Genomic DNA, 57,671 nt, shown 5'->3' on the forward strand with positions numbered 1-57,671 from the left:
AGATGATGCAGCGGCTCAGGCAGCAGCAGAAGCGGCGGCTCAGGCAGCAGCAGAAGCGGCGGCTCAGGCAGCAGCGGAAGCGGCGGCTCAGGCAGCAGCAGAAGCGGCGGCTCAGGCAGAAGAAGAAGCGGCGGCTCAGGCAGAAGCGGAAGCGGCGGCTCAGGCAGAAGCGGAAGCGGCGGCTCAGGCAGAAGCAGAAGCGGCGGCTCAGGCAGAAGCAGAAGCGGCGGCTCAGGCAGAAGAAGAAGCCGAAGAAGATACCGGAGTCAACGAGGAAACCACCACTGAAGAAGAAGCCGAGCCGCAACCCGGATCGGATTCGGGGTCGTCAGTTGATAGCTACACACTTGATTTTGCCGAGATCGCCGGGTCAGATGCCCTGCGCGACGACAGCTATATCTCTGAATCCGGCGGTGAAAGCGCACTTCGCTTGGACGGCGATGGTGACTATGTCGACCTTGGTCGCCTGACCGAGTTCGAAGAATCCAACACGATCGCGTTCTCGATCGACTACAGCCGGGATGAAGCTGACGGCAGCACGTCTCGCCTTGTTTGGAACCACATGAAGACCGGCCTGACGTTGAAAGACGATGGATTGGCCGTTCACGTTGCGACCGCTGATGGTTCGTTCAAGGGGTTCAAGGTCAAAGATCTTGGTCTGAATGATACTGATGAACACAATATCGTCGTCATGTTGGATGCCGACGAAGATCGTCTTCAGATCATCGTGGACGACACCGTCGTATTGGACGAAACCGACACCGATTTCGACATTGTCGGTGCTGGCGGAAACGAATGGGGCTGGAGCATCGGCAGTTCGACAAAACGCTGGTTTGACGGAGAGGTCACGGCATTCAGCGTCGATGACGATTTCACGTTTGTCGATGACGGTAGCCAGTATGTGGATGACGCCCCGCTTCTGGGATGATCCATCCAACACATGAACAGATTAAAACCGGCGACAGTCTAGTCGCCGGTTTTTTCGTGCGTGGTCGGCACTGTTCACCCCGGCGCTTATTAGTTTGTGATAGACCAACGCAGCACGCGGGCCTCGCGCAGGAGGTCTGAAAATGGGTTCGGTTTGTCGGAAAGGCCCTATATTCGACCGCCCAGACTTCTGCGTAACATTCCCAGGAAGTTTCGTAGGTTCCTGGTGACAGTATTTTGGCGACTCATCGCCATTAGATGCAGTCCCCGATAGCGTGGAATGGGCTTGCCCAATATCCAAAGGGCCGCCAACCGCGCAAGAAGGGCGCGGCGTCGGTTGGTCTGGCCGGGCTGCATATTCTCTAACTGGTTGCGGTCGAATGAACTGACTGCCAGCGCATCGTCGGATACGGCGTCTTGCAGCAGGTTTTCGCCCCTCTCGGTGCGGGTGACAATCAGGCTGATACCGTCTTGTTCCTCGAAAAGCGGATAGCCTTGCGCGTCACAACTCCAAGCATCCGCGCAAACCAAATCGGCTGCCACTCCCGTGCCATCTGCACAAATCTTGCACCGATGCTGCACATGAGAAGACAGGACCCCGCCCCAGGAGTCGTGGTAGCTCATCGACCGCGTGTTGCCGTCACGCAGCGTGGCCGTCGCGCGGCCCGGCCATCCGTTTCCGCGATATCGGAATGCGCGGACGTTATCGGGGTTTGTGCCAAGCGCTTCCAACACCTTTTCGCTTCCCAAGAGGGAGGGCACACCCGCACAGAAGAACGAGACCATGAAGGGGATCTGCGCATCTATGCGTGGATCGACCCTGGCCAATGCGCGCAATGCCACGATATCACATGGTTTCCCGACAAAGGCGAAGGTCTTTCCCGTCGCCAAGTGACGATCCAGTTCCGCCAGCGGCGTCGACGGCGCATAGCGAGAGCCCGCTGCCGCCAGCACGTCGCTGCCCGTATCGCTGAGAATCGTGACGTTTGCCGTCGGAAGTTCGTTGCTGGGACCGATCTGGATGACATGATCAACCTGCCCGCTGTCCAGAAGATGGACCAGAACGGCGGACAAGGCACCGCCCGAAGACGCAGCAAACCGCAGGTCTTGATCGACCGCATGGCCGGTGCGCATCTTCAGGTAGGGGCCCCAGATCACATCGTCCACCCGGTTTTCTGCATCGACGGTTTGACCTATACCGGGGCAAATCAACGCAACGGTTTCTTCCTCGCGGGCAGACAGGGGTTCGCTGATCTGCGGTCGCAAAAAACCCGGGTCTTGCACTGCCATGGTGATTTTGGATGGCGCTACCGCGGCGCATCCGCCACAGCCTGAACAAAGATTTCCCCGCGCAACACGCGCCAAGGTTCCTGATCGTTTCACGAGCTCATCGCGCGCTTGCCGCTTCATTATTGGTTCTCTCAATGATCTTTGCGTGTTAACGACGGCCCCAGTTAAATGAAGTATTCGCCCGAAAAAGGGTATGTTTGAAGTAAGACGTCAAATCAGCGGTTCCATACATTGCTAATTTATCACAAAATGCAGCGAATTCAGCGTTTGATGTGATTGGGATGAGCGACCTGTAATCCCTTGATTGTTTGAGATCAAACAAACTCAGTCAATGGTCAACCACCAAAGCATCCGGATGCCGCTTTGGAAACTGACATCAAAAAGGCCCAGAGCTTGAAATATCGCCGTGATCAGAAGCTACTATATCGACGCGAGTCTCCGGACAACCCTGATCGATCCGTTCCAGAAACACTTCTGCATGAGCCACCCAAGGGAAGTTCCAAATGGAATTCTCAAAGAGTCCTGGCAGAGGCGAAGCACGGGCTTCCGGTCATTCTTGCGTTGCTGTTTCTTGTCACCTTGCTGATCCCAGTACGGGTCCGGCTGGGACCCTTGCTCTTGTTCCCTTATCGGATGTGGCTGCTGTTGTTGTTCATTCCCCTTTTGATAGCGCTGCTCCGCGGAAGGGCGGGGCCGATCTTGATTGTGGACTGGTGCATGGTCGGGGCGGCGATCTGGGCGGTCATATCCTTGCTGGCCAACCATCCGGTTGGGCTGATCATCGAACCCGCTGGCGCACATACAATTGAGTTTCTGGGTGCATATCTGCTTGGACGCATCACGATTAGATCTGCGGATGATTTTCATCGTATTGTCAAAGTGTTCTTTATGATCGTGCTGATCATGTTGCCGTTCGCTCTGATGGAAAGCATCCTGCATCGCCCGATTCTTCTTCAGTTGATCGGGCAAAACAGCGTGGCGGTGGATATCGGCACGCGTATGGGCTTGCGGCGGGCGCAGACCGCTTTTGAACATCCGATCCTTTTTGGCGCGTTCGTCTCGGCTGGTCTGGGGCTGGTCTGGTATTCCTATGCTTTTGGCGGGTCTGCCCTGAAGCGCATATTCGGAACCTGCGTGATCGGCGTTTCGACCATGCTGTCGTTGTCTTCGGGTGCCTTGATGGCATTTGCGGTGCAGACCGTATTCATTGCGTGGGAATGGGCGCTGAAATCCTACAAGAGGCGGTGGGCTGTGTTCGGTTGGGGGGCGGCAGCGGCATATGTGCTGATCGACCTGTTTACGACGGCGTCACCGTTTCACGTCTTGGTCCGGTATGCGACCTTCAGTATGCAAAGCTCTTACAACCGCATTCTGATCTGGCAATATGGTATGCAGAATATCTGGGATAATCCGCTGTTCGGGTTGGGCTTGAACGACTGGGTTCGCCCCAGATGGATGAGCGCGAGCATCGACAATTTCTGGCTTTTGATTGCGATGCGCTACGGCTTGCCGTTCTTCATTCTTGTGGTATTTGCGCTGATTCTGCTAATCTGGCGCATCAGCAGGATGCCCATGCCCAATCCGTCGGACCGGGCGGCGCGGGCTGCATTTTTGACAACCTTTGGCGGCATTGCCCTTGCCGCCGGCACTGTGCATTATTGGAACGGAGTATTTTCTTTCATAATGTTTTTGATCGGATCGAGTGTCTGGATGATCAGCGGCGGCGTCTCGCACTCCAGCCAGTCAGATCAATTTACAAAGAACGACCAAGGGCCAGCGCGTCGCGCGCCAGGTTTGAAATCCGGAGATATTACGAATGCACGTTCTTATAACCGCCCCAAGACTTAATGGTGAGGGGCTGGGCGAGGTTCGCAAGTCATTCCAACTGGTTGAGGCATTGGCACGGAAAATTCCGCTGACCGTATTGGCGTTTGAAAACGGCAGCGGAACGCCATTGGCGCAACAGCTACCCGATTGCGAGGTCATCACCTTCGACCCCCCCGCCTGGGTCAAGCGGCGCAACCGGTTGGCGGCGATGCTGAAGCCCGAGGTTTTCGTGTTCAATCACATGGTTCTGAATTGGCTTCGCAGCACGGGCCGGACGTTCGATCTGGCCCATCAGATGCTGCCCGCCGGTGCCCGATATCCGACCGTTCTGCGCAAGACGGGTATGCCATATATCATCGGGTCTGTCGGCGGAAGTCTCAGCACACCCGAGGCGTTTCGCGACGAAGTCAATTCCGAAAGCTGGTTCGCGCGGCTTCGCTTCTTGGACCAGTTTCGGTTCCGCCATGATCCGTGGTTGCGTGCCAGCTATGCCCAGGCCGAAATCGTTCTGGGCGTCGCACCTTACATGAAAGACATTCTGGCCGATCTCGAGATCGCGCGGTTTGAACCTTTCATGCGACAAGGCATCAGAAAGCTGGCCCCGGAAACGAAAAGGGACAGTGTCGAAGGTCAATTGAAGCTTCTTCACGTCGGGCGGGTGGTGCGAACCAAGGGCTTACGTGACTGCATCCGCGCCATGGCCCATTTGTCCGACCACCAAGGCATCACGTTGACCAGTGTCGGCGATGGCGAGGACTTGGAGGCTTGCAAGGCCGAAGCGAAAGAACTGGGTGTCGCCGATCGTGTCCGGTTCGAAGGCTTCCAGCCGCGCGAGCGTGTCGAGGAATATTATCGCAACAGCGACGCTTTGCTGTTTCCCAGTTTCCGGGAATCGATGGGCGGTGTGATCTTCGAGGCGATGAATTGGGGGCTTCCTGTGATTACGGTCGCACGGGGAGGGCCAGATTGGATTGTGAGCGAGGAATTCGGTCTGAAGGTCCCCGTCGAAACGCCCGAGCAAATGGCCAAGGACCTTGCCGCGGCCGTCCTGACCCTGGCCAAAGACCCCGAACTCAGAACGCGCATGGGCCACGAAGCGCGAGAATATCTGAAGCGAGAGGCCACCTGGCCCGCAAAGGCGGATATCCTGATAAACCTGTATTCAGAAGTCCTTGCGGCCAGAAGTTGAAACTACACAGCGCCCGGTAACAGAAATCATCGCGAGGCACCCCATGAGCGCCACCCAATACAACGACCTTCTTCTGCATGTCGGGTATCCGAAAGCCGGGTCAACGTCGTTGCAAAGAAGGCTGTTCACCAACCCCTCATCCGGCTTTTGCAGCCCGTGGGGGCAACAGGCCCCGATCCTGATCGAGCATGTCCGTGTGACGGATACGTTTGTATTTGATGAAGCCGTGGATGAGCTGCGCGCCACCTATGACGAGGAAATCAAAGAGGCGCGGAGCAAGAACCTTACCCCGGTTCTGTCTTTCGAACACCTTTTGGTTGACCCGATGGGGGGGCAGGTTGACCGACGCGAGGGCATCCGGCGGATGTCCACACTGTTTCCCGGTGCCAAGGTTCTGCTGATCATCCGAGAGCAAAAATCCATCATCCTGTCCGCATACCTGGAACATCTGCGGCGCGGGTTTGCGACCAAGCTCGACCGGTTTCTGGGGATCGACAAACGCCGAGAGCCGGGCTTTGGCTGCACATGCCCATTGGATCTGTTCCTGTATGATAGGTTGATTTCCCATATGTTCGAGCATTTCGGGAAGGAAAACGTGCTGGTCCTACCGTTGGAGCAGCTTGGCAGCAGTGCTTTCCTCGAACAGATCTATAGTTTTGTCGGGCAGCCATTCCACGAAGACGCCGTGAAAAGGATGCAAAGCAAGCAGCGGCAGGCGCGCAAAAGCGATTTCGTCTTCCTCAGACCGCTTAACCGCATCGGGATGAGCAGATATATGACCCGCGACCGGGACAGTCTTTTGCGCAAGGCCGCTTATGGGTTGAATCTTGCGCTCAATCCATTGACGCCTGCAACCTTGTATAACCGCAACCGGCGCCTGATGAAGCAAAGGATCGCGGGGCATGTTGGTGACTATTTCGAGGATAGCAATCGTCGGACGTCTGAATTGACCGGGATTGATCTTGCATCGCTCGGATATCCAGTTGGCAAACTACCAACCTCCAAAACCCGCAGTAAGAACAATGATCCGAAGACCTGAATTGATGCTCAGACAAGCCCTCCTGATTTTGGGTAGCAATATCTTCGGTGAACTCAAGCTGGAATGATATTAAACGGCAAGTGGTCAGGAGAGTTTACAACGCCTGTCAGATCATTCTGAGGTGTTGTCTGAGGTCAGCGCTGGATGGACAGATTTGAGATTTGAAAAACGGCGTGTTTCCGGTTCGTCTTATCACTTGTCAGATCGAGATGACGAAGAAGCCTCAGAGGTCGAAAGACGCCGCCGATAGGGTGGTCAGAATGTCGCTTCGGCAATCACGACCTTCCGGGAAACAGCATTTATTCTGCAAATCCATTGACCCATTCTTGACGACGTTGCCAGACCTCATGCCAAATCCTGTGTGTTTCGCCTCGGCCGCGTCGGACCCAAACTCGGCCGAAAAGATATCGGGACAAAGGGTATGCGGCGAATAACAATCTGGCAACCGGCTGTTGCCAAACCGGAAAGTAGCGGTTCATCAACTCGCCCTTGGCTCTTAAGACCTTTACCTGACGGTCTGCACGAACCGTTTCAGATATGCCACCGTAATGAATGATTGTCGCATCTGGTGTCACCATAGGTGCCGCACCCAGGCTGCGCCGCGCTCGCAGACATAGGTCGGCTTCTTCCCCGTACATGAAGAATGTCAGATCAAACCCGTTAAGGGTTTGCCAATCATCCGCTCTTATCAGAAAAAAACATCCACTCACGATGTCCACCTGCCGCTGGGTGCTGCGATCCCAACCACCATAAGCTTCGGCGTTAAATATAGGGCTGCGTGGGAATATCCCGGTTAAGCCGGTGGTTCGGCAAAACACACTCCAGAACGTGAACTGCCGCCAACAAGAGGACGGATTCAAAGACATGTCGTCGTAAAGAGTGCGTCCCCCCCAGATTCTTGCGCCCGGCTGTTGTTCTGCGAAGTTAAGCAACTTGTCGATTGCATGGTCCAAAACCACGGTATCTGGGTTGAGCAACAACAGATAATCACCCTTGGCGTGCTCGGCTGCCAAATTATTGGCCTTTGCGAATCCGTGATTTTCCGTTTCCGCCATTAACACACAATCGGAAAACTCTGCTGCAATTGCATCTGCTGACCCGTCGGTCGAAGCGTTGTCAACGACAATGAGCTCATAAGAAACGTTTGTTTCTTTTTTTATTGAACGCAGACATGCCAGAGTTTCGGCGCGCGTGTTGTAGCTGACGACAATAATTGACAGTTTCGGCATACGGTGGTTGTTCCTGCTCTCGGGCGGATAACCTCATTCGCTTGTTGGCGCGACAATGATAGCTGTTTGCAGAGGGTGTATACAGAGCCCTAGAGCGGCACAAATCTTGGCATACGCGGCAGCGATGTGTTCATGAAGTCGATCAGGCGTGCATCTGCGTCCGCTTCGGTTTCATCTGCACGGATGGGGGTGACATAACGCACCAATGCACCGTCTGTCCGGCCCATGGTGATGCTGTCGATGACGACGCCGATCTTCGCGGTGAAATCGTTGGTTTGGCGCTTACCGCGCTGTTCAAACCAGTAATAGACCAGTTGCTTGTTCATTTCTTTCTGAATGACCGCACGGTTGACGTTGAAGCTGCCATAGGCCGGAACGTTCGTGGTAACTTTGGTCGGTTCAAGGCTGAACACCTCCCACCCGCCGACGGGCAGGCAAACTTCGGGCGAATGGATCCCGCTGCCTTCGGTCTGTTTGTCATAGAAGGCCACGAACATGTTGACGAAATCGGGCGATCTCGGTGCGACATAGGTAATGTTCAGGTAATCACTTGCACCCAGCACCTGTTCAACCTCTGGCTCCAGCCGCTCTGACGTGCCTGACCAGTCGTCAAATTGGCGTGGGAACAGCGTGAAGGGTTCACGGTCCATTTTGATGGTTTCGCTTCCTTGCAGGGTCATCCAACCAACGGACACCGCCATCGTCAAAGCCGTGGCCGTGGCCATTGCCATGGATGGCTGGATGCCAAAAAAGCGTCCGGCCACACTCCCAAAACCCTGCGTGTCCAGGTCGATCGCTTCGCTGAGCGGTTTCGGGTCACGGGTCATGCGTTGCAAAACGATGGCCATAAGAAACAGGATCAGGATGCAGATGACGAAAATGACCCAACCCTGGAAGAAATGCAGAAACCCTTCAGCTTGTTCAATGCCGTAACGGTCCACAACCACCCCGATGATCCCAATCCGCACCGAGTTCATGACCACGGTCAACGGGGCGGCCGACAGCAACAACACCGCCTTGTGCCAGATCGGACCGCGATAGAGGATCGCGAAAAGATACGAAAAGCTGAGGATGGGGAAAAGATAGCGCAGACCGGAACAGGCCTCGGCGACCTGCAATTTATAGACACCAAGGTCGATAATATTGCCTTCCAGAAAGACGGATACGCCGGCAAGGCTGACGAACCAGACGCCCAGTTCCGAGGAGATATACTGCAACAGGATGGTCATCTTCCAGTACAGAAACTGTGGCAGCGGAAGCATGAACACCAGGTGCACAACCGGCAACTGATGGGTTCGACCGCGTTTCCAGCCAAACACCACCAACACCACGCCGCCTGCCCATATGATCATGGCATAGGTGACGATGTCAGGAATGCGGGTCAGGTTGCCCAGAGTGGCAATCGCCAATGCCACCAGAATGACGGCAATTCCGGGCCAGCGGTCCCGCACAGTCAGATCGGGCAGGGGGGCTTTGCGCAATTCCCGTAAGAACAGGTAAAGCGAGATGATCGGGATCAGGGGGCCATGGCTGTATTCAGGTGTCGACCAGGCTTTCAACAGCGACAGAATACCGATCCAGAACACCGGAATCGAGCTGAGGATGAGGACGACAAACCAAAAGACCCCGGCAATGTTCAGGTTTGGAAATATTTGGGTGGGTTGATGTAGTTTGTCACTTGTAACGGACATGGATCCCGTTCCTCAATATCTTGGTCAGCAATTGGTCAAACAGAGTCTGTATAATATGGTAACGTTTTTAGCAGACTTTCCTGGGCCAAGCCTACTGAAAATCCATTTCTTCTTACAAAAAAGGGCATCCTTCACTGGAAAGTGAAAGAAGTGTTCGCAAACCGGAAACGATCGGGCAACCAGAACACGATTAATACGCCTGCCGGATCATTGCCGCCGGTCGGGGACGGTCTTGATCAATTTGCGGCCTCTGTTCTGGCTTCGTTCAACCGCGCCACCTCTGCGTCGATGGTGGCCGCGAACTCGGGCAGGTTCTCGGGGTTCAGCATGGCTTTGACTTTGTCGAACTGGGCCAGCGCCTCTTCCGTCCGGTTTACAGCGGCATACGCCATCGCCAGATGATATTGCACCGTCGTATTGGTTTCCAGCTTCTGAGCGGCGGGTTCCAGATATTCGATTGCCTCGTTGAAGTTTTGCAGGCGATAGGCAATCCAGCCGTAAGTATCCTGGAACGGGGCGACATCCGACCCGCGCAATCGGCGTGCGACAACATAGGCACGTTCAAGGCTATCCGTATCTTCGCGATGATCTGCCAAAAGGCTGGCAAGGTTGTTGGCAACGATCTGGTTGTTGCTGTCGGCAGCATAGAGTTGTTCATAGATCGCTATTGCACCATCAATGTCACCGGCCGTTTCAAGCTCTCCGGCCTCGATCCACATAAGCTCTGCGTTGTCGGGAAGTTTTGCGCGAGCGGCCTTCAAGGTCGCCATTGCCGCGTCCTGATCGCCATTGCCGCGATGCAGACGATACAAGGCGACCCAGACTTCTGGTCGTTGATCGTTTTCGTCCAGCAATCCGTCAAAGATGGACTGTGCCTCGGCCATGCGATTGCTTTGCACAAGAATGGACGCCCGCACAAACCGCAGAACCGGCGCGTCGGGAGTCACCCCAAGCAACCCATCGACGTGAGCCAGGGCTTGATCGGTGTCACCCTGTTCCAAAAGGCGACGAATGATCGCGATATCGGCGGAATCAACGCCCTCGGTGTCAGCCGAGACGGCTTCCAGAAACGCGTCAAGCTCGTCCTCGCGGTTCTGTGCAGACAGCATCTGGGCGGTCAGATTGTTGGCAATTTCCGTCGTCTGTTCGGTGTCCAGTCCCCGCAAGGTCCGTGCAACATGGTCGCTGCGCCCCCAATCCTGCATCTCGATATAAAGGCTGCCCAACGCTGCCAGAAGTCTGACGTTGTTTGGTTGCACGCGCAACGCACCTAACAGGGCATCCTCGGCGGGACGAAGCTTGCCCTGATTGACCAGATGCCGGGCATAGCGCAGACTTTCTTCGGAACCATTTCCGGAATTCTCGACGGCAAGTGCCAGCATTTCCGACATCAGTTCCTTGTTGCCGTCGCGTTCATGGGCACGTGCCATCAGGGTCATGATTTCGGGGTCGTTGGGGGTGTCGGCCAGCGCCGCGCGCAGCGACACAATGGCGTCGCCTGTCTGGTCGTCTTCGATCAACCATTCAGCCCGCCGCTTCAATGCTTCGGAATGTGTGGCGTCTCGTTCCAGCACCTCCTCGATCAACGCGCGCGCACCGACCGGGTTGCCTGTGATATCAAGCATGCGCGCCAAGCCAACCTTGACATTGTCCGTCGCGTCCGATGGTTCTTCGGTCTCAAGGATATTCTGCATCTCGGCGATCGCCTCATCCCGTGCGCCGATATCGAAATTGATCGAGGCGCGCAACGACCGATAGACGGGCTGAAGCCCTCCATCTTCAGCAATCAGCTTATCAAGTTCTGCCTTGGCGGCGTCGTTGCCGCGAAACTCGACCATAAAGCGGATCAGCGTCGCTCCGTCCTCGGGATTTTCATCTTGGGGGTCAACACGATCGCGGAGCAGAGCTTCAGCCTCATCCACGTTGCCGTGCGTAATGTGCCATTGCACCAGCGCCGCCAGGATCTGCCTGTCTTCCGGGAAAGTTTCAACCATTTGTGTCAGCTGATCTTTCACGGCAGTGGATGCGTTGGTTGTATACAGAATGCGAAGCCGTTTTTGCAGAAGTTCAAGGTTTTTGGGGTCTATTTCCAGCGCGTCGTCCACGGACGCCAAGGCGTTGTTCCAGTCCTTCATCCGGATATAATCGTCGATCAGCAATCGGCGCAGACCCAGATGTGTGGGATCTTGCTCCAGCAGGTCAGTGGCGGCGGATTTTGCTTCGATGCGGGCGGTTTCGTTTCCGGCGATCACCGCATCACGATAAGCAAGCGCCGCGACAGCAATTCGAACTTTCAGATCGTCGGGCGCAAGCGTGGCTGCATATTCTCCGTGGCGGCGCAACTCGTCCCAGTTTCCATTTTCCAAAGCCATTTCCGCCAGAGATATCCGGCCTTCCAGGTCATCAGGATATTGCTCGACGAGCCGAAGATACTGGCTATACGCCTCGGCGATTTCACCGGCGTCCCACTGCATCTTGGCATAGGTCAAACGTGCTTCGCGGTGTTTGCCGTTCAGGCTGAAAACGTTCTGGAACTCGACGCCCGCACGTGCAGTATCGCCGTTTTCAAGATGCTCAAGCGCGGCCTTGAAATGTTCTTCGGCGCGTTCTTCGGATGTTTGACAGCCTGCAAGAACGGTCAGGGTGAAAGCGAGGAAAATACCGGGAAGGAAACGAAGGGTCATGGATGTCACAAAGCTCTGATAATTAGGGCGCGCGCGCGGCGTGCAATGCGTCAAATGTGTTTATAACACATCTCTATACAATGTCTTTTCACGAAAACAGGCAAGATCGGTGCAGACAATCGCTGTTCTGTCCGGCGTCATATTACTGTCAAAAGTGTTACAGAAATAAAAAAGGGCCGAGAAATCGGCCCTTTTTTCTGACGCATGATCGTGCTGATCAGGCGGCTTTTTTACGCTTGCGCGACAGTGCGCCAAGACCGGCCAGACCGCCAAGCAGCAGGAAGCCAGCAGCCGGCAGCGGAACTGGTGCGACCTTGAAGCTCTTGATGCGGAAGTTGTCGAAGATTCCGTCAGCAGCGACCGTAAACGACGTCGCAACCGGCTTCCCGAAGTAATAGGGGTTGCTGTTGGATTCATCGGCGACTTTAACGCCATTGACATAAATGTCAGCGTCATCGCTTCCGCTGAAATACGAGAATGTCACCGACACCAGGCGCACCGCACGGTCGAAGGTGAATGTAATGGCTTCATCAACAAGCCCATCCAATTGCGAATTGGAGTCGAGAAACCCGGTAACACCAAGACCCGCAGAAGTCTGAGTCAGATAGTCATTGGTTGGACCCCAACGCCACGGGTCGATATTGCCCGAAACCGTTCCCGACGAGAATGAGCCATACTGGCCCAGCGAAGTCACGTCGCCCCCGGTTCTTAGATCAACAACCGTTGCAGCACTGGCGGCGGTCGCCATCATGCCCACAACAGCTGTAGTTGCTAGAAGTTTTTTCATACTCTTACCCTTCTTATGAATTGCTCAAATAAACCCAAGCTCACTCGTTCAAAAAATACACCACCAAGGAAAAGCTATCATGTGATAAAGCCGGTGTCACTCAGAATTTAGGCAATTTTGTGCCGAATAAGGCAAGAATGAGACTTTTCAATTGTATAGTCGTGGCTTGTTCGGGCGGTAGGTTCAAACTGTATACGAAAACGAAACAATGAGTGCGTGATTACTGGGTTTGCTGGACAACCGCAGGCAGGCCATCGACGCCCTCGACAATTGGGTAACGAGGCTGTTTTCCACCGGTTTTTCCTTCTGCATCAAAGCTCTGCTCTCCAAACTCGGACCGCCGCACCCAGCCCGTCAGTGATGTCCCATCATAAGTGAAATCATCAGCCCAGTCTGTTCTGGGAAACACAACAGGGTCAAAGATTTGACCGTCCCGAGCTGTGCGCACCAGCCGGGTGATTCGCATATCTGCCTCTGGCCCCGGTGAGTAGTAGCGCGTTTCATGATCGGGAAGCAGAACCGACAGGAATGCCGGTGCGCTGTCATAGACCCCGTTGTAAGCGATCACTGCAATATCGACACGACTGGATGACACATCATCCGATCCGGCGACAATACTGGGCCCCTGCCAGCCAATCGTGATCCGCGCCGAGGTTCCGGTGTCGTCCAGTGGTGCGATAGTGACCTGCCTGCGGTCGCCGCGCAAAAGCACCCAATTGAAGGTCAGGGGGCGGCCATTGGGGTCGACGGTGTCTTTGGCGGACAAAACCATTTCGCGTTTGTAGCGATGACTGCGCCAAACACGCGCGATCGCTGAAGGCGTATCAAACAACCGTTCGGACAGACCATCGCCAAACACGTCGACCCCCGGTTGGTTCTCGGGTTCCTCCAGAACCGACAGTTGGACCATCGGCGGGATATTGTCAGGCTGTATGGCGTTGGCGAGGGCAACCAATCGTTCAAGGTTGATCCCCTCAGCCGGGAACGCCGTGGGGTGGGCGACAGCGGCCAGATAGGCCCCACGTTCGCGCACCTGATTGCGACTTCGACGAAACACCATCTGAACCGTCGATGCCAACAATCCCGTTTCCATCAATCGCGCCTTTGTATCGGGGCGAAATGCGGCAAGGATCATCGCCAAGGCTTCCAAATGCGGTTGATCCGAGCCGGACGACCCCTGAGAAATGATGTAATAGGGTGTATTGGCCGGAAGCATGTCCTTTCCGCCGGGTTCATGATCTCGATAGGACGGATAGACGTGGATCTGCCCGTTCACGTAATTCTGATATAGGGCCTCGGCCCCAACGGGCTGCATCCCTGTCAGAACCATTCGCGGCACGGAGCGCGCAAACGGGCCAGCCGTCAAAGCGGTCGAGGAATTGCCGATCACCGGGACATCGAACAACAGTCCGACGGCGGCGCCATAATCTATATTCTGATCCCGCAACACCGGGTGATACAGCAACTCGGTCAGCTGTGGGTGAGCCTTCACATTCAATCGGGAATGGCCCCGATCGCGATTGTCGTACAGGTCGCCGCGATTGCCTGCCGCCTTGCCCTGCGCGACCAGTTGCGCAAGCAACTGATGGCCGCGTTTTTTCTTTTTGGGCCCAAGGACTGGGGCGTTGGTCAGGGTGGGAAATGTGACCCGGACGGTCGGGCGGTCGGTCAGCGGCGGTGGGGGCAGATGCACCGGCGCAAGATAGGCGACGCCGCCATTGACCACCACAGGGGCGGGATCGGTTTCGCCCAGGCTCCACGCCTCGTTCTGCGCCCAGGCTGGCGAAGCGACGGACAGAAACAGCCCTGCGACAAGGACCGGAACGGGGGATATTCCGCCAGCCGCCCACATGACATCACCGATCCAGCAGAGGGCGGTGGCCGCGCAATCGCCAGCCTTGCCCCACAGCCGCAGTCATCAGGAATGGCCCCGTGATTTCATACACCCGCGAACGCGCATCCAACGCGCCGCTATCGGCGACGTGAAACAGCTCGAACAACCCCAGCGCGGCAAGTCCCGACAGGGCCAACCAGATATCCGATAGCGATCCGCGCTGGCCGTTGATGATCCAGATCACCCAGCCGGGGGCGGTCGGGTCTCCGACCCGGGGGTGCCCGGACGATGTTGCACAGGTCAGATCGGTCGTCGGCGTGGCTGGCATAAGATGCGGCTTCTCAAATAAAATAGAACAGAATCACAAGGTAATGTGGTCATAATACTATAAACGCGGGCTTTTGCCTTGTGCCGACATGGCATCCGCCCGCCATCGACCACCACGGGGATAAGCCACGACCATGAACGCCTTGGATACTTATGACGTTGACACGGTGGTTGCGGGGGGTGGCGTGATCGGCATCGCGATTGCCCGCGCGCTGTCTCTGGCCGGGCGCGAGGTCTGGCTGCTTGAGAAGAACGCCCAGATCGGCGAAGAGACCAGCGCCCGCAATTCCGAAGTCATCCACGCAGGCATCTATTACGACCAAGGCTCGTTGAAAGCGCACCATTGCGTGCGTGGCAAGGCGCTTTTGTATAGGTATTGTGCCGACAGAGGTGTGCCCCATCGACGTTGTGGCAAGCTGATTGTTGCAGCTTTGCAAGACGAGGTGCCGCGCCTTGCGGGCATCGCCGAGCGCGCGGCGATGAACGGCGTCAGCGACCTGCGACCCCTGAGTGCCGCCGAGGCGTTGGAGATGGAGCCAGAGCTGAACGTGAAGGCGGCGCTGTGGTCGCCGTCGACCGGGATCGTGGACAGTCACGCCCTGATGCTGGCCCTGCTGGGCGAGGCCGAGGCACACGGCACCACGACCGCCCTGCGCGCACCCATCACCGGTGGGGCGTTGGGGTCGGATGGTCGGATCACCCTTGAAATCAATGGCGATGAACCTCTGCGGTTGCGTGCGCGGTCTTTCGTGAATGCCGCCGGGCTGTGGTCTTCGGAACTGATGCGCGCCATCGACGGCCTGCCGCCGCCGCCCGAACTGTCCCTTGTGAAAGGCAACTATTTTCGGCTGGGGCGCAAGGCACCGTTTTCGACCCTTATCTATCCGGTGCCACGTGATGGCGGGCTGGGCGTTCACCTGACGCTGGACATGGGGGGGCAGGCGAAATTCGGGCCGGACACAGAGTGGTTGGGGTCAAACGATCCCGCGCAGATCGACTATGCCGTCAGCACCGACCGGCGTGGTGCGTTTGCGGACGCGATCCGGCAATACTGGCCCGCGATCACCGATGCCGACCTTGTTCCCGGCTATTCCGGGGTTCGCCCCAAGTTGGCGGGTGCTGCGTATCCAGATTTCTGTATCAAGGGGCCAAACGATCACGGCCTTGGGCAGCATGTGTTTCTTTATGGGATTGAATCACCCGGCTTAACCTCTTGTCTTTCGATCGCGCAACATGTCGCTGATCTGCTGACCGACGAGGGTTGACCGGGGCAGGTCGTTTGCATCCATCGACCACACATAATCAAGTTATACACGGGCAGCATTCAGAGGACATCGGTGACAAGATACTTGCCGAAAAGCTGTGAGGCGCTTATTAAAAAGAGATGCTCGGCGAAAAATTATTGTTGCCAGAGCACTGTTTAACAGCGCGAAATAGATTTTAGAACACTTTGTTGTCAACCCGAGGTCTTACCATGCATACATCCGGTGCCGTCAATCCGTCGAGAATTCAGCGAGCAATTGCGACCCGTGTAGCCTCGGTGATCAGGGGTGGTGCTCTCTAGCATGGGACAAGAGTCACATTCAGCGCGTATCGCATTGTTTTCACTAAGAAATAATGAGAACCACGTTTCCCGTTCACACGGCTATGAATTTGAAGATGCTATTGCTCGGGGCTTGGATGATGCGACGCTTTTCACTCCCGATCCCCTGCAAATGTCGTGGCCGCTTATCAAAGCCAAGCGATATCTGTCAGCACGCGTCGGGAAGGCGCTGCAATTGCCATCAGGGCTGAAGTCGGTCGAATTCTCGCAGGACTATGACCTTTTCTTTTACAGCATCGCACATCTGGAAGACCTTCATTTCCTGTCTTCCCTGAAAGGTTGGAGAACCCGGTCTTCCAAGGCGATTTGTTGGATACAAGAGCTTTGGCTACAGCGGCTGGACCAAATCCCCGCCCTTGTGGATCAACTGAATACGTTTGACCATGTGATCTGCTCGTTTGTCGAAACAGCACAGGTCTTGCGCGAGCGGTTGAACGTTCCGGTTCTGTATCTGCCGTGGGGCGTGGACATGATGCGCTTTTGCCCCTATCCCAATCCGCCGCACCGCGCAATTGACATGCTGAGCATCGGCGTGGGCCATGCGAACACTCATAAAGCCCTAATTGATTTTGCGGACAAAACCGGGACGTTCTATTCGTATGAAACAATCTCTGGCCGTGCGATCATGCAGGACTATCGCGCGCACAGAGATAACTACATCGGACAGCTCAAAAGGGCGAAATACTTTTTCTCATACATCGCGAAAGTGGAACGGACCGAAGAGCGTGGCCGGCAGGTCGAGTTCGGACTGCGGTATCTGGAAGGCTTGGCGGCAGGTGCCGTTGTGTTGGGAAACCACATCGACAGCGATGCGTTCCGAAAGCATCTGGGTTGGGAAGACGCCGTGATCGAGACACCGTATGATTGCCCGAATATCGGCGACATCATCGCCGCGCTTGAGAAAGACCCAAAGCGGCTTGCCAAGATCCGACAGCGCAATATCACCCAATGCTTGAAGCACCACGATCATCTTAACCGATGGGAAAAGGTGTTGGAGCTTGCCGGGTTGCCCACGCACCCCAAATTGGAGGCTCGTCGTGCCGCGTTGGCAGAACGCGTCAAGATGGCAGAACAGACAAAAGAGAAGGCGACCACCTAAGTGATCGCCTGACCTGTCGGTCCTGTTTGACGGGTTGCTAACCGACGACGCGGAATTCTTCGTCCAGCCGTCCTTCGGCAACCAGCGCTTCCAATTGAGCCAATCGCTTGTATTTGCGGCCCTCGAAATCGTCGGTCACAAGACCATAGGACTTGACGGCGTCATACAACTGTTGTGCCCCGCGCTTGGCGTCCCAGATCGGTTCAAACCCCGGGATCAACCGTTCGATCTTCGCTGAACTGACGCGATATGATCGGTTGTCCGGTCCCGCATCAGACGCATAGTCGATCTCGGACCCATCGACGGTGTCGGCCACAATCTCGGCCAGTTCCTTGATCTGATAGTTGTTTTCCGTGCGGCAGACATTGAAGGCCTCGCCCCGGATCGCGTCGGCATCGGCATCAAGAGCAGCCAGGAAGGCGCGGGCCATATCCTCGACATGGATGATGGGCCGCCACGGCGTGCCATCCGACATCATCATGATCTTGCCGGTGGTGAACGCGTGCGCAATCAGGTTGTTCAATACAATATCGAACCGCATTCGCGGACTGACCCCATAGGCGGTGGCGAACCGCAGGAAGACCGGGCAGAAATCGTCATCTGCCAACGGTTTCAGATCGCGTTCTGCCAGCACCTTGGACACGCCGTAATCGGTCTGCGGGTTCAGCTTGCCGCCTTCGTCCACCAGGCCTTCGCCCGCCTTGCCATAGTTCGAACAGGACGAGGCAAAGACGAAGCGGGACACGCCTGCCTCTTTCGCGCAGCGTGCGACATGCACGGTGCCTTCGTGGTTGATCGCCTGGGTCAGACCGGGCCGCAACTGTCCCAACGGATCGTTGGACAGCGCGGCCAGATGCACGACTGCATCAAAACCCCGCAGATCATCGACCGTCAGGTCGCGAATGTCCTTGCCCAGATTGGGGATGTCGGGCAGATCGCCGCCCGGCGGAAAATCAGCCTGATCAAAGAGATTTATATCGCACCCAGTCACCTGGATTCCCGCCGCGGCCAATACCGGGGCGGTGACCGTCCCCACGTAGCCGAGATGCCCCGTTAGAAGAACCTTCCGTGTTTTCCCATGTTGCCCAGGGTCTGTTACCATTTTTCCACATCTCCTCAAGCCGGCGTTTGTCCGCCAGGTGATCCATACAATACCAGAAACCCGGATGGCGGTATGCCATCAATTCACCCATTTCCATGAGCTTGGGCAGCGGGCCTTCTTCCCACATGATTTCGTCGCCATTCACATCTGCGACGGCCTGAAACACTTCTGGTTCCAGAACAAAGAAACCGCCATTGATCCAATCCACGGCAGTTTCCGGTTTTTCTTCGAACCCGTTGACCTGCCCGTCCTCTTCAACCGACAAATGTCCGAAAGTTGTCAGGGGACGCACCATGGTCATGGTGGCGAGTTTACCATGTGATTTGTGATACGCGACCAATGCGTCGATATCGACATTCGAGACGCCATCACCATAGGTCAGCATGAATGTCTCGCCGCCCAGATAAGGCTCAAGCCGCGCAAGACGGCCGCCGGTCATGGTATCAATACCGGTATCAATCAGGTCGATGGTCCAGGGCGGAATGGGGGCTTGATCATGTCCGTTCCCCTCGGGTTCGCCAAACAGTTCGCGATTGGCAAAATCCACCCGCAGATTGCCGCTATACTGGCACAGATCAGACACGTATTTCTTGATCTGGTCGCCCATATAGCCAAGCGCCAGCACAAAATCATGATGCCCATAGGTCGAATAATGCTGCATGATGTGCCACAGGATCGGTCGGTTCGCGACCTCGACCAGCGGTTTTGGTCGGACGCGGGTTTCTTCGATCAATCTCGACCCTTTACCACCCGCAAAAATTACCGTTTTCAAAATTACCTCCTCAAGAAATCTTAACCAAATGAAACCTGACCGCCGCCGACAATTTGCTTAAGTCGCTTGACTGTATCGACGTTCCAAACCGACAGCACAACTATTGGAGCGATAACCGTCTCTGGCAACGTTTTTTTGCCGTGAATGCTGTGCGTGTGACGCTTAAGCGTAAAATTCGTTGGGGGGGCGCGAAGGTCGGTTTTGTGCATGACTAAACGCTCAATTGTTTTTTCAGGTGATCGGCCAACCGGAGTGACAACTGAACGATTGTCAATGTTGGATTGGCAAAGCCGCCCGAGGCAAACACCGATGATCCGCCGATATAGAGGTTGTCCTGATCGTGAACCCTCAGGTTTGCGTCAACAACTCCGGTGGCAGGGTCGGCGCTCATCCGTGTGCCGCCCATGTGATGCCAACTCGCGATGACCCCGTCGGCGGGCAGCGGCAGGTTGTCGTCCAACACCCAGTCGAACAGGCGCACACGCCCGATATCCAGATCCGCAAACGCCTGCGCCAATGCCTGAACCGAGCGTGCGATGGTCTTTCGGTCGATCCCAGACCTTTGCCAATGAAGCACCACTTTTGGGATGCCAAGCGCGTCCTTTTCGTCGCCAAGCGCCACGCGATTGTCGGCGGTCGGTGCCTGTTCCCAATAACCCATGATGCGCGCACCGCAGACCAACTTCTTGTCGCCCATCAGCCGTTGGCCCAGCTTTGGCGCGATGCACAGAAGGTCTGCGATCAGGGCACGCGTGCCGGTATAGGCATTTGGGTTCACCTCGAACGAGGCATTGAGCACGCCGTTTTCCCGTTGCGCCGCGGGGCTGAGTGCGAAACGTGCCTGCCCCTCCTCGTCCGGTCCAAGGGCGTCTGCGTCGGCGATGACTTCGGCGACGCTCATGGTAAAATGCTCCATCCAATAGCGGCCTATCCCATCGTGGTTCCTGATGATCTTTCTGTCGTTCTGTTCGTTTATCCACAGAAGCAAGCGCGAGTTTTCGATGCCCCCGGCGCAGAGCACGAAGTAGTCGGCTTCGATGGTCCAGCGTGTGCCTTGCATGGTCTGAACGGTTGCGCTTTGAATGCGGCCCGCATCCGATGTCAGGTTGGTCAGCGCCGTGTTCAGGACAACCCGCAGGTTTTCGCTGGAATCGGCATAGGGGCGGTATTTCTCGCCAAACCTGACGGGCGGGCTGTATTCGAACTTGGTGCGACGTAGAGTATCACCAAGAGACTGATCGTTAAAAATTCCGGGAATTTCCAGAACCTCGGCGGCGGGTTTCAGGTAAGGTAGCAGAGCGTCCGACGCGATCGGCCAGCCGGTCCCGGGGGCCACGAGGTTTTCCTGAAAATCCGATGGATCAAGCGGACGGCAGATGCCACCCCAATGCCCCGACGTGCCGCCAAAATAGCGCAGCCGGGCATATTCAAGGTCGAAATACTCGTCCCCTAGAACGGCGCCCTGATAAAGCGCCTGCGAGGCATCCTCGACCTCTTCCCCGCCTGCTTCGACCAGCAGGACATCAATGCCGGCCTCGGCCAGTTCATGTGCCAGTGTCATACCAGCAGGGCCAGATCCGAAAATGCAGACCCGCGCTGTTTCGATGTGGGTTCGGGGGAAATCTTTGGCATTGATAAACATCTGAAAACCCTCCCTCGGACTAAAATGGACGCCACGTTCGCTGTTCAGGCGTGCTTTGCTAAAATAATATTGTTATAAAACGACAAGTTGTGCTTTGTTTCCCTGGCGCCATCAAAATATCGGGCGTCCGGCTCTTCAATTAAAATTACCCTCGCCCACCAGCGTCCACTGTTGAAGGTGGCATTCTTTGGACCATGCGACCTTTAACGTAGCATACTCTTGCGGAAACAGGAAATTGCCAACATCCGCAATAGTATAGCGGTTGAACGAACACGCCAAACTGGTCCGAAACGCGCATCTACATCTTTTCAATCACCTGACGGGCACCGCGTTCGCCGGATTTGAACGCCTCGTCCGTCCACTGATAGCCCCATTCACCGAACCGACCGACATAGTTGATATCGACGCTGTTCAGCCAATCATGCACGATCGGCAGCGCGGTTTCGCGATCGAGGTCGAAGATGATGTTGGCGTGCGGAATCAGGCGGGCGTCGGTGTGCAGGATTTCTTCGTCCTCGCGGATCAGGCCGATCTTCACCAAATCGTCGATCACCGGCTGGATCAACTCGTCCGGGGTGACATCGACGGGGCGGTATTTGTGCGAATAATAGCACTCGGCCTGGATCGACCCGCAGCCCGGCGGGCACGTCTTGTGTGACATCTTGTGCGGGAAACTGAGGCGGGTGAAGCAGATATCTTCGTCATAGATATAGGTCCAGGTGGCCGGGGTGAAATCGTCGCGCGCCAGCCCGATATTGACGGTGATACAGGTGGTGCAGGCCAGTTTGGCCGCCGCCTCGCGCACGTGATCGGGTGCGCCTTTGACCATCGGGATCAGGTCGGGCAGGGGGATCGACGACACCAGGTGGTCGTAGCTTTCAACCACGCCATTGGCAAATTCGACGGTCCGCGCCTTGGGGTCGATCGCGATGACCTTATGTTCCAGCCGCATGTCGGTCTTTTCCATGAACGGCTTGAGGTATGAGATGAACCCGCCCTCGGTCGGATAGCGGAAGTCCGAGATATAATGCACATCCGGCGTTTCAGCGAAGACGGCGCCGCGGATGACCTCTTCCATCGAGGGGCGATACAGGCGCGGACCCATCCAGACGGTGCTCATCTGGTCGGCATCGACGGTGTGGTATTTCTTGCCGTAGACGGCGGGGAAATGGGTGGCGAAGGTCTCGCCAAACACTGAAATCAGCCATTCGAGGTAATTGGCAGGCTTTTCGACGACATCTTTTTTCGATGCTTCGATAAAGTCCAGGATGCACTGGGTCTTCAACTCGTCTGGCAGGTTGTGCAGGTTGGCCTGCGCAGGGTGCTTGACCCATGCGCCGTGATAATAATTGTTCACATAGGCGTTCAGCTTCTCGAACTTGCCGTCCACGTTGTCGGAAAACAGTTCTTGAAACCGTCCGTCCTTGGAAAACGAGATATGCGGGCCGTCATCGAAGATGAACCCGGTGTCATGCACGAAGGTCGCGGTGTGTCCGCCGGGATAGTCGTTCTTGTCATACATACGCGTTGAAATACCCGCGCCATGGAAATGATGGGCCGCGCCAAGACCGGCCATGCCCGACCCAAGAATGACAATGTTCTGATCGCTCATATCGCTTGTTCTTTCTTCAATTCGTGACGCCACCAGTCGATGGTATCGGCCACTCCTGTTTCCAAATCGAATGTCGGGGTCCAGCCCAGTTCGTCGTGCAGACGGGTGATGTCGGCTTCGACCAGAGGCGGGTCGCCAGGGCGGGCCTCGCGCGCGCCAAGACGGATCAGGTCGGCGGCGCCGGTTTGGCGGCCAATCTCGTTGATCAATGTCGCCAGGGGGATCGCCGCGCCGCTGCCGATATTCACCGGTCCGGTCAGATCGCTTTGCAGAAGGCGCACCATCGCGTCGGCCACGTCGTCCACATGCAGAAAATCGCGGGCCTGCTGGCCATGGGTGCACAGCGCCTCGCGCCCTTCAAGCAGGGAGACGACCACATCGGCCGCCAATCGTCGTGGGTTTTCGCCCGGCCCATACAAAAAGAACGGTCTGGCCCATGACCCGGACAAGTCAAGCGTGTCGCACATAGAGCCGAACGCCGAGAACAGTGCCGCCTTCGCCGCGCCATAGGGCGTGTCGGGGCGCAGGGGGGTGGTGCGCTCGTTCAGTGTGACGGGCTGGCTCCAGTCATATTCCATGCACGAACCGCAGAAGGTGACGCGCGTGCCGCCGGCGTCCGCAAAGGCCGCCAGCAGGTCGATTGAACGGCTGAGCCAGCGGAAGTTCTCGCGCGATTGCTGGTTGCCCGGCCCCATATACCACGCCAGCGCCAACAGATGGCTGGGTCGGTGTTGCGTCATCACCGCGTCAATATCGGCGGCGTCCGACAGATCGGCCCGGATCCAAGTGACGCCATCGCGCGGGGCAGGGGGTGTGTCGCCGCGATAAGTGCCGATGACCGCAAACCCGGCATCGGTCAGTTTTGGCAGACACGCAGCCCCGATAAACCCGGTCGCCCCGGTCACGAGGACTGTCTGAGCATTGTTCAACTTCGAATCCATGAAAACCTAATTTGCTGCAAAATGGGGTTATTTAAGGGCTATTCAGCGATAAGCGGCCATTGCGCGTCTTTTTCGCTGACAACCTCGACGGGGATGGGCCAGTTGATCCCAAGGGCCGGGTCGTCATACCGCAACCCGCCCTCAACCCCCGGTGTATAGAACTCGCTTGCCGAATAATAGGCTTGCGCGCCATCTGTCAGGGCAAGATAGCCATGGGCGAACATCTCGGGCACATAGATCGCTGTGCGGTTTATGGCCGACAGTTCGATCCCGAAATGCTGGCGAAAAGTGGGGCTGTCGGGGCGCAAGTCAACGATCACGTCATAAAGAGCGCCCGAAATGCAGCGCAGGAACTTGGCCTCGGCCGCTGGCGGGGTCTGGTAATGCAGCCCGCGAATTGTGCCCTTCTTTTCGTTGAAGGACAGATTGATCTGGGCAATGTCGGGCTTCAGCCCGTGCGCCTTGAACTCGTCCGCGCAGAAAGCACGGGCGAAATGGCCGCGATCATCGGATATTTCTTCCAGATCGACGACAAACGCGCCTTTAAGGGGGGTTTCGTGAAATTTCATGCACCTGTCCTGTGTTCAATAACTTTTCCCGCCAGTGCTAGGCTGGCACTTTTCCAAATTGCTTTTTCATCACCCGGCGACGAAACGCTTCGCTGGGACGATCAACGATACTGTAGAAGAAAACAGAAACGACCGCGACGGCCAATGGTAAAATCAATTTTTCGGTCGGTGTCAGCCCGCCTCCCATCAGCTTTGTGACCAATGCGATCACCGGGAAGTGCAACAGATAGACAGTGTAGGACAGGTTGCCGAAATGCGCGTCCAGCCATCCCGATTTCTGCCGCACGTTCCAAGCAACGAAGGGCAGCAGCAACAGCATCAAAGCCATTGTCATCCATTCTTCGTTGAACGGGCTGGGTCGGGTTTTGATGAAGAATGCGCGAAGCGTGTCATTGGCAAAAAACACCGCGATGACGATGATAAACACCAGCGTTGACAGGGTGACGAACCGTTTGCTGAAGGTGGTATCGCGGATTGCGAGCAGCATTCCAGCCGCAAACATCGGCAGGTAACACAGCACGGTTTTCAGGCCGATGGTCAGATACAGCCACCACCCAACAACCGCACCCAGCATTGACAAAGTGATCACCACCCAGGGCGACCAAACCCTGACCGCGACCAACGTGAACGGCAAAAACAGATAGAACTGAAGCTCGATATCCAGCGCCCACGATACGTTCAGCGCATCCAACCCGTGCGAGGCGACGCCAAACAGCGGAAGGCCCGCAAGGAGTTGATATGGCGTGTTGCCCGTCACCAGACCGGTGGCAAGAATGCTCAACACCACAGCCGCCGCGTAAGAGGGCCAGACGCGCAGAAAGCGTGACAGGTAAAAGACGCGTAATGGCTGCGGGTGATGGGCATATTTGTTCAGATACATCAACGACACCCAATAACCGCTGAGCATGAAAAAGACGAAGACCGCAGGTTCGCCGACATTCAGGGCCGAGATGTGACTGAGCATCACGAACCCTGCCAACACGAGGCGAAAGAATCCGGGGCCGAAAGCGTTTGCCAAGGTCATCACTTGGGTCCTATCTGATAATCTTGTTCAGACCCTTCAGGCGCGGGTCAGATGTGCCGCCAACCGAAGCGACAACTGCACAATCGTCAGGGTCGGATTGGCGTAACCCCCCCCGGTCGGATACACTGATGATCCGCCAATATAGAGGTTCTCTAACCCGTGCACTTTCAGGTCTTTGTCCGTGATGCCGCGCGCGGGATTGCGGCTCATCCGAGTGCCCCCCATATGATGCCAGATCGCCATCATACCGTCATCCGGAATCGGGCCATCATCGACAATCCAATCGGCCAGACGCACACGGCCTTTGCCGGTTTGGGCCAGTTCATTGGCAAATATTCGTACTGTCTCTACGATTGTGGTCCGATCCGTTTCACTGCGGCGCCAATGAAGCTCCGGTCGTGGGATGCCGAACGCATCGCGGGCCGAGGACGCCAGCACCACGCGGTTTTCCGCAACCGGCGCCTGTTCCCACTGCCCCTGCAAACGCGCGCCGCAGACAAGCTTTTTCCCCAACGCTTCGAATAGGCGCGATCCAAGGGCCGGGGCGATGCAGGCGACATCTGCCACCAACTTTTTTGTGCGGCTGTAAGAATATCGCTCGACCTGAAGCGCAGCGTTGAAGACGCCGCTTTGATCCTGCCGGGCGCGGGTCAGCGAAAAGGTTGCCTCGTCATTATAGAAGAAATCCGGGGGCAGGTCTTCAAACAGCACTTCGCCCAGCTGTGCGTGGGGATGTTCGGTCCAGTAGCGCCCGATCAGATCGTGGTTGGGCACAAGGGCGTTGTTGTTCTGGGCGTTAAGCCAGAGCAGAAGACGTGAATTTTCGATCCCACCAGTGCAGAGCGCGAAGGTGCGGGCAGGCAGGCGAAACTCCTCGCCGCCGCGCCGCTGAAGCCGGGCTGCGGTCAATCGCTGCCCGTCGTGGTCAACCCCGACCAGCGTGCTGCCCAAATAAGTCGTCAAATTGGCGGATTGCGCGATATCGGCGTAATATTTCTCGTTGAACACGACTGGCGGGCTCCACTGAAACCGGGTCTTGCGGATCGTGTCGGTATAGGCCGCGTCTTGGAAATCATTGGGGATTTCAAGAATTTCACAGGCCTCGTCCAAAAAAGGAGAGATATCGCCGATGTCGATTGGCCAGCCTGTGTTGTCGTCAGCGCCCCGCGACAGGAAATCCTCGGGCTCCAACGGAATGCAATGGCCCGCCCAATGGTTCGATGACCCGCCAAGCATCCGCAATCGCGCGTTATCAAGATCGTGGTAAGGATCCCCGACCACAGTGCCTTCGTACTGTTCCTGTGACCAGTCGTCATATTCCAGGCTGCCAGCCTCGACCAATGCGACGCGCTGGCCAGAGTCAGCCAACTTGATCGCCAGGGTCATTCCCGCCGGTCCAGACCCGATCACGCAAACGTCGACCGGATCAACCGAAGTCGATACTGGCGACGTTTCGGGAACAAACACTAGATGTCGTCCTTTCTGAGAACCCAACCATTTCGGGTGTTCAGCACAGCCCCACCCACCATCAGGCAGAGCGGCAAATGGATAGCGAGCCGAAGGAACGACCGGCGTTTGATGCTGGAAGCCAAGTTCTTTTTCTTCATGTCAAATAAATGTTTCAAGTTAATAACTGTATGAAGTCTATCCACCAATCCATTAGAAATCAAGATATTAGCGCGCGCAAGCCTGTTACAAATATAACATAATCATCCTTATCAGCCATACATGATGTGGCAAATCCGATGAACAGCGGGTTCGGCTCTATGTATTTTCAACCAACCGCCGCACAAATTTCTGGCCGGTATGTGCATTGAGATAGCGGCGCGCGGTTTTCAAATATCCACTGTCTTTCAGGTTACGGGCATTGCGGTAATGGATCGTATAGATCTCTAGATCTGTGGGCAAGGAACGCCCGCGCAGTTTGCCGCCCAAAATAAAATGCTGTTCCTCTGGCAGGATGTTCCAGTCAAGCCCCGCCCTGCGAATAGCGGCAGGCAGGGTCATCTGGTCAAGATACGGTCGGCGTTTTTCCAATGTCTCGACGCTGTCGACTATCTGCGCGGTGTCATACCACACATCCGGGAAACGTCCCTGGCCCGTGTCGTGTTCGGGAAAGGCCACAAGACCTGCACTGAAATAAGGAATGACAGCCCCCTTGCTGCGGCGCATCAGCGGGTAACGCTCAGACGGGATCGGCATGTCAAGCGCGCCATAGATGACATCCCAGACCGACTGTTCTGCCCACAGCATCGAGGCGGCCATGGAACAGGACACGTGCCCCTGCTTGACGATATTCTCGGGCGTGTTGTCGCGGATAAACAACACATCCGAATCCACGAACATCGAGAAGGCGCTGTCGCGTTTTTCCAACGCGGCCAACATTTTGTTGCCATGCGGATAAGCAGGGTCAAAGCGATCTTTGGTTGAAAAGGTCCGCAGTTCTGCCCCCATCATTTCGTGGGCTCGATGCACTGCCGGGTGCAGGTCGTCATAACGGTGTTCAGGGCAGTAGCCCACGGCCGTCACCGAGGCCGGGAAATGAGTTCGGATCGAAGCCAGAAGGTTGCACGCCATGATCTCGTAATCCGGCGGTTCGACGATGTAGAAAATCGTCAGATCGTTGGTGTCCGGCACAGCCCCCACTCGTGAGATCCTATTTCAATGCCTGATTGGGGTCGATGCCGACCTGTTTGCACATCCGGTCCGCATAAGACCCTTCAAGCGGTGCATTCTTGCGCCACCACGGCTTTGTGCCGTTGGTATACAGGTGGACCGACAGGGTGTTGTCGGTGAAATGTCCCTCGACCCGGCCATAGGGGTCATAGAAGATGTCATTCAGCTGGAACGGCACCGGATACAGGTAATCCGGGCTGAGCGCCCGTTTATAATCGCCGGTCTGCTGGGCAAAGTAGGTGAAGGCCTGCGGACCAAAGGCCGTGCGTTCGGCCTTGTAAATCCGCACGGCAAGCGGGTCGGACGCAAACCGTTCCAGCTTGCGCTTCTGGTTCTTGTTGAACCAAGGCGGAGCCTCGGGCAGGTTCTCATAGTAATCCAGCAGCATGTCGATCAAATCGCCCTGCGCCGGGATAGAGACCACGCCGCAATTCAGCGCGCCGCGAAAGCCGTGACCGGCATAGATATGCTTCATGTCGTCAGGAAACGGTTTGTGGCAGAAAGCGTCGCAGTCAATCCAGATCGCGTCGGTCTTCTTGATCATCTTATAGCGAAAGACGTTGGACAGGAATGACGCGCTTGTCTGGTCGACGATGGACATATCAATATCCATAATCTCGGACGCGGGGCGAATTTCGACCCCTTCGGGCGCGTTTTGCACATCATCCGTGCAATAAAGCGTGGTTGGGTGCCCGGCCAGAATATGCGATTTCAGGCAAAGCTGATTCAGGTAATGCAGCTTGTCCCCGATCCAAAGCGATGCGACGGGGCGCCGGTTCAGTTCTGCCATGAAAAACTCCGCTTTGATTGGCCGCACCCATGCGCAGGCCCAGTCTCGTTCGGGTTTAGGAATGGCCATTTTCCCCTGAACTGTCCAGTGCCTTCGTGCCAAACTGAAGCCCGGATTGCAGGCGACGGCCTTGATTTCCCTACCATCCGTGATCTGTCCGTGGCAGGTTTGGCAGGTAAAACCCACCGGCTTGGCCCCAATCAAGCCAAAGCAACGAGCAAAAACAAACCGACATGACCAAGCCAGAAAGCGGCATATCAAAATTGAAGTCACAGGCAGTTGTTTCGGACATATTCGGGACGGTCGATTTTCCGCTGAAACCGAACAGAAGTCCGCATGGACGTGTGACCGCCGTGTCGATGATGAAGGACGAAGGGCCGTTCGTGCTGGAATGGATCGCCCATCATCTTGCGATCGGCTTTACCGATCTGGTGGTTTTTACCAACGACTGTTCAGACGGAACCGATGATATGCTGATCCGGCTTGAAGAGCTGGGTCTGGCCCATCACCGACGCAACGTGATCCCGGACGGCATCCGGCCTCAGCCCTCGGCGTTGAAACATGCTCAGTTGGATCCATTGGTGGGGGCCAGCGATTGGGTGCTGGTATTTGATGCCGATGAGTTCCTGTGTATCCGCCACGGCGATGGGTCGCTGGACGGGATGATTTCTGCCGCACAGGACGCGGGTGCGAACGGCATCGTCATCACCTGGCGCATCTATGGGTCCGGCGGCGTTCACGACTGGTCGCGCGCGCCTGTCACCGAACAATATGTGCACGCCGCCCCGCCGATGTGGAACAAGGGCTGGGGCGTCAAGACGCTGTTCAAATTCGATCCAGACTACTGGAAACTTGGCATCCACCGCCCGAAGATCAAGAACAAGCATCTCAAGACCGATTTTCCGGACAGCGTCGTCTGGCTGAATGGCTCTGGCTTGCCGATGGAGGATTATTTCAAATTTCGTGGCTGGCGGTCGATCGTGCGCACAGTTGGCTATGACTGGGCACAGATGAACCACTATGCGGTCAAATCCATCGACAGCTACGCGATCCGCAAGTTTCGCGGCAACGTGAACCTGAAAAAGGACAAGTATAACGCGGACTACTGGGCGCTTCAGGATCGCAACGAAGTCGTGGACGAAAGCGCCCTGCGCCACGCCGGTCGCCGCCGCGACATCTTTGACACGCTGCTGACGGACCCGGTGCTTCACAAGTTGCATTTCGCCGCCCTGGAGCGGGCCGAAGCACGCCTGGCAGAGTTCAAGGGCACGGAGGCCTATGCTGATCTGGTCGCCGGGTTGAAAGAGGCGTCAAAAGTCCCGATCACCAAGATCGACGCCAAACCCCCCAAACCGCGCGACCCTGCCCGCATCGCCGCCCTGATGTCCGAGGTCGAAAAGAAGCGCAACACCAAGCCCAAATCCGAACGCCGTCACAGCGCGCACCCGGATTGGGGCAAAGCCAGCGATCTTTATGTGCGCGGGCCGATTGATCTGGACACCGACACACCGGTCGAGGTCTTCGAGAACCGCAAGCTGAAGATCCCCGCCGACCCGCGAGTGTTCACGCCCGCCACGATTCAGTTGATCATGGAGGGCAAGTTTGAACGCAACGCTGCGCGGCGCATCCCGAAATTGCTGAACCCCGGTGCCACCTATCTTGAAGTCGGCGCCGGTATCGGTTTTCTGCCCGCCGTGATCGCCCGTGAACAACCCGGCGTCACGGTGATCGCTCAGGAAGAGGTCCCTGCCCTTGCCCAAACCGCCGCGCGCATCTGGGACGTGAACGGGCTTTCGCAGGGGCCGGCGCTAACGCTGACCACCACACCGCTGATCCAGCCCGATGATGCCCCGGACGCGGCGTCCGGGCTCAAGGCGCTGCTTGAGGATCACAAATGCAGCGTTCTTGTCGTGAATGACCCGCGCATGACCCCTGCGATGTTGGAAGCTTCCTTGAAGGCGGTGCCTGACACGCCACCCAAAGCCATAATCCTTGGCGCGCGCGCATTGGGCGACCAGTTGAATGCAGATGACGCGACCTTGGTGCTGACCACGCAGGGCTATGGCGTTTTGAAAGAAAACCCTCTTGCCGCTGCGTTGTTGTTCTTGCACCGCTCGGCGGTGCCGGAACAAGACAGGACACGGTGATGCAAGATACAGACGGCCCGCAGGCGTTGGAGATCGCAAAGCTGACACAACAGCTTGAAAAGCTCATGCGGCGCCAAGCCAGAAACCAACGCGCCGCCCATGCCAAGGGGCTTTTGCAAGGCATCTGTTCGATGCTGAAACCCGGTGATGTCGTTCTGGACTGCGGCGCAAATATCGGCGAAGTCACCGTCCCGCTGGCAAAGACAGGCGCCCATATCCACGCGTTCGAACCTGACCCCTATGCGTTTGGCAAGCTGTCGGATGCGACCCGCGATTTGGACAACGTCACCCTTCATAACGCGGCTGTTGGAACGAAAACCGGCACGATCAACCTGATGCGGGCCGAGAATTTTGGTGACAACCCGCGCGGTGCGTCGGTCAAAAGCACAGTGATCAGTGGTGGGCGCAAGATTGACGAAACGACCGAAAACACTCTTGAAGTGCCGCTGATTTCACTTCCCGATTTCCTGGCCGATCTGACCGCAAAACATGGCCAGATCGCGTTTCTGAAAATGGATATCGAAGGGGCCGAGCTTGAAATTCTGGAAGCGATGCTGGCTGACGGGTTGTTTGACAAGATCACTCTGACCGTCGCTGAAACCCATGAAAACAAGTTCAAGGCGCTGCGCGACCGCTTCAGGGCGTTGCGCGCTGCCGTCGCGAAGGCACACCCACCGACGCGGGTCAATCTTGACTGGATCTAGTCGTTCAGAGGAACGCGGCGCATATCGCCGCGGTCCATCCCGGTCAGAATCGCGTCAATCTCGGACGGGTCCAGATTGCCGATCGGCGCGCTGTCGTCGATGAAGCCTGCGGCGGTCAGTTGGCGTTGCAACAGGTTGAAATCCAGCTCTCCGATCGACCGGAAATCGACCCGTTTTGCATCATGTGCCACCCAGCTTGCGCGCAGTGCGTCCAGACTGTGCACCTTTGCGTTTGCGAACAGTTCGATCTGGTTGGCCAAATCCGCCAACAAGCCCGCCCGCCGACGCAAGATCATTGCCACGCGCGCGCCCGGTTGCAACGCATAGGCCGCCATATGAAGCGCCGAGCCGTCCAAGCCGACCACGTAACGCGCGGCTCTGTAACGGGCCAATTGTTCCGCCATACTGTGCTGCTGGGGGTGAAACACGGTATAGCCATTGGCCCTTAGCAATGTCTCAATCCGGGTTTCAGCCAACACGCCGCCACGTTTGTCCATCAAGGCACTGCGAGAGATGTAAAGACGCTCTGGTCCTTCCGGTGAAATCGCGGCCACCTGGGCGCGGGTGTGCACGCGGTAGCGCGGTGAGCCACTCATCCGGCCGTGATGTCCAAAGCCCGGATCGGGAACGAACAGCGTATCCACGCGCGTCGGCTCGCGCAGGATGCGGATGGGTTTCCCGCCGCTCAGAATATCCAGAAACGGCCCGTATTCCTTTCTGGCCCGCCCGACGCCGCCGCGCCTGAATGGCGTGAATACGATTCCGTCGATCTTGTCGGCCAGTTCATCCAGCGCCCAAAGCCGGGACGTGGATTCCAGCAGGAAATGCCCGAAATGGGCGCGCAGCCACCCACCGTAAAGAAAACAACCTTCAAGCCGGGGTAAATTATCCGAGCGTGGCATTTGTGGTTCTGTCGTCGCCCGGCGCGGTCCCATGACCCCACGCGAAAATTCGCAGAACGTGCCATCTGCATCCAGAACGCCACAGGAATTATCCGCAATATGGGGGAACACAACCGCATCCTTTAGCGTTGCGTATTGATCCGAAAGACCACCATAGCGATTATGTTTCATGGTGTGTTTCCTTCAGCGACCAGTATGGGGGCGATTGCCGACGCCCCCGCCTGCGCAAGTTCCGTGCGCAGTTCCGTCGTCATGGTATCAGGGTGCAGGCCCAACAAATCGTCGCCAACCCGATAGACCGATAGCCCTCCGCGTGCCAAATGACGGGCAATGCCCTGTTCTTCATGGGCATTCTGACCATTGCACTCAACAATCGCCATTTTCAGATCCAACCTGGCAAGATCAACGCTGCTCAGCACCGATAATTCGTGGCCTTCCACATCAATCACCAGCAAATCGGCCTGATCCAGCCCAGCCTGCAACAACAACGCGTCAAGGCGCTGTGTCTGCACAACGGTCGAGGCGATGTCATCCTTGCGCATCTGGATCCCTTTGCGACGACTTCCGCGGGCCAGCGCATCCAACATCCGCCCCCGATCCAGCGATGCGCAGCCCCGAATACCACGCGGATAGCGATCACGCGCCGCTTCGTTCAGGTGAAACAGTTCGAATGACCCGACGTCTGACGACACGGCAGTGTTGAACAGCTTCAGTTCCGGTCGGTCCTTATGGCGGTCCTGCAAATCCGAAAAATAGGTGGGGTGAGGTTCGACCATCAAACCGCGCCAGTGTCCACGCGCAATGAACGGAAACACCGGATCGGCCATCTTGCCGTCATTGGCTCCAATCTGGATCAAGGTCACATTCTGGTTCAGGCTGTCGGCAAGAGTTTGAATGGCGGTCTGAAGCAACGCGCGATCGACCTTCCATTGCGGGATTTCTGCCTGCCGCCGCGCCGCGTCTTTCTTCTGTGCGACCACATAGGTTGAATGGCGGCTGACGCTCTTGAAATAATACGCCATTTCTGCCGGGTCGACGGTATCGTTGCGCATCCATGGCCGGTGAATGGCCACAAAATCCGGGCGTCCGACGCGCAATGCGGGGATTCTGGGCTGTTTGTCCCCAAGGTCCACGAACCGCGCCGCCCCACCCTCTTGCGGGACATACAGGAAAAACGTCGTGTCGGTGGTGGCTCGATAGACCTGATCTTCGACTGAATCGCGCCAGTATTTCAGTTCGACCTGCCCGACGGTGCGGGTGTTGTAAGTCACCAGATCCAAATCGACGATGTCTGGATCCACCGACAACGCAAGACCAACCTTGGCGAACCCGTGTTGCGTGCCGATCCGGTGCATCGCCTTCAACATGTCCGGCGCAGGTGCATCGGGCAGAAGCAAATCGGGATCGGTAAATATGAACCCTTGATCAGTGACAGGATCTTGCGCGGCCAAGGTCAGCGCCTTGCGCGGGCCAAGATTGTCACCAAGCGCGTGCAGGCGAGCCTTTTCGCGAAAGGCATCGCTTTTAAGATAGTCCAACAGCGGCGGATAATCGGATTGATTGTCCAGCACGGTTACATTGCCGAACCCGTGCTTGGCAAACCAATTCACAGTATCGCGGAGGTATGTCAATTGGTTGAAAGAATTTATGAAAACCGGAATATGCCGGCGAATTTCCGCCTCGGGCGCGGCCCAGTCGACGGGACGCGGCGCGTCGATTCCGACCGCCTGGCCCTGCCGCAATAATCTGCGGGCGTATTGCAGGCCATACTTTTTTGCAAACACCTCGCAGGTATGGCGAACGCAACGGGTGCTGCGTCGCTTGCGCAGGTCGTTCAGAAACGGCTTGGCCCATTTGGGATTTGCCCGCTTGTTTTTCAGCAGTTCGAAAAACCGGGCGTCAAGCTTTCCGGTCGCCGGATAAGTTGCCAGCAGATGATCGAACGCACCGGATTTTACCAGCACCCGTATCAAGGTATGTCCGGCATATGGTATCGCAAAATCTTTCAGGTTGGGCGTTCCCAACCGCTGCGCATGTTGTTTGTCTTCCGAAACTTTGGGATCATAAAAAATGTGCCCCGAAGCAATTTGGCCAACATGGTTTGCGGCATCCAGATAAGCAGGGCTTTCCCAATCAAACTTGCGGTAAGGATAGGGGTATCGGCGCTCGAAAGGAGCGATCTGGCGGTTCAGGGTCGATTGCGGGCTGAACGCAAGCACCCTCGCACCCGGAACCAACCCGGCATAACACAGGGCGGCAAACCCACCCATCGAAGTCCCGACAAAAAGGATGTGTTTGAAAGGTTTGAAAAAGCCGGAGTTTTGTAAATCTGACAACCGCTTTTCGGTATCTGGCTGGCGATACCAGTCTTTCTCGTGGGTCTGTATTCCAAGAATCGAGTAGTTCAATGCCTTGGCTCGTGATGCCAACCACGCAGGCCAGGGACGCTGTTCGGGTCGCTCGTCAATCGAGGCAAGATTGTCAAATGTCACCAGCAGGATGTCGGATCGCCGCACAAAGACCGCGTCGCAATGTTCACCATCCAACCAGAAATCGTCAGCCTTGCAAACTTGTTCAGTGCTGTCGGTTTCGCTCCAACTATTCATGGATAACCCTTGCTGTATTCGATAAGAAGCGGTTCGGATCAAAGTCTCTGCTTGCCGGGCGAGTGTCAATGATCGTCGGAGCGAGATTCCCTCGACGCGACCGGATTCAACCCAGGAATGGACACAGCAATTTCCCGCCGATGCCGCAAAACCGGTGGAGGCTTCCAACGGTTCACGATAGGCTGGAACAGAACGACAACGCAATTTGGACAGGATGGGAGTTGGGGGTTGCGGTTCACCTCTGTTAAGGCACTGTTATTCCTGATTTTCACGTTTTGCGGGCTGTTGCAGCCCGCACTGGCGCAGGACGATGTAAATTTCACCGTGGCCGGTTCAGACAGCACGCTTGAAGATGAGCTGAAAAGTGCCTCGCTCGTGTTGGCCGCCAAAGGTGACACCGAAAAGGATACCCGTGATATATTCGCCGCCGCACTGGCCGAATACGGGCAGCTGGTGCAGACACTTTACGCAAATGGGTATTATGCCGGTGTGGTGCGGGTGCGCGTGGATGGACGCGAGGCCGCGCAAATTCCACCCTTCGATGTCCCCCAATCCATCCGCCGGATAGAGGTTTCGGTCGAACCGGGCAAGCAGTTCCGGTTTGGCACCGCCAGGGCTGCCCCACTGGCACCCAATACTGACATGCCGACCGAATTTCGCACGGGTGAAGTGGCGAAGAGTGTCACCGTTCAGCAGGCAGTGGACGCCGCTGTTCTGGGTTGGCGCGATGCTGGTCATGCCAAGGTTGCATTGGCCGGTCAGACGATCACCGCCAACCATGCCAGCGCGCAACTGTCCGCGTCTCTGGCGTTTGAGCCGGGACCGAAGGTGCGGTTTGGTAATCTGCGCCAAACCACCGAAAGTGCCGTGCGCGCCGACCGTATCGCGCGCATTGCGGGCTTTCCGGCGGGCCAGGTCTTCTCGCCTGACGATCTTGAAACCGTTGCCAAACGCCTGCGGCGCACCGGCGCGTTTTCTTCCGTTACGTTGACCGAAGCCGAAACGCTTGGGCCGGACAACACGCTGGATATCGGGTTGGCGCTGGTTGATGAGGAGCCCCGCCGCTTTGGCTTCGGGGCCGAACTCGCATCGCTTGAGGGGCTTCAACTGACCGCATTCTGGATGCACCGAAACATGTTCGGCGGGGCCGAGCGGCTTCGCGTGGACGGCGAAGTTTCGGGGATTGGCGGCCAGCATGGGGGCATTGACTATTATCTTGACGTGCGGCTGGACCAGCCCGCCACATTCGGACCGGACACGAACGCCTTTGTGTTCGGCAGCCTCGCCTATGAAGACGAGCCGGGCTATGTCTCGCGCAGTGCCAGTTTGGGCGGTGGGGTCAAACGCATCTTTTCGGACACGCTGGAAGGCGAACTGGGCGCGGCTCTGATGTATTCGGAAACAACCGATGTGCTTGGCGACCGCCGGTTCTTCCTGTTCGCGCTGCCGTCGTCGCTGACATGGGATCGACGCAACAATCAGCTTGACGCAACGCGCGGCACCTATCTGAAGGCCGAGGCGATCCCGTTCATCTCGGTCGATACGGGTGGCACGGGCGCGTGGCTTTACGGCGATGGGCGCGCCTATCGCGGGTTCGGGGCCGAGGATCGGTTTGTGCTGGCCGGACGGGTGCAGGTCGGATCGGTCCTGGCCGGGGACAGCGGCGATATTCCCCCCGACTATCTTTTCTATTCCGGCGGTGGTGGCACCGTGCGGGGCCAGCCCTATCAGTCATTGGGACTTGATGCGGGTGCGGGCGAGATCACAGGCGGGCAGTCCTTTGCCGTTCTGTCAGCCGAATTGCGCGCCCAGATCACCGACAAGATCGGCGTTGTCGGTTTTGTCGATGCGGGTCACGTGGCTGGAGGCAGTCTGTTCGAAGGTCAGGGCAATTGGCACACGGGCGGCGGCATTGGCGTCCGTTACAAAACGCCGATCGGCCCGTTGCGGCTGGACGTGGCTGGCCCGATATCCGGCGATACCGGCGACGGTGTGCAGATTTACATTGGGATCGGGCAAGCGTTTTGAGCCTTCTTTTCCGAACACTCTTTGCCTTGGCGGCGTTGTGCTGGGCTGGCCTTGCGGTGGCTCAGACCGAACAGGCCGAACAGGATGATCGCGGCTATCTTCAGGCCCTTTTGGAAGACAACCTGTCGGATGTGGGTCGCGATATCCGCATAATCGGGTTTCAGGGCGCATTCAGTTCGGAAGCCACGGTGGACCAGATCACAATCGCCGATGACGAAGGCATCTGGCTGACGCTGAATGACCTTGTCCTGTCCTGGACCCGGTCAAGCCTGTTGCGGGGCGCGATCAATATCGACCGGATTTCGGCGAAGGAAATCATCGTCGCGCGCAGACCCTTACCGGTGGGTGGTGCCGCCACGCCCGAGGCGTCGGGATTTTCGCTGCCTGAATTGCCGGTATCGGTCGAAATTGGCCTGATCAAGGCGGACCGTGTCGAGATTGCAGAACCGGTCATCGGTGAAGCTGCTGTGGTCCGTTTGGAAGGCGCGGCCAGCTTGTCGGGTGGCGAGGGCACAGCCAAGCTGAACATCATCCGCATCGACGGACCAAGCGGCGCGTTGCAGTTCGATGGCAGCTACAGCAATACCTCCGAAGTGCTGGATCTGGCCCTTGCGGTCGAAGAAGGGGCAGACGGCATCGCGGCCAACATGCTTGATCTGCCGGGTCGTCCATCCATCGGTTTGACCGTCGCGGGCACCGGACCGCTGTCCGATTTCATTGCCGAGATTGATCTGTCCACCGACGGCGCGCCGCGCCTGACCGGCCAAGTCACCTTGCAGGATGAGGCCGACGCTGCCGCTTCGTCCCCGGGCAATCCGGTGACGCTGAAACGGTTCGCCGCGCAGCTGTCTGGCGACATCGCGCCGGTATTCCTGCCCGATTATCGCGACTTTTTCGGTGATAATATTTCGCTGACGGCGACGGGACGGCGATTTGCCGACGGTGCGCTGGACCTTGAAACGCTTGAATTGACGACCAAAGCCCTGACGCTTCAGGGTGATCTGGCCCTGTCTGCAGGCGGCTGGCCCGAACGGTTCAAGCTGCAAGGCAGGCTGGCCCACGAGGATGGCGCATCGGTCGTGTTGCCGGTCGGGGGCACCAAAACGCAGGTGCAAACGGCAGACATTGCCATTGGCTATGACGCAGAGAATGGCGAGGCTTGGCAGGCCGTTTTCGCACTGAACAACATGATCCGCGATGATCTGGCGCTTGATACCGCAAAAATTACCGCCACTGGGGCGCTGGTGCGCGGGGAAGGCACGGCGGTGGGGCGCATGGATGGTGACGTTGTGCTTGATGTGCTGGGAATCACGCCCGCATCCGAAGACCTTGCCCGTGCGATCGGTCCCGCGCTGGCGGGCAAACTGTCGTTTGACTGGCGCGAAGATGCGCCTTTGCAAATCTCGAACATTGATCTGGCTGGAACCGACTATCAACTGACCGGCAGCCTGTCCGCCGATGATCTGGAAAACGGCATTACGGTCACAACCAACAAGGATTTTGTCCTGACGGCCCGCGATCTGTCGCAATTTGCCGGGATGGCGGGCACACCGTTGACCGGGGCGGCCACCGTGGCGGTAAAGGGGAATGTGAATTTGCTGGGCGGTGCCTTTGATCTGACGATCACCGGCGACGGCACCGATCTTGGCATCGGCCAGCCTCGCTTTGATCCCCTGATCGCCGGGGCAAGCAGGCTGGACGTGAAAGCCGTGCGCGATGAAACCGGCACGCGGCTTGAGCGGTTGACTATCACCACCGATCAAACCATCGCCGCGGTGACGGCTGATCTGAAAACCGATGCCTCAACTGTTCAGTTCGACCTGAGGATCGAAGACGTGGCCGTTATCGACTCCGGCCTTTCCGGTCCTGCGACCGCAAATGGGTCCGCCACCCAATCCAGGGACAGTTGGACCGTGCGGGCCGATCTGACGGCGCCGGGTGGCGTGGCTGCATCGGTTGACGGAACCGTGCAAGTTACCAAGGACGGGCCGGGTCTGGTCAACGGCGACCTGACGGTCAAGGCGGCCTCGCTTGCGCCCTATGCGCAACTGGCGGGCCGCCCCATCTCGGGGGCGATCTTGGCATCGGCCACTGGCAGCTATGACCTTGCCACGGGCAATTTCGATGGCGAAGTTGACGGGTCGGCCACCGATCTTGGGCTGGGCGTTGAGGTGCTGGATGGCCTGACCCGCGGGGCCAGCACCTTCAGTGCCCGTGCCAACGGCAACATCGACAAGGTGGTGTTCGTGGAGGCGTTGTCGATCAAAACGCCCCAAGTGACCGCACAGGCGACGGGGCAGGACATTGACGGGCGCAACACGCTGACATTTCAGGTCAACCTGCGCGATGTCGGTGTTGTGGCGGTTGGGATCAACGGACCCGGTTCGGCCAGCGGCACCGCAACGCTGGTGGATGACAGCTGGCAGCTATCTGCCTCGGCCACTGGTCCGGGCGGCGCAACCGGCACTGTGAATGGCAGCGTGCGATCGGACGCCAGCAGCGCCGACCTGGCCATCAACGGCAACGCGCCGCTGGAACTGGCCAACCGATTTATCCAGCCCCGCCTGCTGACCGGTCAGGCCGCATATGACCTGACGCTGAGCGGTCCACTGAAACTGTCATCCTTGTCGGGCCAGGTGCAGACCAGTGGCGCGCGGCTGACCCTGCCCACGTTCCGGCAGGCGCTGGATATCACCAGCGCAACGGCTGTGTTGTCAAACGGGCGGGCCGATCTGAACATCACGACGTCCGTCGTCAATGGCGGGCAGGTCACGGCCCGTGGCAATGTCGGGTTGGAGCGACCCTATCAGGCCGATCTGGAGGTCGACGTCAATCAGGTGACGCTGACCGATGGAAACCTGTTCGACACCAATGTGAACGGCGCGGCCACCCTGCGCGGGCCGTTGATCGGCGGGGCGACATTGCGTGCCGATATGACGCTTGGGCGAACCGAAATCCGTATCTCGGACGTATCGGCCAGCACCGTGCCGATCATCGCCGAACTGGACCATATCAACGAGACCGCAGCCGCACGCCAAACCCGCGCTTTTGCCGGTCTGATCGTCGAAGCGGACCCTGCCTCGGCCGGCACCGCCCGCCCCTATCCCATCGACATCACCTTGCGCGCGCCCAGCCAGATTTTCGTGCGGGGCCGCGGGTTGGATGCCGAGCTGGGCGGCGAGTTGCGCCTGACCGGGACCAGCGCCGATGTGCAGCCTGTCGGCGAGTTCGATCTGATCCGGGGCCGGCTGGATATTCTTGGTAAACGCCTGACCCTGACCGAAGGTCGCGTCAGCCTGCGCGGTGCGTTCGATCCGTATCTGCGCTTTGCCGCCGTTTCCCAATCCGACGACATTACAGTGACCATCAACGTGATCGGCCCCGCCTCGGCACCCGAAGTCACCTTCACCTCAAGCCCGGCATTGCCCGAGGACGAGGTGCTGGCGCGGCTGCTGTTCGGGCGCAGCATTTCGGACATTTCCGCCTTGCAAGCCTTGCGCTTGGCGGCGGCGGTCAGAACACTGGCAGGTAAGGGCGGAGACGGGATCGTCGGCAATCTGCGCAAGAACTTCGGACTTGATGATCTGGATCTGACCACCAATGAAGATGGCGAAGCCTCGTTGAGTGTCGGAAAATATATCTCGGAAAATATCTATACCGATGTGAATGTCGGTGCCGATGGCGACACCGAGATCAACCTGAACCTGACCATCAGCCCTTCGGTAACGGCGCGTGGCACGGTCGGGTCGGACGGTGAAAGCACCATCGGGATCTATTTCGAACGGGATTATTGACCGGCGTCAGACGCTGGTCATGACCTCGATTTTTGCGTCGGGGAAGGCGGCGACGATCTTTTTGCCCGTCGCATCATCGACCAGACACAGGGCGGTCGACAAACCGTCGGCAATCATCGCCGTTGGGGCGGACACCGACACAAGGGCTTGCACCGGCGCACCGCCGGTCGGGGACAGGATATGGCCCTCGGTGTCGCCAATTTCCATGGCTGTCGGAACCGAAGTGGCAATCGCGCGGTCCGTGGCCGTCAGTCGATGCACCAGTGTCCCATCCGTCTTCGCAACACCGATGGACCACGGTCCGTTCGGCCCCTGCCCCAGTGCCGCGATTTCGCCCATGTCCACCAGCACATCCTGTAGGCCCTGGCCACGCAGAAGGGCGGCGATACGGTCGGTCACGGCCCCTTGGGCGATCCCGTTCAAGGTCAGCGCACCGCCTGTCGGCAAGCGGATCTGATTGGCGTCAAAGGTCACGTTGGACCAGCCCACAAGAGCTTTTGCCGCCGCGATAGTATCGTCATCCGCGTCGTTTGCGATGGCCAGCCATAGTGGCTGGACGGTCGGATCAAACTGCCCTTTGCTTGCCGCGTGCAGGCTGGCACAGGCGCTGAGCACATGCAGAAACTCGGCTGACGGATCGACAAGCGCGCCGAAACGGTTCAGGCGTGACAGCTCGGAATTGTCGCGATACAGGCTGAATATATCCTCAAGCCGGTCCAGTTCGGCTTCGACCCTGGTGAAAATCAGGTCGGCATCTGGCTGGGCCACGCCGACAAGCTGCATCGACACCGGCCCACCCAGGGCATAGCCGGTCCAGCGGGCGACGTGCGCAGAGGCAGCCACACCGGTTGGAACTGCCAATGCTGTGGCCGAAATGGCCAGAAAACGCCGACGGTTCAGGATACTCATGAAGGTGTCTCCAACGTCTTGTTCAGATCGACGGCGCCAAGGGCTGCGTCGTCGGGAATGGTGTCCAGCCTGTGTGTTTCACCACCATATTGCGCAATGAACACAGCTGCGCTGTCGTCGTCTGCAAACGGCACGATCTCGGGGGCGCCCATGCCACCGGCCACGTTTGCGCCCACCACGTATATCGCATCTTCGGCGGCAATCCAGTTGCCTGTGCCGGGATCGGCCCAACTTTGCGCAACGCTCATGTTGCTGACATAGATCGCGGTGATCTCGGCCTCGCGTTCGGGGCTTTTCAGATAGGCCACCATGTCACGCACCTGCGCAAAGAAAAGCGGGGCGGGGAAGCCCTCCAGATGGATTTGCCCTTTCGGACCGTCATGTTCGGCAACGTTCATCTGGCAGAAATAGCTTAACGCCTGCTCGGTCAATTCCGCGGGCGGCGGTGGGGCTTTCGCTTCTTCTTCATTGCAGGCAACCAGCGCCAGCAGGCTGAGCGCGATCAAGCGTTTCACGGCTCGACCCTCCGAAATGCAGCACGGGCCAATGCGAAAGCCAGAACCGGCCACAAGGCCAGCGACAGGGGTGCGGCCCAAGCGGGCAAAGCCTGCGCCGCACCAACCATACCGGAGGCCATTGCCACCCCGTCCGAGGCCGAGATGTTCCACACCCGGAACGCATCCGCCGGGTTGGCAACCATCAGCCATGGAAATATTGTTCGTGTGAAATCGCCGCTGCCATCCATCACAACCGCGCCCAACAGCCCCAGATCGTAAAGGACGACGAAGACCAGCCACAGGCCCGCCGACAGGCCCGCCGCAGCAGTCGCGCTGCGTGATACGGCCGAAACCAGATAGCCAAGCGCCAGAAACACCGCGCCCAGCAGGATCGAGGTGCCGATCAGACGCGCCAGCGCCGTCAGGCTGTCCGCCCCTGCCCCGCCAAACCAGGCGGCAATCGCGCCTGCTGAGCCGAACCCGATCGTCATCGCAAAAGTCAGCGCGGCAAGATGTGCGACAAACTTGCCCAGAAGGATTTCACCGCGCCCTGCCGGATAGGATAACAGCAAGGACAGGCTGCCGCGCTCGGCCTCGCCCGCGATGGCGTCAAAGCTGATCATCAGCGCCAGAAGCGGGGCCAGATAGACCGACAGGGTGGTCATCGAGGTGACTGATACGGTCAACATATCAACGCCCACCGATCCGGTCGGCGCACTGCCCGCGAAGGTCAGCGCCAGCGCGAACAGCAGCATGATAACGGTCGCCGTTAACAGCCAGCGGTTGCGGCGCAGGATCAGCATTTCAGTCGATGCGATGGCAAGGAAACGGGTCATTGCGCGCCCTCTCTGGCGTAATGGCGATACAGGTCTTCAAGACGCGGCGGTGTCATTTCGATATCGGTGATCACCTCGCCCATAGCGGCGACACGGCGCAGCGCGTCCATCTTGCGGTCAGGCGTGCAGAGGATTTCGACCGCCACACCGTTGATGCGGGTGCCGCCGGTTGCCTCGGCCACCTGATCGGCGTTGTCACCACTGGCGCGAATACGCAGACGCGTCGGCAACCCGGCTTGTGCGGACAGGTTTTGCAGCGTGTCGTCGGCCACCTTTACGCCCTTGCGCAAAATGGCGATGCGGTCGGTCTGGGCTTCAACCTCGGTCAGGGCGTGGCTGGCGATCAACACGGCGGTGCCATTGGCGGCCAGTTCGTCGATAATCGCATAAAGGTCCTGGCGCGAAATCGGATCAAGCCCGCTGGTGGGTTCGTCCAAAAGCGCCACTTTGGGGTTGCCCAGAAGCACCTGCGCCAGCCCCAGCCGCTGTCGCATCCCTTTGGAATAGGCACCGATCCGGCGGTCCATCGCGTCGCGCAGACCAACACGGTCCAGCAATCCGGGCACGTCGGCCTTCTGCCCATCGAGGCGGGCAAACAGCTGCAACTGTTCGCGCCCTGTCAGCGCCGGATGAAAGCTGACCGCTTCCGGCAAATACGCGGTCGTGCGGCGGGCGACCGCACTTCCGGGCTTCGCATCACCGATGCGAATTTGGCCATCCGTGAGTGGGGTAAGGCCAAGAATTGTTTTGATCAGGGTCGATTTGCCTGCCCCGTTGTGACCCAGCAGCGCGACCCGTTCGCCGGATGCCACACGCAGTGACACATCGTCCAGAACCGTGGTCTTGCCCCGGTCCTTGCGCACATGTTCGATGGTCAAAGCACTATCCGTCATGGGGCACCTTTTGACTGGCCGCCGGTTTCACGGGGCGCATTAGTGGGTTGGAATCTATCACGCCACCGGGCAGAAGCGCCGGGAAGGCGGATTGCGACCAGCGCACCAGTTGCACCGCCGGCGATCCGAGAAGAAGTTTTGCAGCAGGTTGTGTCCACAGCACTTGGTCCATGCTGTCATTGGGGCGATAGGGGCTGTCGGCGATCCCGTCGCCATCGACGTCGAAGGCGGCAAAATCGCTCCAGTAGTTGCCGCGCCCGTCCTCGGACCATTCGACCCATTTGGTCGAGACATATTTCACCTGCGTGCGGTTGCCGACAAAACTGTTGCCGACGATGCGGTTGCGTTCCGAGCCCGCGGTGAAGTGGATTCCGATATCGCAGCCTTCAAACCAGTTATCGGTGAACACGTTCTTGTTGGCATTATAGAGGAATGTGCAGCGGTCAGAGGCATTCTTGACATAATTGCCAATAAATTCGCTGTCATTGGCATAGTTCAGCATGACACCGTGATCGCGATCGTTCAGCGACACGTTGTTCAGAACCTTTACCTGGCTTGTGAACATGATCGCATAGCCAAGGTGGTTGCCGATCGAAACATTGTCGGACACTTCGCTGCGGTCTGCATACATGTAATGCACCGCGAAACGCAGGTCGCGCAACAGGTTGCCCTTGAACAGGTTGCGCTTGGATGTGTTGACGAAAATGCCGTCGCGCCCAAAGCGGATATCGTTGTCCAGCACCTGTGCGCCGGGGGCATTCCATACGTAAACGCCGTTACCGCGCGAGTTCATGTTGCGGTCCTGGCGACCTTCGATGGTGTTGCCCCGCACGATGCTGTCATTCGCACCATGAATGTCCACACCGTAAAGATTGCCCAGAATTCTGTTGTTCTCGACAATAGCCCTGCGTGCGGTTTTGGTCAGTAGCACACCGCTGTCGATGGTTTCGTGGTTGCTGCCGGAACCGACAAGTTCCAACCCGCGCACCACTATATCTTCACCCGTTACGGTGATGACCGAACCCATGCCACCCGCGTCGATCACGGCTTTGCCACGCCCGTCCAGAGTGATGGGTTGATCCAGCGTCACGGGGCCGGCATGGCGACCCGGAGACAGGATCAGCACATCGCCGGGGGCAGCCCCGGCGATGGCGTTCGCAAGTGCCCCCTCTTCCGCCGGGACGATCAACTCGGCTGCCGACACCACAGATGTCGTCAGAAGGGTGAACAGCACCGTCAGAAGAGGAAGCAGGTTTCGCATGGTTTACGCTTTCGGTTTCACGAACATCCGGCCGCGCATCTCCATGTGGAGTGCGTGGCAGAACCACTGGCAGTAATACCAGTAAACGCCGGGCTTTGCAGCGGTGAACGTCACCGAAGATGTCGCCTGCGGCCCGATCTCCATTGCGACGCCGTGGTTGTTCAGGGTGAAGCCGTGGGTCAGGTCATCAATGTCATCCAGGTTGGTGATGATCACAGTCACCTCGTCGCCTTCCGTGACCTCGAACGATTCAAGCGAGAAGGTCGGCGCCTGGCTTGACATGTAAACGCGGACCTTGTTGCCGTCGCGAATGATCGTGTCCATGTAGTCGTCGATATCGACACCGTCGGCTTCGGCTTGCTTGCGGGTTTCGGCCCACATCGGATCGTTGCGATCCCAGACCTCCACAGGGTTGACGATATCGCGGCGCACGATGATCGAGTCGTGCGGTTCGGCAAAGGTCGGGCCGTCATGCACAACTTTCATATCGTCGGTCGAGATGTCGATCAACTGTTCGTTCTCAGGCTTCAGAGGGCCGACATTGATGAAACGGTCTTTCGAGAACTTGTTCATCGAAACCAGCCATTTACCATCAGCTTCCTTGGTTTCGCCCATCGAGGTCGAGTTGTGGCCGGGCTGATAGTGCACGTCCACTTTCGAAATGATCGGATCAACATCGGCACCGTTATGGGCCTCAATCGCCTTCTCGATGTTCCATTTGACCACTTGGCTGTCCAGGAACAGCGTGGTGAACGCGTTGCCTTGACCGTCGTAAGCCGTGTGTAGCGGTCCAAGACCCAGTTCTGGTTCGGCCACCACGATGGAACGCGGATCAACATCGGATTCGAACAACGCGTCCATTTTGGTCACGTCCAGCACCGAGCAGGTCGGCGACAGCTTGCCGTTGATGATGACGTGTTTCATGTCGGGCGCGGTGTTGATGCCGTGCGGGCTGTTCGGGATCGGAACATAGCGTGTGTATTTCTTGTTCTGACCTTTACGACCGTCGATCACCTTGACGCCGTTCATCTCGGTGAAATCACCTGCGGCGATGCCGGCTTCGATCTCGGCAAGGTTGAAGATGACAACGTGATCCATCTCGCTTTCCGTCATCTCGGCAAGGTTCATCCCCATTTCCGAGTTGTAGGAGGTCGAGTAGGCATATTTACCCTGATAATCACAGTCGGTGTTATCAAGGTTGCCCGAGACCATGACCTGCCATGCGATCTCCATCGTGTCGCCATCAAGGGCGGTGAAGAAGTTCACATATTTGTCCGGCTCGTCCAGGATCGACCCGTCATTGACGATCGGTGTTTCGTCTTCGCCGTTGGCAAATACATAGCCGGTGCGCGGGAATTTCTGTGGACGCAGGCCGTGGATGGCTTTTGCGTTCGGAATTTCCACGATCTTGTCGGTTTTCATCACGTCGCAACGCACACGCGCCACGCGGGTGTTGGCCTTGTCGTTCATGAACAGGTAACGACCGTCATAGGTGCCGTCGGTGAACGACATATGCGGGTGGTGAAGGTCGCCATTGTCATGCACGCGTTTGCCGTTGGCGGCCAGGAACGCCTTGGTCTCAGGCAGCATACCGTCTTCGAAGATCTTGATGCTTTCGTTGGTCTGGCCCCAACCTGTGGCCGAGCAGCGGTTGAACACCGGAACCCGCATCAGCTCGCGCATCGACGGGAAGCCAAGGATGCGCAACTCGCCGGTCTGACCCGACGACCAGAAGCCGTAATATTCGTCCAGTTCACCAGGCTCGAGATTGACGTCCCCAGCCGCCCGGGCCGGGGTTGCCGTCATCATCGAGCCACCAATACCTGTGCCGGCAACAACCGCGCCAGTGGCGGCTGCCCCCAACATGCCCCTGCGGGTCAAGGAAAGGTTTTTGATTTCGTCAGTCATTGTATTTGCCTCCTTCAAGGATCTTATGACGTCTTGGCGTTCGGATGGTTCGCCGGTGGGGATTTAAGCGGAATGTTCAGATCCGCCGACCCGATCTTTTCGCGCCGCTTCAGTTTGCGGATCACGACCGGGCATTTGTCGGCCGACTGATACAGAACCTGACAATGCAGGCAGTCGACACACTCGTTGGGATTGATCTCGCCTGTCGGGTGAATGGCCTGAACGGGACATTCATTTGCACAGGTCTGACAGGGGTTGCCGCATTCCTTGTAGCGTCGCAGCCAGTCGAACATGCGGATACGGGCCGGGATCGCCAGCGCGCCGCCCAGCGGACACAGATAGCGGCAATAGAACCGTTCGATGAACAGCCCGGCAAACAGAAGCACAAGCGCATAGACCACAAACGGCCAGTCTCGCACGAATTTCAGGATGATCGCGGTCTTGAACGGCTCGACCTCGGCATAGGTTTCGGCCATCGGGATCGACACCATGCTGACGCCGAACAGGCCGAAGAAGATCATGTATTTCAGCGGCCACAGGCGTTCATGCAGACCCCAGGGCAGCGTCCATTGCGGAAAGCGGAATGCGCGCGCGATTTTGTTGGTCAGCTCTTGCAGTGCACCAAAGGGGCACAGCCAGCCGCAATAAGCCCCCCGGCCCCAGAAAACCAGGGCAGCAGCGACCGCAAACCACTGGATGAACACCAGCGGGTCCATCAGGAACGCGTCCCAGGTAAAGCCCGACCGCAAACTGCCCGCCAGCGCCATCAGGTTCACCACAGACAGCTGCGCATTGGCATACCAGCCAAGGAAAAACAGCGTGAAGGTCAAGAACCCCATGCGGAACCAGAAGAACACCCGCGCGTTCGCCGTGGCCTGAAACTGGAAGAAGAATGTGCCGGTCAGCACCAGAAGCATGACGCCCAGAATGCCTATTTCGACCGACTTGTCTTTCCAGATACGTTTCCACAATTGCGACTTGGCGGCCGCCTCGTCATCCGCGTTGTTCAGAACGGGCGCGGGTGCGGCCACTGGCAGCAAATAGCTTTGCGGCAGTTTGTAATCCAGATCGAAGGTCAGGAATGTCTTTTCAACGGCCCCCACTGCGCGCTGCACCAGAAGTTGCAGGCGGAACGGTTCGGCCGGGTCGAAATCTGCTTCGGCGGGGATCTTGAACAAATCCAACTCGGTGAAGCTGGGGCTGTCGGGCGTGCCAAGCGCCCCGATGCGGACGTGCTGCTTATCAAAGAAGCGCACCGATTTGTCGCCTTGAATCAAATGGATACGGTCAAAGATGCCCCCACGCACGTAACCAGAGCCTTTGAAGCTGTAGGCCCCGCGACCCATTACAAGGATTGCGTGTTCGCCTTCGTCCAGCCACGCCAGCATGTTGCGGTATTCCGCATCGCCCAAGAGCGATTTCCCGATCGACGGCACGGACACCAGCGCCATCTGCATGTCGATGAACGTATCGTCAGGTGCACCTTTTTCCGGACGTTTGATGGCACGGGCGTCACCGGTTTCCTCGAACGCGGCGTTGATCTGCCCCACGTCCAGCGTCAACCGCCGCACCGATCCGTCACCGGACAGGGTGGACCAATCCGATATGGCCTCCTGTGTCATGTCCACTTCGCGACGGGGACCGGTGGGCTGGGCAGGTGACAGGCCGCCAAGGCCCAGACCGCGTGCCACTTTGATGCCTGCGCGCACAAGACTGTCGTCGATCACCATGATCGTTACGGTCGCGCCGGAAATAATGTCCAGATCATGCGCGGTGCCACCAGAGGCAACTTCGGCTTTCAGGTCAAGGCCGGTATAACCTTCCGTCACCTTGACCATCTTGGATTCCGGAATGCCGATCAGCACGATCGGTTCCGAGTGCTTGACCAGCTTCACGCCCGTCAGCACCGCATCCGCATCAATCGCCGCGACGACGTGGATGGGTTTGCCGGAATATCCCGTCGTGCCCACAAAATCCGAGGTCAGAAAAGCATAGGCGATGGTTTCGCCGCCCTTCAGAACGGGGGCAACCGGCAAATCCTGACGTATCGGGCCGAACGCATCGGCACCTTCGACAAGTTCAGACGGTGTGATGTCAGGAAGAAAATTCGCAAGACTCTCGGCGTTTGCCTCGCCCGCCATGATCCCGGCAAGGATCACGACAATGGCACCGAGCCAGTTATAGATCGCGCGCTTCGCGGTCACAGCGCACCTCCGTTTTCTTGGATTGACGCCATGACCGCACGCTGGACGCAGTCATCAATTTTTGTGGTCGCGGCCGGTGGGCCACGGGTTTCGGGCCATGCTCGTTTGACCGCACCACCGATAATCTGTGCCACCGGATGCACCGCCGTTGCCGTGGCAGACAAAGGGTTGTTTTGCGCCTGGCTATTGTCAATCAGCGCGGTCATGGACGCGAGGCATATCGCACAGTCGACACAATCTTGACAGTTGTTGTTCTGGTCGGGCGCGGTCGGGTCTGACAGATCGACCTGCACATATTCCGTGCCGAAATCCGAACAGATTTCGATCCATGCCCCATCGGATGCAAAGCCCATGGACGACGTAAAAAGCTGCAACATCAACGCCAGCATCGCGCCAGCCAAAGAAGCTCGGCTGGCGATCCGGCGAACGGCCCCCACAACGATCTTTGACATCTGCCACGAACGGCGCATCGCCGAATCCTTCTACGCGTTTCAGCCAAGGTTGTGCGGGATAGAACACACCGCTTCCTTGATCTAAGTCATGACGATAGAACTCGGACAAATTTCCCATGATCTCCAATAGGTTGAGCGAAGCAATCTGGGCCACTCATTTCAAGTGGAAAAAAAAGTGGTGTGCAAAGACCAGCTTGATGAAGGGGTAATCAATCGAAGGCATACGACCGACACACCATACTCAGCCATAGACGAACCTGCGCAGATAGGACTGCAACCGTGTCTTTTCCGGCGTATCGCGGAAGCTGGCAGGCGTCAGGTGCGGTGTCCGTAGCAGCGCCGCAAGCTGATTGCGGTCGTGGGCGATATAGACCCCCTCGTGCCCTTCCAGATGGCGCGCGGTGGCCAGTTGGTGTTCGTTGCGATGTTCGCCAAGTGATGCCTTGCGCGGCATCACGATCACCGGTTTTTCCACCCGCTTCGCGGTCAAAATCGTCCCGATCCCCGCATGCCCGACCAGAACGGCGGTGCGCGCGATGATGTCGTCATATTCATCCGGCGTAAGAAACGGCGCATGTTTGATGTGGGTATAGGTCGCGGTGGGGTCAGCCGTCTGGGCAAAGACCTCAAGCGACAGTTCTGCCGCCAGTTCGTCGATCATCGACACCATGCGGTCAAAGGGCAATTGCGTGCCAACGGTCACGAAGATCAAAGCAACGACCCCTCGTATCTGCCACCTTCCGACTGCGCGACGCTTTCCCATTGTGACAGCCAGAGCGTCGCAAACCGTTTCGCCAGCTTGCCCGAGGATGACGCCTCTTCCGCGTTGGCGATGCTGTCCACCCAGATGGTGCGGCGGCGGATCATCCAGCCCAACACCAGCGCGATCACGCCGGGCAAGGCTCCTGTTGTGATGATCACATCCGGGCGCGTGCGCATCAGGATACCAGCCATCTGCATCGTGCAGATCATCGCTTTGAAAGGGGCGTTCTTGTTGCAGTCCTGCACCAGCGCAAACCGTGTGAAGCCTGATTTCTGCGGCAATCCATCCAATGTGGTCACATAGGTCACATCCGCCGGGTCAAACGACGCGCAGATCTGCCCCAACTGGTGCCAATGCCCCCCCGCCGAAGCCACGGCCAGGATACGAGGGGCCGGCAGGGATGAAGTTGATGATGTCATGTAAGCAAGACCCGGACCAACAACGTAAAAAATTGAACAAACGATGCCCTCCATATAACAAATTTCAGCACGCATCACCAGCCGCCAGACGTATTTGAGGCTTGTGTATCGTCGGGCAAGAAGGCAATTCTGCATCATGCTTGCCCGCCCGCTTCTTAGCCCCCCCGCCAAGACCCTGATCCTTGGCCTGATTGCCCTGAATGTGGTGATCGAGGCTATACTGTTTGCCGCCGATCTGGGGCTTGTCGGCACCAGGCAGTGGCGTCCGCTGGCCTATCAGAATGCCGCGTTCTGGGCGGGGCTGTTGTACAATTGGCGACCGAACTATGATGTCCAGCCGTGGACGATGTTCTTCACCTATGCCTTTTTGCATGGCGGCGTGGCGCATGTGCTGGGCAACATGCTGACGCTATGGCTGATCGGTCCCATGGTGATCGTCCGCGCGGGGTTGAAAGGGTTTGTGCTGATCTATGTGCTGTCCGCCATCGGCGGTGGAGTGCTGTTTGGTGCCCTGACCCTGTCGGCGCGGCCTATGGTGGGCGCGTCGGGCGCGTTGTTCGGGCTGGTCGGCGCGATCCTGTATTGGCGATGGGCGGACCGGCGGCGGCGGCGGCTGGACCAATGGCCGGTGCTGAAGACCGTTCTGATACTCGGCGTTCTGAACCTGTTGCTGTGGCTGCTGATGGGGGGACTTCTGGCGTGGGAAACACATATGGGCGGCTTCATCGCCGGGTGGCTGACCGCCGCCGGACATGCATTTTTCAGAAAGAAACGCCGGGCGCGCAGATCGGCACGTTAGATATCCTGGCCCATCGCTTGCCGCAGCATCCAGATCATCCGTTGGAAGCGGAGACGGAACAAGGTGCCAACCGCGCGCAACCGCTCGACCCAGCCGCCCAGCTTGTCACTGCGTAACACCTTCGGCGTGTGCACGATGGCGCTGACCGGCATCGCCAAAGCCCGCAAGGCCCATTTCGCGCGGTCGCGCGGCGTGTTTCCGTTTACGCCAAACAGCTCTTGCGTCAGACGTCGCCATTTGTGGCGCAGCGCCGCCCAATCAGAGCGGGATGGGTGGCTGACCACCAGATCCTCTCGATAGATCAGCTTGTGTCCCTTGGATACGGCACGCGTGCTCCAATCCAGATCTTCCGAAACTCCGCCGCGAAACCCCCCAACGTCTTCAAAGACTTCACGGGTCGTGACCAGATTGCCCGAGCCAGTAAACCCCTGAACTTCAATGTAGTTCTGGAAGTTGAAGGCAAAGACCGCCTCGAACGCCTCGGCCCCGCTGCGCGGTGGTGGGGTTTCATCGAACACATCGACCCGACCTCCAATCAGATCGGCGCTCGGCGCAACCTCGTGCGCCTTGGCGACCCAGTCATCGGCCGCAACGCAGTCGGCATCTATGAAGAACAACAGCGGTGCGTTGGTTTCTGCGACCCCACGATTGCGTGCGGCGGCGGCTCCCTTTTCGGGTTCGACCACAAATCGGACATCGGGAAAACGGGTCTGAACTTCGGTCAAAGGGTGTGGCGAGTTGTTGTCCACGACCAGAATTTCGACCCGCGACAGATCATTTCGCGTCAGAGCCGTCAGGCATCGTGTCAACCGTTCCGGGTCATTGTAGTGGGGAATGATAATGGCAGCGTCAGGCAGTGCCATATCCATATCCATATGCGCCGTCGCTGAAATGACTTTTGTTCAGAACAACGCCCATGACGGTGGTCAACTCGGACAGTTGGCGTTCGGCAATATCGACCTGCTCGACAGTCGTGCGCTCGGCCTCGGCCAGAAGCAGCGCACAATCGACATTTTGCAGAAAACCGAAATTGTCATCCGCCCCGATCAGGGGTGGCATGTCCAAAAGCATGATGTCCGGCTCGTAGTCGTCCTGAAGCTCGTCCAGGATGACCTTGGTCTGGTTGCTTTGCAGGATTTCCGAGGCATTCGAAACCTCGCCCCTGTTCAGCCCGACGGCAACGTTCTCGCCGAACCGGCGGCCATGCTCCGCAAAGCTCTTCTTGCCTTGCAGCACGTCGCCCATGTTGCCGTCACACTGCAACCCAAGCACCTTTGCCAATCCTTGCCGTCGCAAATCCAGATCCAGAACCATCGTCAACAGATCTGTTTGCCGGCCAAAGCTGAAAATCAGATTGGCCGCCGTCGTGGTTTTACCGCAGGCACTGTGCGGGGACACAAGCGCGATGCGCTTCCAGCCATTGTTGGTGGCCTGCTGCAAGATCCGGGTGCGCAACATGTCAAACGGACCAGCCGCAGCCCCGCCATTCAGCGATACAAGACGGTTCTTTTGCGCAAGCGATGCTGAAATATCAAACGGTTCCAGTTCTGCCCAGGCTTCGGGCATCGAGGCGGGCGGCTTCGATGATCGTTCCTGAGAGCGCCGCGCGCGCGGTTTCCCGTCGCGTTGTCTGCGTGCCTTTTCGATGGCGGCCTGAAGCTTTTCCATTGCGATCAGATCCTCTCTGAACAGTTCTGTTTTCGCGCCTTCACCAGCGCACGCCAATTTTGTCCATGATCCGATCGGCCAACAAATCCAGCGGCTGATAGAACACGTGAACCGCATAGACGGCGACGGGAATGCCCAGCAAAATTATGACCACCCCCAGAATGCGTAACTTGCGCCGATGCGAGTTTTCACCAACGGTGGTGATATAGGGGATGGTGGCCAAGGGTGCGATACCCAGCTTCGACACCAGATCCTCGGGTCGACGAATCGACCGGTTCAAGAATTCCAGAAGGACCACCAGGCCAAGTCCGGCCAGAATGCCAAACACGCTGCCGCCCGCGGCGATAAACGTACGGTTGGGCTTACTGGGCCGGCTTGGGACGGCGGGCGGTTCAATCACAGAAATCCGCTGACCGCGCGACATGACTTCAATGCGTTCGCCGGTGCTGGCACGCGACAGACGATCAACGGCTGTGTTGTATTGCAGTTGAAGGTTCTCGTAATCCAATTGCAATTCATCGAGCCGGATGGCGTTTGTCGGGGTTCTTTCGATCGAGTCCGTTAGCCGCTCCAGCTGTCTCGTCGTGTTGATTTTTTCGTCGTTCAACGCGTCCTGACGCGCGGTGATCTCGGCCAGTTGAATGTCCAACAACGAATTTCCGGTCAAAGGTTGATCGCCTTCTTCCGGCGGCATGGTCTGCAAGGTTCGTTCAAGCGCGGCAATGCGAGCACGCAGCAATTTTACCCGTGGGTTGGATTCGGAATATACCGCAAGTGCATTGTTCAACGCCGCCCGCATTTCCTCCAATTGTTGCTGTTCCGGTGACAAAGCCGGACCGGCCAACCCGCCAACCTGACCGGTGGTTTCAAAAATGCGTACCAGACGCCTGCGTTGCTCTTGCAAGCTGACGGTCTCACGTTCCAACTGCGCCAAGCGTTCCTGTAACAGAGATTGCTGCCCCAACCGGTAATCAAGGCTTTCCGGCAGCGCATCGACATTTTCAGTCTTGAAGGCAAGAATTCGAGCACTGCGCTCGGCTAATTCCTGATTGAGCCGTGACACTTCCTGTTCAAAGAACTCAAGCGTTTGAGCGGCGCGCCCAGTGCGCGACTGCACGTCCTCTTTCTGGATCAGCGTCAGGTATTCGTTCAACACACCCGCCGCATTCTGCCCGGAGGGCGCTTCGAAGCTGATTGACATCAGGGCGGCCTGATCCCGCCCACCGGTGCTGCGGATCGAGGTGCGGGCCCGCATGGCTTGGGTAATCCGGTCCGGCGTCATCCCGTCCTGACCTTCCAGCACCTGAAACTTGTTCGCGATCTCAAGCAGGTTGGCACGTGTCATCAGTTTTTGTTCGACCACTTGCAATTGTTCCTGCGCCGGCGTGCGGGCGGTCGACGCCGCCAACTCATCCGGGATCTGAGGCGATTCCACGATCAAAGTCATCCGCGAGACATAGGATGGGGGCAACGTCATGGCCATGATGATCGACGCGGCAGCGATGACCGTCGCGACAACCAGAAAATACGGAAGGCGCCGCAAAAAGATTGATCGGTAAAACTGTAAGTTCGTTGTAGCCATTGGCGATTTAATCCTTACCCCAGGACCCACCGGTTCGCGCAATTCGCATCAGCAATCTGGTCGGGGATAGTAACATGCAATTAATTTCTGTCGAAGCTATCCGGTTTTCTTCTTGGGAATGTCAACCCGCCGCGCCGCACGCAGGAACAAGGGTTTGGATGTGTCTTCGTCCGTATCGACGTCTTTAGGCAGGCTTTCGTTGTCATCTGCCAGGTTGCTGGCAAAAAACACGCCGTCCTCCAGGACATTGCGAACAGCCTTCACCGATACGCGTTTGCTGCTGCTGCTCCAGGCATAAAGCAGGGACAACTCACACAATTGGTTGACCAGACGCGGGATGCCCTTGGTCGCCTTGAACACTTCGGCACACGCCAAAGGCGTGATTTCACTGCCGGTTCCGCCCGCCACCTTCAATCGGTGCTTGATATAGGCCCGCACAGTGGTTTCATCCATGCCTTCCAGATGAAAACTGGCTGCGACCCGCTGCGCCAACTGGCGCATTCCGGGGCTAAGCACGATATCTTTCAATTCGGGCTGCCCGACAAGGATCAGCTGGATCAGTTCGTCCTTGTTGGCGTTGATATTGGTCAGCATCCGCATCTCTTCCAGCCCCTCGCTGGACAGATTCTGTGCTTCGTCAATGATCAGGACGACCCGGCGGCCTTCGGCATATTCGCTTACGATGCTTTCCTGAAACCGCTGAAACAGCGTCACATAGCTTTCCGAAGGTTCAAACGGGATGGACAGTGCGTTCATCACCCATTGCAGCAATTCGCCCCGGTCGCCCTGCACGTTCGACAACAGCCCGACGCGAACAGAATCATCCATCTGGCTCAGAAGTTTCTGCACCAATGTTGTCTTGCCCGATCCGATCTCGCCGGTGATCAGCGTGATCGGCGCGCGCGACAATATCCCAAACTCCAATACTGCATAGGCGCGCTTGTGCTGTTTGGACCAAAACAGAAAGCTCGGGTCCGGCACCAGAGTAAAGGGCCGTTCGGTCAAACCGAAATGCCCAGTATAGAGTTCGTTGGAATTCATAATCCTGTCTGACTTCCTGGTTTAATACCAAAACTGCTAATGCGAGGTTGTGGCGAAATAATGTCAACGCCTGAAGGCTTTTTGCACATAAAGGCCCTCACTTCAAATTTGAAACAGTATACCCACCTGCATTGTGGACTGAAAATATCGTCCCTGCCTGGTGAAAAGAATCATTCGCAAGTGAGAATCGAAAATTGTTGCAAATGACCGAAATCAAAAATCAATAAAAATAGAAAAGCGCCCTTTATTGTATACACAAACAAAACAATATTCGATCAGTCGAGGCAACAGAATGCTTGTAAAATTATAAGTTTCCAACTACTTAATACGTCAATCCGCGAGGTGGGCGGAATTGTGCTACAAATTGGGCAATAATGTGTTAATGTCCCTGTGGGGTTAAGGAGAGCCGGAAGTTATTTTGACTTATCGGTTGGTTCGCAAGCTGCTGTGCCTGCAAGACATAGAGATTATTTCATCTCGAGGGTTTCCCGTGTCAGGCTGCCGCTTTTATTTTGAGGTGTAAGGAAAATGACGACCCATTTTAAAGACTTTTCTGATTCCAGCACCAAGCTGGTGAAACGACAAAATTTCTACATAGCTGATTCTTCTGTTCGTCCTTATCGTGATCGCTTCAAACGCCTGTTCGACATTGCCTTTGTCGTCGCGGCGGCACCGATTGCGATCCCGTTGATTGGCATCATGCTGCTGTTGGCTGCACTTGACGGCGGCAAGCCGTTCTATCGTCAACGCCGCATCGGCAAGGACGGTCGCATTTACAACATGGTCAAAATCCGCTCGATGGTGATGAATGCCGACCAACGGCTTGAGGCTTATCTGAACAGCAATCCGGACGCCCGCGCCGAATGGGACAGCACACAAAAGCTGAAAGACGATCCGCGGATCACCAAGGTCGGAAAATTCCTGCGCAAATCGTCGATGGATGAACTGCCGCAACTGTGGAATGTTCTTATGGGCGATATGTCCATCGTAGGCCCGCGCCCGATGATGGAAGATCAAAAGACCCTGTATCCGGGCGCCGCTTATTATGCCATGCGCCCCGGCATCACCGGACCCTGGCAGGTGTCGGACCGCAACGAGACAACATTCGCACAGCGCGCGACCTTCGACACGAAATACTATTACGAACTGTCGCTGAAGAAAGACCTTGAGATTCTTGGCAAAACCGTGGGTGTCGTTTTGCGCTGCACAGGTCACTGATCAGGCACCAATCACGCTGATGGCGCGCGGCATTATTGTCGGGCGCCATTTGCTTATAAAGCGCCGATTTTCCAGTTGACCACCCGCCACCAAGGCGACATCGCAGTCCACCAACATCGTGGTAACTTGCTGAAAACGTGCAAAACAGCTACAATTCTGCTTAAACGAGCAAACTCAACGATATTAACCGTTTGAATACAAACCGGACCGGAGTATTCTAATCTATGCCTTTGGCAGATAGGGGATTCACCATGCTCAAAAATATTTTTACATTTCTAACCGCCTTTTTTGCACTGAATGTACTGATCGCTAGCAATGCGATGGCGCAGAACGGATACAAAATTCGTGCGGGTGACACCCTGAACATTGAGGTGGTTGAAGATGCA

47 protein-coding genes and 1 pseudogene (1 of these 48 running past the window's edge) are annotated in these 57,671 nt (G+C 57.4%); 13 read left to right on the top strand and 35 right to left on the bottom strand.

Annotation, left to right across the window (positions count from 1 at the left end; translation table 11 throughout):
• Window positions 1-928: pseudogene (locus BMY55_RS17110) on the top strand (hypothetical protein); the annotation flags it as partial.
• 167 nt (window positions 929-1,095) lie between these two features.
• On the opposite strand, the gene BMY55_RS15980 reads toward BMY55_RS17110, so the two are convergent.
• A complete protein-coding gene (locus tag BMY55_RS15980; RefSeq protein ID WP_245744797.1) occupies window positions 1,096-2,217 on the bottom strand; it encodes a Coenzyme F420 hydrogenase/dehydrogenase, beta subunit C-terminal domain in 1,122 nt (373 codons plus the stop codon).
• Window positions 2,218-2,922: 705 nt separating this feature from the next.
• On the opposite strand from BMY55_RS15980, the gene BMY55_RS16820 reads away from it, so the two are divergent.
• Genes BMY55_RS16820 through BMY55_RS15995 form a run of 3 tightly spaced genes read left to right on the top strand, consistent with a single transcriptional unit; the run spans window position 2,923 to window position 6,272 of the window.
• Window positions 2,923-4,065, top strand: coding sequence for an O-antigen ligase family protein (locus tag BMY55_RS16820; protein WP_245744808.1), 1,143 nt, complete (start codon window positions 2,923-2,925; stop codon window positions 4,063-4,065).
• Complete coding sequence (locus BMY55_RS15990; protein WP_091433281.1) at window positions 4,034-5,233, top strand: glycosyltransferase family 4 protein; 1,200 nt, start codon at window positions 4,034-4,036, stop codon at window positions 5,231-5,233. The genes BMY55_RS16820 and BMY55_RS15990 overlap by 32 nt, the downstream gene beginning before the upstream one ends.
• A gap of 43 nt (window positions 5,234-5,276) precedes the next feature.
• On the top strand, window positions 5,277-6,272 hold the full coding sequence (locus tag BMY55_RS15995; RefSeq protein ID WP_091433284.1) for a hypothetical protein: 996 nt from the start codon (window positions 5,277-5,279) through the stop codon (window positions 6,270-6,272).
• Window positions 6,273-6,571: 299 nt separating this feature from the next.
• Here the strand turns inward: BMY55_RS15995 and BMY55_RS16000 are convergent, their stop codons facing one another.
• From BMY55_RS16000 to BMY55_RS16025, 6 genes are all read right to left on the bottom strand, one after another.
• Window positions 6,572-7,501: a glycosyltransferase family 2 protein gene (locus BMY55_RS16000; protein ID WP_091433287.1), complete on the bottom strand. Its 930-nt coding sequence runs from the start codon at window positions 7,499-7,501 to the stop codon at window positions 6,572-6,574.
• 89 nt (window positions 7,502-7,590) lie between these two features.
• Window positions 7,591-9,192 carry a VPLPA-CTERM-specific exosortase XrtD gene (gene xrtD / locus BMY55_RS16005; protein WP_091433290.1) on the bottom strand — a complete coding sequence of 534 codons (1,602 nt, stop codon included), beginning with the start codon at window positions 9,190-9,192 and terminating at the stop codon, window positions 7,591-7,593.
• Window positions 9,193-9,428: 236 nt separating this feature from the next.
• Window positions 9,429-11,876, bottom strand: coding sequence for a tetratricopeptide repeat protein (locus BMY55_RS16010; RefSeq protein ID WP_091433293.1), 2,448 nt, complete (start codon window positions 11,874-11,876; stop codon window positions 9,429-9,431).
• A 217-nt stretch (window positions 11,877-12,093) separates the two neighbouring features.
• On the bottom strand, window positions 12,094-12,663 hold the full coding sequence (locus BMY55_RS16015) for a VPLPA-CTERM sorting domain-containing protein (RefSeq protein ID WP_091433296.1): 570 nt from the start codon (window positions 12,661-12,663) through the stop codon (window positions 12,094-12,096).
• A 220-nt stretch (window positions 12,664-12,883) separates the two neighbouring features.
• The gene (locus BMY55_RS16020; protein ID WP_091433299.1) at window positions 12,884-14,515 is read right to left on the bottom strand and encodes a hypothetical protein; all 1,632 of its coding nucleotides are present in this window, start codon (window positions 14,513-14,515) and stop codon (window positions 12,884-12,886) included.
• A gap of 4 nt (window positions 14,516-14,519) precedes the next feature.
• Complete coding sequence (locus BMY55_RS16025) at window positions 14,520-14,825, bottom strand: hypothetical protein (protein ID WP_091433302.1); 306 nt, start codon at window positions 14,823-14,825, stop codon at window positions 14,520-14,522.
• 133 nt (window positions 14,826-14,958) lie between these two features.
• On the opposite strand from BMY55_RS16025, the gene BMY55_RS16030 reads away from it, so the two are divergent.
• Window positions 14,959-16,089, top strand: a complete 1,131-nt coding sequence (locus BMY55_RS16030; protein WP_091433305.1) for an NAD(P)/FAD-dependent oxidoreductase — start codon at window positions 14,959-14,961, stop codon at window positions 16,087-16,089.
• 450 nt (window positions 16,090-16,539) lie between these two features.
• The gene (locus BMY55_RS16035; protein WP_177179404.1) at window positions 16,540-17,526 is read left to right on the top strand and encodes a glycosyltransferase; all 987 of its coding nucleotides are present in this window, start codon (window positions 16,540-16,542) and stop codon (window positions 17,524-17,526) included.
• A 37-nt stretch (window positions 17,527-17,563) separates the two neighbouring features.
• Here BMY55_RS16035 and BMY55_RS16040 read toward each other — a convergent pair whose 3' ends face one another.
• From BMY55_RS16040 to BMY55_RS16085, 12 genes are all read right to left on the bottom strand, one after another.
• Complete coding sequence (locus BMY55_RS16040) at window positions 17,564-18,562, bottom strand: NAD-dependent epimerase/dehydratase family protein (RefSeq protein WP_218142263.1); 999 nt, start codon at window positions 18,560-18,562, stop codon at window positions 17,564-17,566.
• On the bottom strand, window positions 18,489-19,400 hold the full coding sequence (locus tag BMY55_RS16045; protein WP_218142264.1) for a sugar phosphate nucleotidyltransferase: 912 nt from the start codon (window positions 19,398-19,400) through the stop codon (window positions 18,489-18,491). Before BMY55_RS16045 ends, BMY55_RS16040 begins: the two co-directional genes overlap by 74 nt.
• A 20-nt stretch (window positions 19,401-19,420) precedes the next feature.
• Window positions 19,421-19,609 (bottom strand): hypothetical protein, encoded by a 189-nt coding sequence (locus BMY55_RS16825; protein ID WP_143064357.1) that lies wholly within the window; start codon window positions 19,607-19,609, stop codon window positions 19,421-19,423.
• A 2-nt stretch (window positions 19,610-19,611) separates the two neighbouring features.
• Window positions 19,612-21,042 carry a GMC oxidoreductase gene (locus tag BMY55_RS16050; protein WP_091433314.1) on the bottom strand — a complete coding sequence of 477 codons (1,431 nt, stop codon included), beginning with the start codon at window positions 21,040-21,042 and terminating at the stop codon, window positions 19,612-19,614.
• 298 nt (window positions 21,043-21,340) lie between these two features.
• Complete coding sequence (locus BMY55_RS16055) at window positions 21,341-22,654, bottom strand: protoporphyrinogen/coproporphyrinogen oxidase (protein ID WP_091433317.1); 1,314 nt, start codon at window positions 22,652-22,654, stop codon at window positions 21,341-21,343.
• Window positions 22,651-23,595 carry an NAD-dependent epimerase/dehydratase family protein gene (locus BMY55_RS16060; RefSeq protein WP_091433319.1) on the bottom strand — a complete coding sequence of 315 codons (945 nt, stop codon included), beginning with the start codon at window positions 23,593-23,595 and terminating at the stop codon, window positions 22,651-22,653. The genes BMY55_RS16055 and BMY55_RS16060 overlap by 4 nt, the downstream gene beginning before the upstream one ends.
• Window positions 23,596-23,633: 38 nt before the next feature.
• Window positions 23,634-24,164: a dTDP-4-dehydrorhamnose 3,5-epimerase gene (rfbC, locus tag BMY55_RS16065; protein ID WP_091433322.1), complete on the bottom strand. Its 531-nt coding sequence runs from the start codon at window positions 24,162-24,164 to the stop codon at window positions 23,634-23,636.
• A 37-nt stretch (window positions 24,165-24,201) separates the two neighbouring features.
• A complete protein-coding gene (locus BMY55_RS16070) occupies window positions 24,202-25,188 on the bottom strand; it encodes an acyltransferase family protein (protein WP_091433323.1) in 987 nt (328 codons plus the stop codon).
• Window positions 25,189-25,224: 36 nt separating this feature from the next.
• Window positions 25,225-26,655, bottom strand: a complete 1,431-nt coding sequence (locus BMY55_RS16075; RefSeq protein WP_322787740.1) for a GMC oxidoreductase — start codon at window positions 26,653-26,655, stop codon at window positions 25,225-25,227.
• Window positions 26,655-26,795 (bottom strand): hypothetical protein, encoded by a 141-nt coding sequence (locus tag BMY55_RS16960; RefSeq protein ID WP_177179405.1) that lies wholly within the window; start codon window positions 26,793-26,795, stop codon window positions 26,655-26,657. The genes BMY55_RS16075 and BMY55_RS16960 overlap by 1 nt, the downstream gene beginning before the upstream one ends.
• Window positions 26,796-26,952: 157 nt before the next feature.
• Window positions 26,953-27,825, bottom strand: a complete 873-nt coding sequence (locus tag BMY55_RS16080; protein ID WP_245744798.1) for a hypothetical protein — start codon at window positions 27,823-27,825, stop codon at window positions 26,953-26,955.
• Window positions 27,826-27,844: 19 nt separating this feature from the next.
• Entirely contained in the window at window positions 27,845-28,654 is an 810-nt protein-coding gene (locus BMY55_RS16085) for a hypothetical protein (protein ID WP_091433732.1), read from the bottom strand.
• Window positions 28,655-28,887: 233 nt separating this feature from the next.
• On the opposite strand from BMY55_RS16085, the gene BMY55_RS16090 reads away from it, so the two are divergent.
• Both BMY55_RS16090 and BMY55_RS16095 read left to right on the top strand, forming a co-directional pair.
• On the top strand, window positions 28,888-30,801 hold the full coding sequence (locus BMY55_RS16090; protein ID WP_245744799.1) for a glycosyltransferase family 2 protein: 1,914 nt from the start codon (window positions 28,888-28,890) through the stop codon (window positions 30,799-30,801).
• A complete protein-coding gene (locus tag BMY55_RS16095) occupies window positions 30,801-31,505 on the top strand; it encodes an FkbM family methyltransferase (protein ID WP_091433737.1) in 705 nt (234 codons plus the stop codon). The genes BMY55_RS16090 and BMY55_RS16095 overlap by 1 nt, the downstream gene beginning before the upstream one ends.
• Here BMY55_RS16095 and BMY55_RS16100 read toward each other — a convergent pair.
• Window positions 31,502-32,578 carry a glycosyltransferase family 61 protein gene (locus BMY55_RS16100; protein ID WP_091433329.1) on the bottom strand — a complete coding sequence of 359 codons (1,077 nt, stop codon included), beginning with the start codon at window positions 32,576-32,578 and terminating at the stop codon, window positions 31,502-31,504. The genes BMY55_RS16095 and BMY55_RS16100 overlap by 4 nt on opposite strands.
• Entirely contained in the window at window positions 32,575-35,013 is a 2,439-nt protein-coding gene (locus BMY55_RS16105; RefSeq protein ID WP_091433332.1) for an FkbM family methyltransferase, read from the bottom strand. The genes BMY55_RS16100 and BMY55_RS16105 overlap by 4 nt, the downstream gene beginning before the upstream one ends.
• A gap of 228 nt (window positions 35,014-35,241) precedes the next feature.
• Between BMY55_RS16105 and BMY55_RS16110 the strand changes: the two genes are divergently transcribed.
• Together BMY55_RS16110 and BMY55_RS16115 are read left to right on the top strand one after the other, a co-directional pair.
• A complete protein-coding gene (locus BMY55_RS16110) occupies window positions 35,242-37,041 on the top strand; it encodes an autotransporter assembly complex protein TamA (protein ID WP_245744800.1) in 1,800 nt (599 codons plus the stop codon).
• Window positions 37,038-40,835: a translocation/assembly module TamB domain-containing protein gene (locus BMY55_RS16115; RefSeq protein ID WP_143064358.1), complete on the top strand. Its 3,798-nt coding sequence runs from the start codon at window positions 37,038-37,040 to the stop codon at window positions 40,833-40,835. The genes BMY55_RS16110 and BMY55_RS16115 overlap by 4 nt, the downstream gene beginning before the upstream one ends.
• Before the next feature lie 6 nt (window positions 40,836-40,841).
• Here BMY55_RS16115 and BMY55_RS16120 read toward each other — a convergent pair whose 3' ends face one another.
• The 10 genes from BMY55_RS16120 to BMY55_RS16170 all read right to left on the bottom strand — a co-directional run bounded on the left by BMY55_RS16120 (window position 40,842) and on the right by BMY55_RS16170 (window position 50,977).
• Window positions 40,842-41,744 carry an FAD:protein FMN transferase gene (locus tag BMY55_RS16120; protein ID WP_091433339.1) on the bottom strand — a complete coding sequence of 301 codons (903 nt, stop codon included), beginning with the start codon at window positions 41,742-41,744 and terminating at the stop codon, window positions 40,842-40,844.
• Window positions 41,741-42,259 carry a nitrous oxide reductase accessory protein NosL gene (locus BMY55_RS16125; RefSeq protein WP_091433340.1) on the bottom strand — a complete coding sequence of 173 codons (519 nt, stop codon included), beginning with the start codon at window positions 42,257-42,259 and terminating at the stop codon, window positions 41,741-41,743. The genes BMY55_RS16120 and BMY55_RS16125 overlap by 4 nt, the downstream gene beginning before the upstream one ends.
• A complete protein-coding gene (locus tag BMY55_RS16130) occupies window positions 42,256-43,077 on the bottom strand; it encodes an ABC transporter permease (protein ID WP_091433343.1) in 822 nt (273 codons plus the stop codon). The genes BMY55_RS16125 and BMY55_RS16130 overlap by 4 nt, the downstream gene beginning before the upstream one ends.
• Window positions 43,074-43,970, bottom strand: a complete 897-nt coding sequence (locus tag BMY55_RS16135) for an ABC transporter ATP-binding protein (protein ID WP_091433345.1) — start codon at window positions 43,968-43,970, stop codon at window positions 43,074-43,076. The genes BMY55_RS16130 and BMY55_RS16135 overlap by 4 nt, the downstream gene beginning before the upstream one ends.
• The gene (locus BMY55_RS16140) at window positions 43,960-45,231 is read right to left on the bottom strand and encodes a nitrous oxide reductase family maturation protein NosD (RefSeq protein ID WP_091433347.1); all 1,272 of its coding nucleotides are present in this window, start codon (window positions 45,229-45,231) and stop codon (window positions 43,960-43,962) included. Before BMY55_RS16140 ends, BMY55_RS16135 begins: the two co-directional genes overlap by 11 nt.
• A gap of 3 nt (window positions 45,232-45,234) precedes the next feature.
• Window positions 45,235-47,139, bottom strand: coding sequence for a TAT-dependent nitrous-oxide reductase (gene nosZ / locus BMY55_RS16145; RefSeq protein ID WP_091433350.1), 1,905 nt, complete (start codon window positions 47,137-47,139; stop codon window positions 45,235-45,237).
• 23 nt (window positions 47,140-47,162) lie between these two features.
• On the bottom strand, window positions 47,163-49,280 hold the full coding sequence (locus BMY55_RS16150) for a NosR/NirI family protein (RefSeq protein WP_091433739.1): 2,118 nt from the start codon (window positions 49,278-49,280) through the stop codon (window positions 47,163-47,165).
• Between the two features lie 59 nt (window positions 49,281-49,339).
• Entirely contained in the window at window positions 49,340-49,813 is a 474-nt protein-coding gene (locus BMY55_RS16155) for a DUF2946 family protein (RefSeq protein ID WP_143064359.1), read from the bottom strand.
• Window positions 49,814-50,036: 223 nt separating this feature from the next.
• Window positions 50,037-50,498 carry a glycosyltransferase gene (locus tag BMY55_RS16165; RefSeq protein ID WP_245744809.1) on the bottom strand — a complete coding sequence of 154 codons (462 nt, stop codon included), beginning with the start codon at window positions 50,496-50,498 and terminating at the stop codon, window positions 50,037-50,039.
• A 5-nt stretch (window positions 50,499-50,503) separates the two neighbouring features.
• A complete protein-coding gene (locus BMY55_RS16170; RefSeq protein ID WP_091433741.1) occupies window positions 50,504-50,977 on the bottom strand; it encodes a glycosyltransferase family protein in 474 nt (157 codons plus the stop codon).
• 136 nt (window positions 50,978-51,113) lie between these two features.
• Between BMY55_RS16170 and BMY55_RS16175 the strand changes: the two genes are divergently transcribed.
• Window positions 51,114-51,776 (top strand): rhomboid family intramembrane serine protease, encoded by a 663-nt coding sequence (locus tag BMY55_RS16175; RefSeq protein WP_091433361.1) that lies wholly within the window; start codon window positions 51,114-51,116, stop codon window positions 51,774-51,776.
• On the opposite strand, the gene BMY55_RS16180 is transcribed toward BMY55_RS16175, so the two are convergent.
• The 4 genes from BMY55_RS16180 to BMY55_RS16195 form a co-directional block, all read right to left on the bottom strand.
• Window positions 51,773-52,639 (bottom strand): glycosyltransferase family 2 protein, encoded by an 867-nt coding sequence (locus BMY55_RS16180; protein ID WP_177179407.1) that lies wholly within the window; start codon window positions 52,637-52,639, stop codon window positions 51,773-51,775. The genes BMY55_RS16175 and BMY55_RS16180 overlap by 4 nt on opposite strands.
• The gene (locus BMY55_RS16185) at window positions 52,626-53,444 is read right to left on the bottom strand and encodes a CpsD/CapB family tyrosine-protein kinase (protein ID WP_143064360.1); all 819 of its coding nucleotides are present in this window, start codon (window positions 53,442-53,444) and stop codon (window positions 52,626-52,628) included. Before BMY55_RS16185 ends, BMY55_RS16180 begins: the two co-directional genes overlap by 14 nt.
• Window positions 53,445-53,484: 40 nt before the next feature.
• Window positions 53,485-54,987 carry a GumC family protein gene (locus BMY55_RS16190; protein ID WP_091433370.1) on the bottom strand — a complete coding sequence of 501 codons (1,503 nt, stop codon included), beginning with the start codon at window positions 54,985-54,987 and terminating at the stop codon, window positions 53,485-53,487.
• A 135-nt stretch (window positions 54,988-55,122) separates the two neighbouring features.
• On the bottom strand, window positions 55,123-56,067 hold the full coding sequence (locus BMY55_RS16195; RefSeq protein ID WP_091433373.1) for an ExeA family protein: 945 nt from the start codon (window positions 56,065-56,067) through the stop codon (window positions 55,123-55,125).
• 573 nt (window positions 56,068-56,640) lie between these two features.
• Here BMY55_RS16195 and BMY55_RS16200 point away from each other — a divergent pair.
• Both BMY55_RS16200 and BMY55_RS16205 read left to right on the top strand, forming a co-directional pair.
• Window positions 56,641-57,285: a sugar transferase gene (locus BMY55_RS16200; protein WP_245744801.1), complete on the top strand. Its 645-nt coding sequence runs from the start codon at window positions 56,641-56,643 to the stop codon at window positions 57,283-57,285.
• Window positions 57,286-57,536: 251 nt separating this feature from the next.
• Window positions 57,537-57,671 carry the 5' end (the start) of a polysaccharide biosynthesis/export family protein gene (locus BMY55_RS16205; RefSeq protein ID WP_091433378.1) on the top strand. 450 nt of this gene lie beyond the right edge of the window, so 135 of the gene's 585 nt are visible here — the first part of the coding sequence; its start codon is at window positions 57,537-57,539; the stop codon falls past the right edge of the window.

It is taken from the genome of Aliiroseovarius sediminilitoris (genome assembly GCF_900109955.1).
GTDB classification, from domain to species: Bacteria; Pseudomonadota; Alphaproteobacteria; order Rhodobacterales; family Rhodobacteraceae; genus Aliiroseovarius; species Aliiroseovarius sediminilitoris.

Coding starts and splice junctions, on each gene's coding strand:
- BMY55_RS16135 (WP_091433345.1), bottom strand. CDS start 43,970: ATGACGGATAGTGCTTTGACCATCGAACATGTGCGCAAGGACCGGGGC.
- BMY55_RS16010 (WP_091433293.1), bottom strand. CDS start 11,876: ATGACCCTTCGTTTCCTTCCCGGTATTTTCCTCGCTTTCACCCTGACC.
- BMY55_RS16000 (WP_091433287.1), bottom strand. CDS start 7,501: ATGCCGAAACTGTCAATTATTGTCGTCAGCTACAACACGCGCGCCGAA.
- BMY55_RS16100 (WP_091433329.1), bottom strand. CDS start 32,578: ATGAAACATAATCGCTATGGTGGTCTTTCGGATCAATACGCAACGCTA.
- BMY55_RS15990 (WP_091433281.1), top strand. CDS start 4,034: ATGCACGTTCTTATAACCGCCCCAAGACTTAATGGTGAGGGGCTGGGC.
- BMY55_RS16170 (WP_091433741.1), bottom strand. CDS start 50,977: ATGACATCATCAACTTCATCCCTGCCGGCCCCTCGTATCCTGGCCGTG.
- BMY55_RS16825 (WP_143064357.1), bottom strand. CDS start 19,609: ATGCACAAAACCGACCTTCGCGCCCCCCCAACGAATTTTACGCTTAAG.
- BMY55_RS16175 (WP_091433361.1), top strand. CDS start 51,114: ATGCTTGCCCGCCCGCTTCTTAGCCCCCCCGCCAAGACCCTGATCCTT.
- xrtD (WP_091433290.1), bottom strand. CDS start 9,192: ATGTCCGTTACAAGTGACAAACTACATCAACCCACCCAAATATTTCCA.
- BMY55_RS16130 (WP_091433343.1), bottom strand. CDS start 43,077: ATGACCCGTTTCCTTGCCATCGCATCGACTGAAATGCTGATCCTGCGC.
- BMY55_RS16015 (WP_091433296.1), bottom strand. CDS start 12,663: ATGAAAAAACTTCTAGCAACTACAGCTGTTGTGGGCATGATGGCGACC.
- BMY55_RS16060 (WP_091433319.1), bottom strand. CDS start 23,595: ATGGATTCGAAGTTGAACAATGCTCAGACAGTCCTCGTGACCGGGGCG.
- nosZ (WP_091433350.1), bottom strand. CDS start 47,139: ATGACTGACGAAATCAAAAACCTTTCCTTGACCCGCAGGGGCATGTTG.
- BMY55_RS15980 (WP_245744797.1), bottom strand. CDS start 2,217: ATGGCAGTGCAAGACCCGGGTTTTTTGCGACCGCAGATCAGCGAACCC.
- BMY55_RS16140 (WP_091433347.1), bottom strand. CDS start 45,231: ATGCGAAACCTGCTTCCTCTTCTGACGGTGCTGTTCACCCTTCTGACG.
- BMY55_RS15995 (WP_091433284.1), top strand. CDS start 5,277: ATGAGCGCCACCCAATACAACGACCTTCTTCTGCATGTCGGGTATCCG.
- BMY55_RS16155 (WP_143064359.1), bottom strand. CDS start 49,813: ATGCGCCGTTCGTGGCAGATGTCAAAGATCGTTGTGGGGGCCGTTCGC.
- BMY55_RS16055 (WP_091433317.1), bottom strand. CDS start 22,654: ATGAGCGATCAGAACATTGTCATTCTTGGGTCGGGCATGGCCGGTCTT.
- BMY55_RS16180 (WP_177179407.1), bottom strand. CDS start 52,639: ATGGCACTGCCTGACGCTGCCATTATCATTCCCCACTACAATGACCCG.
- BMY55_RS16035 (WP_177179404.1), top strand. CDS start 16,540: ATGTCGTGGCCGCTTATCAAAGCCAAGCGATATCTGTCAGCACGCGTC.
- rfbC (WP_091433322.1), bottom strand. CDS start 24,164: ATGAAATTTCACGAAACCCCCCTTAAAGGCGCGTTTGTCGTCGATCTG.
- BMY55_RS16030 (WP_091433305.1), top strand. CDS start 14,959: ATGAACGCCTTGGATACTTATGACGTTGACACGGTGGTTGCGGGGGGT.
- BMY55_RS16090 (WP_245744799.1), top strand. CDS start 28,888: ATGACCAAGCCAGAAAGCGGCATATCAAAATTGAAGTCACAGGCAGTT.
- BMY55_RS16195 (WP_091433373.1), bottom strand. CDS start 56,067: ATGAATTCCAACGAACTCTATACTGGGCATTTCGGTTTGACCGAACGG.
- BMY55_RS16105 (WP_091433332.1), bottom strand. CDS start 35,013: ATGAATAGTTGGAGCGAAACCGACAGCACTGAACAAGTTTGCAAGGCT.
- BMY55_RS16085 (WP_091433732.1), bottom strand. CDS start 28,654: ATGGCAGAACTGAACCGGCGCCCCGTCGCATCGCTTTGGATCGGGGAC.
- BMY55_RS16150 (WP_091433739.1), bottom strand. CDS start 49,280: ATGGCGGGCGAGGCAAACGCCGAGAGTCTTGCGAATTTTCTTCCTGAC.
- BMY55_RS16185 (WP_143064360.1), bottom strand. CDS start 53,444: ATGGAAAAGCTTCAGGCCGCCATCGAAAAGGCACGCAGACAACGCGAC.
- BMY55_RS16025 (WP_091433302.1), bottom strand. CDS start 14,825: ATGCCAGCCACGCCGACGACCGATCTGACCTGTGCAACATCGTCCGGG.
- BMY55_RS16020 (WP_091433299.1), bottom strand. CDS start 14,515: ATGTGGGCGGCTGGCGGAATATCCCCCGTTCCGGTCCTTGTCGCAGGG.
- BMY55_RS16050 (WP_091433314.1), bottom strand. CDS start 21,042: ATGTTTATCAATGCCAAAGATTTCCCCCGAACCCACATCGAAACAGCG.
- BMY55_RS16120 (WP_091433339.1), bottom strand. CDS start 41,744: ATGAGTATCCTGAACCGTCGGCGTTTTCTGGCCATTTCGGCCACAGCA.
- BMY55_RS16095 (WP_091433737.1), top strand. CDS start 30,801: ATGCAAGATACAGACGGCCCGCAGGCGTTGGAGATCGCAAAGCTGACA.
- BMY55_RS16960 (WP_177179405.1), bottom strand. CDS start 26,795: ATGAAGAAAAAGAACTTGGCTTCCAGCATCAAACGCCGGTCGTTCCTT.
- BMY55_RS16070 (WP_091433323.1), bottom strand. CDS start 25,188: ATGACCTTGGCAAACGCTTTCGGCCCCGGATTCTTTCGCCTCGTGTTG.